We start from the raw sequence: 57,671 nt of genomic DNA, 5'->3' as shown, positions 1-57,671 counted from the left end.
GCCCGATCCTCGCGGTGCTGTTGTTCCTGATGCCGATGTACGCCATTCGCCGTGTACCGTCCATGCGTAAATACAGCGGTGCGGCGTCCAACGTGTTCGTCGTTGTGGTCGGGCTGGTTGCGCTGACCTCGGTGGTGTACGGCCTTCTAAGCTGATTCACCCGTTTCATTCAAGAATGCCCGGGTCGCTTGTCGCCACCCGGGCATTTTTTTGCCTGATCAAGGTTTCAGCAGCGTTGCATTCCATCGTCCTTGGTGCATGCAAGCAGCCACCCTCCGCACAGGCTGGCCACCACGAACAGCACGCCCAAGCCTGCCGGTAGCTCGCTTTCCAAACCTGCGACCACACTGCTCGTCAAACCGGCACCGGCGAACAGCAATGTCGTATTGAGCGACGCTGCCGCACCTGCCTGACGCGGATAGCGCGCCAAAGCCTGGGTCGTTGCGGCGGGGCGTACCAGGGTTGTCCCGGTGGTACAGGCAATCATCGGCAGTAGAACCCCCAGCACAGATAGACCTGCCACCCATTCCCACATCAAAAGGGTGATGCCCGCAGTACTTATAAGCAGCAAGCCTGCTTTTATTTGAGCTTGCGGGGTTACGCGACTGTTCAAGTAGGTCGCAGCCATGCCGCCGACAATGTATGCCAACCCATAGCCGATAAAGACCAGAGAGAATTGATAGGCCGTCAGCTCCAGCCTGCCCATCAGCAGCAAGGGCGCTATGACGATAAAGGAAAAATGGCAGGCAAAGGCGAGGCTGGAGAGCATGGAATGCGCGAGATAGTCCGTGTCTCGCAGCATCACCCGATAACTGGACATACTTGGCGCTCGGTCATGCGACGCAGGTGTGTCATGGAGCAGCACACACGATAAAAGTGAAACGATTGCAGCGATGATCACGAATACCGTAAAGCTCGCCTTCCAGCCAAAGGACTGTTGAAGAAAGGCACCTGCCAGCGGTGACAGTGAGATGAACAACCCGCTCGCGCTTGTTAACAGGATGCGCATGGCATTGCGTTGTGTACCGCTGTAGAGGTCCTGCACAAGCGCCTGGCCTAGCACGAGGCTGCCGCAACCCAGGGCCTGCACCAAGCGAAAGGCCATGAACGTTTCATAATGGGTTGAAAATACGCAACCGAGCGCCCCCACAATGGATACGCTCAACCCAGCGAGCAACAAACGCTTGCGCCCGATGCCATCCGACAGTGGGCCGATCACGATTTGCGCCATGGCCACACCGACAGCAAAAAAGCTCACTGAGTACGCAATCTGTTTTGTGTCGACCCGAAACTCATCTGAGAGCGCCGGGAATGATGGGAGGATCACGTCCAGAGGAAACACACCCAGCAGACTTAACAAAATCAGCAACGTCGAGCACAGGTGGCGCCGAAGCGAACCAGTGGGGCGGTTCATGCTATCAACCCCGCCGATTGGAATTGCAAGAAATAGCCTTCATCATCCAGCAAATCAGTGTGCTGAATTGCTCGAAGTGTCGGCCCGCAAATCTCGATCATTCGGATCGTCCAGTTTGCCTCCATATAAGCAGAAATTTCGTCTCCTAGGTCTGGTCGGTTTCTGAGTAGCATTCGCAAGCATGATAGGTCGGGCTGGCAGAAAGCTATGAGCACCTCAGGTAAAATTTGAGCCACATAGTCCTTCTCCATCTTGGAAATATTTCGCCACAAGCTGACGAAACACTCGGAAAAGAAGACTGCATGGCGGCCTTCATCATGCAAATGATCCCTTAGCATGTTCGTCACTGGGCCAACGAGCGCCTCGCTAGATAACTTAAGGAGTTCGTGAGTGATCAAGGTTTCTGACACAAATCCGATGCAGAAGCGGGTTAAACATTCGAACGCTGGAGGGCTTTTATCTATAACACGATCTAGCCTATCTAGGCGAGCGGGCCTGATGCGTACTAAGTTGAAATGCTGTGCTACGTGATCTGCAATATCTTTTGAAAATAATGCGTGATACGCTTCATCCGCGTATATTTTTAAAGCGATGCGGCGCTCATTGTTCTCAAAGTATTTCTTCAGGCTTCCAGTTACAATGCAACGTACAGCCTCATTGACATGCGTCATCTCTAGTGCTGTGGTATAGTCCATAAAATATACTAGATGAGATGCATGTGCGATCAGCAATTCTTTTTTGGGAAGGGATTTTATTGCATCATGAGCCAGTGCTGGACTGAGTGCGATGGGGAACCATAAGCCGGGGTCTGTCTGAGCGAAATCCGCTTTTGTGAATTGATAGGCGTAGGGTCGCGAACGGACAGCGCTGGAGGAGTGCCAAATCCGAAACAAAGTTATACTGCGGTTGGCTAACTTGTTCATATGTCAGCTCGCCTCGGTTTTTTTCAAGATGGACTTTAGGCAGTCGGGAATGGCGGACCCATCACTGTAGCCGCAGCCGACAAAGAAAAGGACCTGCTCATTCGCGTTTATAGGGTTCAGCAGTGGTTCAATCAAGCACTCATTCAATGCGCCAGTTAGCCAGGTATTCATTCCGCAGGCGGTAGCAGCCAGCTGAAAGGTCTGTGCCACATGGCCTATCTCGATCAGTGCCATCCGATAAGCACGCGAATGTTCGTACTTCCACCACAATTTATCGAATCTGGAGGTAAGGAATAATCCCACTGGTATATCGTTGGCGAAATGTTGTCCAGAGAGCAAGTCACCCAATCTTGGAGGCAGCGGATTACGCCAGTATAACTGATGCATGTGAGGGTCATACCGGTAAATTCCTGGCGCTATACCTTCGACATTCGCTATGTATACATAGCCTTCGGTGGCATTCAATCCTCCTGCTGATGGGCTGCAACGCCGCTTGTTGAATTGCTCAATCCCTCCTTCTTCATGATCCAGGGCTCGAGTGTCAATAAAGCCTAGCGTGTGGTGTAAAATTTGCCCTAGTTCAGCTATTGGAATTAATGAGCGATGAAAGTTTCTCACGGTTGCCCGCCGCCCGAGAATTTTATCGAACTCACTGGCGTTGCTTGTGGTTGGCAGTTGGATGCCTGCTGTTGGCTCATCGGCGGCGGCAGGAGATATTTCACTCAATACTTCATTGCAATGTTCCAGGTATTGGTTGGCCCATTGATGCGTACTGGTTGGTTGATCGTCTAGCGGTATGTTTTTGGTTCCAATATGAAAGATTCTAGAGAGAATGTCCCATCCCCAAGCGTTTTCATTCGTTGTGCGGTCAGTGATTATCTCGCAGCGCTTCAGATCTTTGAGTGTGGGATCAGTTGGGTCATTGCAGGGGTGGCCGTAAATGATCGATATCAGTTTTTCTGCGTGCTCGGCTGAAAGTTCATACTGCTTGTGATTGTTGAAGTCCCAGCAGATCAGAGCGTTATCCTTGGCGATAAAAAAACAGTCTCTGCTTACCATTTTTCCTCCTTTGGCTAAAGCGCAGGCCGGCACTGCGCTTCAGCATTCATCGGTTAAGGCTTACTGGCTCTTTTTGACCAGAAGGGCCAGGTTGGCCAGTTTTGTAGACTCCATCTTGATGGTTTTCATATTTGAATCTCCATTTGTGCGTCGCGGTATTGCGACTTGTCTGATGTTAGCGTCACTTTGAAGATGTACAAGGCAAACTTTGTAGCGAAACTTCCGATGAAGTTGTAGGATTTGTTACCCTTATAGTCACGAGGTGCCAATCCAACTGCGTCGTAAAGCCTCTGGCACAAACCTCACAGCGATTTTGGGAGCAGCGTTGTACCGCCCATATCAATTAGCTCACTGTGCTCCGCACTCGGAGTGGGAGGTGTGGATGGGCGGTCGTGAACTGTGAAGCAACTGGCCATAACCGCGGCTATCGGCATTTTTTGTCCACAAAAATCGTCCGGCAATGGAACAATTTCACCTGCCCCCATAGGCACCCGGCTGCCTTCATGCTTAACTCAGTGTCCTTTTCAAACCCCGCATAAGGATTTCGTCATGGCTCAAGTGACTCTCAAAGGCAACCCGGTCCAGGTCAACGGCAACCTGCCACAGGCCGGCGCCCAGGCTCCGGCTTTCTCCCTGGTAGGTGAAGGCCTGGCTGACAAGTCGCTGAAAGACTACGCCGGCAAGCGCAAGGTGCTGAATATCTTCCCAAGCGTCGATACCCCGACCTGCGCCACTTCGGTGCGCAAGTTCAACGCCCAGGCCAGCGACGTTGCCAACACCGTGGTGCTGTGCATCTCGGCTGACCTGCCGTTCGCCCAGGCACGTTTCTGCGGCGCCGAAGGGCTGGACAACGTGAAGAACCTGTCGACCCTGCGTGGCCGCGAGTTCCTCGAGAACTACGGCGTAGCCATCGCCGACGGCCCGCTGGCCGGCCTGGCCGCCCGCGCCGTGGTGGTGCTGGACGAGAACGACAAGGTGCTGCACAGCGAACTGGTTGGCGAAATTGCTGACGAGCCGAACTACGACGCGGCGCTGGCTGTACTGAAGTAAGGATTGCGTGGGGCAGGGCGGGCGTCTGTCGCCTGTGGTGGCCTCTTCGTGGGTAAACCCGCTCCTACAACGTGCGGCACAGGTTTCAAAGGCTGTGACATCCCCGTAGGAGCGGGTTCACCCGCGAAAGGGCCAGACCAGGCAATCGAACCTTCAGGCCCGCCACCGCTCCAAGCAACACCCTGTAACGGCCCGGAACACGTTCCGGGCCGTTTTCATTTAAAATTCCGCCTCTTGGCAACGTCAGGCAAAGGTAAACCTCTGGTAAAGGCCCTTTGCTAAAACGATGGCAGTGCTTATCGTTCATCCTCCCCAAGTCGTCATTCCGAACAAGGTTCGTTCAACCCATGCAAGCGTCCAATTCCCGTTCCCTTCGTCGCTGGCTCGTCGGCCTGCTGATCCTGCTGCTGGTGGCTGCACTGGCCTGGTGGCTGTGGCCCGCAGCGACGCCTGCGCATAAAGAAGCCAGTGGCGGGCGCGGTGGCAAGGGCATGGGCATGATCGGCGGCCGCCCAGGTTTTGGCGGCTCCAGCGACCCAGTGCCGGTACGCGTCGTGCCGGTGCGGACAGGCGACTTCCCCCTCTACTACAAAGCCTTGGGCACGGTTACCGCGACCAACACGGTCAATGTGCGCAGCCGCGTGGCTGGCGAACTGGTGAAAATCCACTTCAAGGAAGGCCAGCGCGTCAAGGCTGGCGACCTGCTGGCCGAAATCGACCCGCGCCCTTATCGCATCGCCCTGCAGCAGGCCGAAGGCACCTTGGCGCAGAACCAGGCACAGTTGAAGAACGCTCAGGTCGACCTGGCCCGTTACAAAGGCCTGTATGCCGAAGACAGCATCGCCAAGCAAACCCTGGACACCGCCGAAGCCCAGGTTGCGCAGTTCCAGGGGCTGGTCAAGACCAATCAGGCACAGGTCAACGACGCCCGCCTGAACCTCGATTTCACCCAGATCCGTGCGCCCATCAGTGGCCGTGTGGGCCTGCGCCAGCTCGATCTGGGCAACCTGGTAGCCGCCAACGACACCACCGCGCTGGTGGTGATCACCCAGACCGAGCCGATCAACGTCGCCTTCACCCTGCCTGAAACTGAACTGAGCACCGTACTGGAGCGCTACCGCAGTGGCGCCAGCCTGCCGGTCGAGGCCTGGGACCGCAGTGACAGCAAACTGCAGTCCACCGGTGTGCTGGGCAGCATCGACAACCAGATTGACACCACCACCGGCACCCTGAAGTTCAAGGGCCGCTTCGAGAACAAGGATCTGGCCCTGTTCCCCAACCAGTTCGTCAATGTGCGCTTGCTGGCCGACACCCTCAAGCAGGTGGTCATGGCCCCGGCCGCGGCCATCCAGTTCGGCAACGATGGCACCTTTGCCTATGTGGTCAACGAGCAGAGCACCGTCAATGTTCGCAAACTGAAGGTGGGCGCCAGCGATGGCGAGAACAGCGTCATTCTCGACGGCTTGAAGGCTGGCGACCGCCTGGTGCTGGAAGGCACCGACCGCCTGCGCGAAGGCACCAAGGTGGAAGTGGTCGAAGACAGCTCGCAAGTGCCGACCAGCCCGGGCCAGCACCTGCAAGGGCAGGAAGCCAAGGGCGCGGCGCAAACAGGTGAAGCACAACCTGGCAACGCAGCAGGCAAGGCGGGCGCATGAACCTCTCGCGCCTGTTCATCCTGCGCCCGGTCGCCACCACGCTGAGCATGCTGGCCATCGTGCTGGCTGGCCTGATCGCCTACAAGTTGCTGCCGGTTTCCGCCTTGCCGCAGGTGGACTACCCGACCATTCGCGTCATGACCCTGTACCCCGGCGCCAGCCCGCAGGTGATGACCAGCGCTGTCACCGCGCCACTGGAGCGCCAGTTCGGCCAGATGCCGGGCCTGGAACAGATGGCCTCGACCAGTTCTGGCGGCGCGTCGGTGCTGACCTTGCGCTTCAACCTCGACATGAACATGGACGTTGCCGAGCAATAGGTGCAGGCCGCGATCAACGCCGCCAGCAACTTGTTGCCCAGTGACCTGCCGGCACCGCCGGTGTACAACAAGGTCAACCCGGCCGACACCCCGGTGCTGACCCTGGCCATCTCCAGCAAGACCATGCCGCTGCCCAAGCTCAACGACCTGGTCGATACCCGCGTGGCGCAAAAGCTGGCGCAAATCAGCGGCGTGGGCATGGTCAGTATTGCCGGTGGCCAGCGCCAGGCGGTACGCATCAAGGTCAACGTCGACGCCCTGGCGGCCAATGGCTTGAATCTGGATGACGTGCGCACGCTGATAGGTGCCTCCAACGTCAACCAGCCCAAAGGCAACTTCGACGGCCCGACCCGGGTGTCGATGCTCGATGCCAACGACCAGCTGCGTTCTCCCGAGGAATACGCCAACCTGATCCTGGCCTACAACAACGGTGCGCCGCTGCGCCTGAAAGATGTGGCCGAAATCGTCGACGGCGCCGAGAACGAGCGGCTGGCCGCCTGGGCGAACGAGAACCATGCTGTGCTGCTGAACATCCAGCGTCAGCCGGGCGCCAACGTGATCGAAGTGGTCGACCGCATCAAGGGCCTGCTGCCTTCTATTACCGACAACCTGCCGGCTGGCCTCGATGTATCGGTGCTGACCGACCGCACCCAGACCATTCGCGCCGCAGTCAAGGACGTGCAGCACGAACTGCTGATCGCCATCGTTCTGGTGGTGATGGTCACCTTCGTTTTCTTGCGCCGCTTCAGCGCCACCCTCATTCCGTCGATTGCCGTGCCACTGTCGCTGATCGGGACGTTCGGGGTCATGTACCTGGCCGGGTTCTCGGTCAACAACCTGACACTCATGGCCCTGACCATCGCCACCGGCTTTGTGGTCGATGATGCCATCGTCATGCTGGAGAACATCTCCCGGCATATCGAAGAGGGCGAGACGCCCATGCAGGCGGCGCTCAAGGGCGCCCGACAGATTGGCTTCACCCTGATTTCGCTGACCTTCTCGCTGATTGCGGTCCTGATCCCGTTGCTGTTCATGGCGGACGTGGTCGGTCGCCTGTTCCGCGAGTTCGCCATCACGCTGGCAGTGGCCATTCTGATTTCCCTGGTGGTGTCCCTGACCCTGACGCCGATGATGTGCGCGCGTCTGCTCAAGCGCGAGCCCAAGGAAGAAGAACAAGGCCGCTTCTACCGCGCCAGTGGCGCCTGGATCGACTGGCTGATCAAGCACTACGGCAGTGCCCTGCAGTGGGTGCTCAAGCATCAGCCGCTGACCTTGCTGGTGGCGGTGGCCAGCCTGGTGCTCACGGTGTTCCTGTACATGGTCGTGCCCAAGGGCTTTTTCCCGGTGCAGGACACCGGGGTGATCCAGGGTATTTCCGAAGCGCCGCAGTCCACCTCGTTCGCCGCCATGAGCGAACGTCAGCAGGCCCTGAGCAAGGTCATCCTGCAAGACCCGGCCGTGCAAAGCCTGTCGTCCTACATTGGCGTAGACGGCGACAACGCCACGCTCAACAGTGGTCGCCTGCTGATCAACCTCAAGCCCCACGGCGAGCGCGATGTCAGCGCCAGCGAAGTGATCAGCCGCCTGCAGCCGCAGGTCGACCGGCTGGTGGGCATCCGCCTGTTCTTGCAGCCTGTGCAAGACCTCAGCATCGAGGACCGGGTCAGCCGGACCCAGTACCAGTTCAGCCTGTCGTCGCCGGACGCCGACCTGCTGGCGCAGTGGAGCGGCAAGCTGGTGCAGGCGCTGCAACAGCGTCCGGAACTGGCCGATGTGGCCAGCGACCTGCAGGACAAGGGCTTGCAGGTGTACCTGGTAATCGACCGTGACATGGCCAGCCGCCTGGGGATCAGCGTCTCGCAGATCACCAATGCCCTGTACGACGCCTTCGGCCAGCGGCAGATCTCGACCATCTACACCCAGGCCAGCCAGTACCGCGTGGTGTTGCAGTCCAGGGACGCCGCCACGATCGGCCCGCAGGCGCTGGAGTCGATCCACGTCAAGGCCACCGATGGCGGCCAGGTGCGCCTTTCGGCGCTGGCGCGGATCGAGCAGCGTCAAGCGCAGCTGGCTATTTCCCACATCGGCCAGTTCCCGGCAGTGACCTTGTCGTTCAACCTGGCCCACGGCGCGTCGCTGGGCGAAGCCGTGCAGGTGATCGAGCAGGTGCAGAAGGACATCGGCATGCCGCTGGGCGTGCAAACCCGCTTCCAGGGTGCGGCCGAGGCCTTCCAGGCGTCGCTGTCGAGCACCTTGCTGCTGATTCTGGCGGCGGTGGTGACCATGTACATCGTGCTGGGGGTGCTGTACGAGAGCTACATCCACCCGATCACCATCCTCTCGACCCTGCCGTCGGCGGCGGTCGGTGCCTTGCTGGCCTTGCTCATCAGCGGTAACGACCTGGGCATGATCGCCATCATCGGCATCATCCTGCTGATCGGTATCGTCAAGAAGAACGCGATCATGATGATCGACTTCGCCCTGGAGGCCGAGCGCAATCAGGGCATGAGCCCGCGCGATGCCATCTACCAGGCGGCGCTGCTGCGCTTCCGGCCGATCCTGATGACCACCCTGGCCGCGCTGTTTGGTGCGGTGCCGCTGATGCTTGCCACCGGTTCGGGCGCCGAGCTGCGCCAGCCACTGGGCCTGGTGATGGTCGGCGGGTTGCTGGTCAGCCAGGTGCTGACGCTGTTCACCACGCCGGTCATCTACCTGTACTTCGATCGCCTGGCCCGCCGCCTGCGCCCGGCCACTGACGTGAAGCAGGCCCAGGCATGAACCTGTCCGGGCCTTTCATTCGTCGCCCGGTGGCGACCATGCTGTTGAGCCTGGCGATCATGCTGCTGGGCGGAGTCAGCTTTGGCTTGCTGCCGGTGGCGCCTCTGCCGCAAATGGACTTCCCGGTGATCGTGGTGTCGGCGAATCTGTCCGGTGCCAGCCCCGAGGTCATGGCGTCCACCGTGGCCACACCGCTGGAACGCAAGCTGGGCAGCATTGCCGGCGTCACCACGCTCACCAGCAGCTCCAACCAGGGTTCGACACGGGTAGTCATCGGCTTCGAGTTGGGCCGTGACATCGATGGCGCAGCCCGTGAGGTGCAAGCGGCGATCAACGCTACCCGCAACCTGCTGCCCAGTGGCATGCGCAGCATGCCCACCTACAAGAAGATCAACCCGTCGCAGGCGCCGATCATGGTGCTGTCGCTGACTTCGGATGTGTTGCAGAAAGGCCAGCTGTATGACCTGGCCGACACCATCCTTTCACAGAGCCTGGCTCAGGTGTCGGGGGTAGGGGAGGTGCAGATCGGTGGCAGTTCGCTGCCGGCCGTGCGCATTGCCGTCGAGCCGCAACTGCTCAACCAGTACAACTTGTCGCTGGACGAAGTGCGCACCGCAGTATCCAACGCCAACCAGCGCCGGCCCATGGGCTTTGTCGAAGACGCCGAGCGCAACTGGCAGGTGCGGGCCAACGACCAGCTGGAAAGCGCCAAGGATTACGAGCCGGTGGTGATTCGCCAACAGAACGGCACCATTCTGCGCCTGTCTGACGTGGCGACCGTCACCGACGGCGTTGAAAACCGTTACAACAGCGGCTTCTTCAACGACCAGGCAGCGGTGCTGCTGGTGGTCAACCGCCAGACCGGCGCCAACATCATCGAAACGGTCGACCAGATCAAGGCGCAGCTACCGGCACTGCAGTCGTTGCTGCCAGCCAGCGTGCAACTGAACGTGGCCATGGACCGCTCGCCCGTTATCAAGGCCACCCTCAAGGAGGCCGAGCACACCTTGCTGATCGCCGTGGTGCTGGTGATCCTGGTGGTCTACCTGTTCCTCGGCAGCCTGCGCGCCTCGCTGATCCCCAGCCTGGCGGTGCCGGTATCGCTGGTGGGTACGTTCGCGGTCATGTACGTGTGCGGTTTCTCGCTCAACAACCTGTCGCTGATGGCGCTGATCCTTGCCACCGGGCTGGTGGTGGACGATGCCATCGTGGTGCTGGAAAACATCTCCAGGCACATCGAGAACGGCCAGCCGCCGATGAAGGCGGCCTTCCTGGGCGCCAAGGAAGTGGGCTTCACCTTGCTGTCGATGAACGTGTCGCTGGTGGCGGTGTTCGTCTCCATCCTGTTCATGGGTGGCATCGTGCGCAACCTGTTCCAGGAGTTCTCCATCACCCTGGCGGCGGCGATCATCGTCTCGCTGGTGGTGTCGCTCACCCTTACACCGATGCTCTGCGCCCGCTGGCTCACGCCGCAACAGGCCGAACAGACACGCCTGCAGCGCTGGAGCGACAAGCTGCATCAGCGCATGGTTGCTGCCTATGACCGCAGCCTGGGCTGGGCCCTGCGCCACAAGCGGCTGACCCTGCTCAGTCTGCTGGCCACCATTGGCATCAACATCGCCCTGTACGTGGTGGTGCCCAAGACGCTGATGCCCCAGCAGGATACCGGCCAGTTGATGGGCTTCATCCGGGGTGACGACGGCCTGTCGTTCACGGTGATGCAGCCGAAGATGGAAATCTACCGCCGCGCCTTGCTGGCGGACCCGGCAGTCCAGAGCGTCGCCGGTTTCATCGGTGGCAACAGTGGTACCAACAACGCCTTTGTGCTGGTGCGCCTGAAACCGATCAGCGAGCGCAAGATCGATGCGCAGAAGGTGATCGAGCGCCTGCGCAAGGAACTGCCCAAAGTGCCCGGCGGGCGCCTGTTCCTGATGGCTGACCAGGACCTGCAACTGGGTGGCGGTGGGCGTGACCAGACCTCTTCTCAGTACCTGTATACCCTGCAAAGCGGCGACCTGGCGGCGTTGCGCGAATGGTTTCCCAAGGTGGTCGCGGCCCTGCGTGCACTGCCTGAGCTGACCGCCATCGACGCCCGCGATGGTGCCGGTACCCAACAGGTGACGCTGGTGGTCGACCGTGACCAGGCCAAGCGCCTGGGCATCGACATGGACATGGTCACCGCAGTACTGAACAACGCCTACAGCCAGCGGCAGATCTCCACCATCTACGACAGCCTCAACCAGTACCAGGTGGTGCTGGAGATCAACCCGAAATACGCCTGGGACCCGAGCACACTGGAGCAAGTGCAGGTGATCACCGCCGACGGCGCCCGGGTGCCGCTGTCGACCATTGCCCACTACGAGAACAGCCTGGCCAACGACCGGGTCAGCCACGAAGGCCAGTTCGCCTCGGAGGACATCGCCTTCGACGTCGCTGAGGGCTACAGCCCCGACCAGGCCATGGCGGCACTGGAGCGCGCGGTGGCCAAGCTGGGCCTGCCCGAGGAGGTGATTGCCAAGCTCGGCGGCACTGCCGATGCCTTTGCCCAGACCCAGCAGGGCCAGCCATTCATGATCCTTGGCGCACTGCTGCTGGTGTACCTGGTGCTGGGCATTCTGTATGAAAGCTACATTCACCCGCTGACCATTCTCTCGACACTGCCTTCGGCGGGCGTCGGGGCCTTGCTGGCGCTGTACGTCACCGGTGGCGAGTTCAGCCTGATCTCGTTGCTGGGGCTGTTCCTGTTGATCGGGGTGGTGAAAAAGAATGCCATCCTGATGATCGACCTGGCCTTGCAGTTGGAACGCCATCAGGGTTTTTCGCCGGAAGAGTCGATTCGCCGGGCCTGCCTGCTGCGCCTGCGGCCGATCCTGATGACCACCCTGGCAGCGATCCTTGGCGCATTGCCGTTGCTGCTGAGCCAGGCTGAAGGCGCAGAAATGCGTCAGCCGCTGGGCCTGACCATCATCGGTGGCCTGGTGTTCAGCCAGATCCTCACCCTTTATACGACGCCGGTGGTTTACCTGTACCTGGACCGCCTGCGCCACCGTTTCAACCGTTGGCGCGGCGTGCGCACCGACGCCGCCCTGGAAACCCCGCTATGACTTTTGCCCAGACCCCACTTCACCGTGCCCTGCAGGCACTGACCCGTGGCCGTGGCTCGCGCCTGCTTGGTGCCGGGTTGTGCGTGGCCTTGCTCAGTGCCTGTACCCTGAGCCCGGACTACCACCGCCCCGAGCTGAACAGCACGGCGGCGCAGTTCAAGCACGCCGAAGGCTGGACCCAGGCCTCGCCGTCCGACGCCATCGCCCGCGGCGCCTGGTGGGAAATCTACGGCGATGCCGGGCTCAATGCGCTGGTCGAAGAGCTCAACCGCAGCAACCAGACCGTGGCGCAATCAGAAGCCCAGTACCGCCAGGCCCAGGCGCTGGTGCGCAGCAGCCGTGCGGCGCTGTTCCCCAGCCTGGACCTGAGCACCAGCAAGAACCGCTCGGCGCAGGGCACCGGCAGCTCCAGTTCCAGCCTGTCCAATAACAGCAGCGGCATTCGCAACACCTACAACGCGCAGTTGGGCGTGAGCTGGGAGATCGACCTGTGGGGCAAGCTGCGCGAAACCCTGAATGCCAACGAGGCCAGCGCCGAAGCGAGTTTCGCCGACCTTGCGTCGATCCGCTTGAGCCAACAGTCGGAGCTGGTGCAGAACTACCTGCAATTGCGGGTGATCGATGAGCAGAAGCGCTTGCTGGAAGCCACCGTGGCGGCTTATGAGCGCTCGCTGCGAATGAACGAAAACCAGTACCGCGCTGGTGTCGCCGGCCCGGATGCCGTGGCCCAGGCCCGCACCCAGCTCAAAAGCACCCAGGCTGACCTGATCGACCTGATCTGGCAGCGTGCGCAGTTCGAAAACGCCATCGCTGTGCTGCTGGGCAAGACGCCTGCCGACTTCGCCCTGGCCGACAGCAAGGCGATTCCCGCGTTGCCGCAAATACCGGTTTCGCTGCCTTCGCAGCTGCTGGAGCGGCGCCCGGACATCGCTGCAGCCGAACGCAACGTGATGGCGGCCAACGCCAACATCGGGGTGTCGCGGGCAGCCTACTTCCCGGACCTCAGCCTGAGCATGAGTGGCGGTTATTCCAGCAGCAGCTTCAGCAACTGGATCGAGCTGCCCAACCGCTACTGGTCGGTAGGCCCGCAGCTGGCGCTGACCCTGTTCGACGCCGGCAAACGCAGCGCCGAGGTCGACCGCACGGTGGCCGTGTATGACCAGACGGTGGCGCAGTACCGCCAGACCGTGCTGGACGGCTTCAAGGAGGTGGAAAACCTGCTGGTTCAACTAAAAGTGTATGGCGATGAAGCCGTGGTGCGCCAAGAGGCGCTTGATGCCGCCCGCGAGTCGTTGCGCCTGACCGAGAACCAGTACCGCGCCGGGCTGATCGGCTATCTGGATGTGGTCAACGTGCAAACCACGGCGTTGAGCAACGAGCGCAGCGTGCTGAACCTGCTGCAAGGGCGCCTGGTGGCCAGTGTGCAACTGGTGGCTGCGTTGGGCGGCGGCTGGGATGCAGAGCAGGCGTTTGCCGAGCAGAATTGACCAAACCCAGAGGGGGTAGGCTGCGGTTATTGGATCCATTCCCATTCGCAAAAACCCCGTGCGTTTCGCTTAAGCTTGAGTACAATCGTCAGCTTTTGTCGGGCCCCTGTCCCGGCGCTGGAACTCTCAATGCTGACCGGTAGCTACTCCTCTTCGCTGGTGTTGATTTCGCTGTGCGTGGCGATCCTGGCATCCTATACCGCCCTTGACCTGACCGGCCGCATCGCCACGGCCAAGGGCCGCGCTGCCTGCCTGTGGATGGGCGGCGGTGCGTTGGCCATGGGCATCGGCGTGTGGTCGATGCATTTCATTGGCATGCTTGCCTTCCGCTTGCCCATCGACTTGGGGTACGACCTGGCCCTGACCGCGTTCTCGCTGCTGATCGCTGTGCTGTCCTCGGGCTTTGCCTTGTGGCTGGTCAGCCAGCCGAGCCTGCCAGCGCTGCAGTTGGGGTTCGGCGCGCTGATCATGGGCGCCGGTATCGCTTGCATGCACTACACCGGCATGGCTGCCCTGCGCATGCTGCCGGGCATCGATTACGACCCGACGTTGTTCGGTGCTTCGCTGCTGATTGCCGTAGGTGCCTCGGCGACGGCATTGTGGATCGCCTTCCGCCTGCGCACACACACACCCTATGTACGGCAGATCCGCGGCCTGGCGGCGGTGGTCATGGGCGTTGCCATCGTTGGCATGCATTACACCGGCATGGCCGCGGCGAACTTCCCCGAGGGCAGCTTTTGCGGCGCGCTGGGGGGCGGATTGCAGGGTGACAGCCTGGTTTACCTGGTGCTGATCACCACGCTGGCAGTACTGGCAGTGGCTTTGCTGACTTCGGTGCTGGACGCGCGTCTCGAGGCACGTACTGCCGAGTTGGCCCGTTCGCTGACCTTGGCCAACCAGGAACTGACCCAACTGGCCCTGCACGACACCCTCACCGATCTGCCCAACCGTACCCTGCTGGCGGACCGCATCGAACAGGCCATCGCCAAAGTGGCGGAGCAGGGTGGTTGTTTTGCCCTGATGTTCATTGATCTGGACGGCTTCAAACCAGTCAACGATGCCTTTGGCCATCATATTGGTGACCTTCTGCTCAAGGCAGTGGCGGCCCGCCTGCGCGGCCACCTGCACAGCCAGGACACGCTGGCACGGATTGGCGGCGACGAATTCGTGCTGCTGGTGGAACTGCAGGAGCCAAACGATGCCATGGACGTGGCGGTCAAGCAGGTCAACCTGGTGTCCCGGCCTTTCCGCGTCGCCGAGCACGACCTGCAACTGTCGGCCAGCCTGGGCATCGTCCTGTATCCGGGCAACGGCCAGGACCAGCATGAGCTGCTGCGTAATGCCGACGCTGCCATGTACCATGCCAAGAGCGCCGGAAAGAACGGTTACAGCTTCTTCGATGTGTCGATGAACAGCAACGCGCGCCAGCAGTTGCAGCTGTTGCAGGACTTGCGCGTGGCGCTGGAGCAGCGCCAGTTCCGCTTGCATTATCAGCCCAAGTTCGACGCCCAGGCCTGCCAGCCGATCGGTGCCGAAGCGTTGCTGCGCTGGGAGCACCCGCAGCAGGGCCTGCTGCTGCCTGACCGCTTCATCGGCCTGGCGGAAAAGACCGGCCTGATCATCCCCATTGGTGAGTGGGTACTTACTGAGGCTTGCCGTCAGATGCGTCAGTGGCTGGACCAGGGGCATCATGGCTGGCGCATGGCGGTGAACCTGTCGGCCATCCAGTTCTGCCATGCCGGTCTGGTCGACAGCGTGGCCCGCGCCCTGCAGCAGAACGGCTTGCCAGCCAACTGCCTGACACTGGAAATTACCGAAACCACCGCCATGCACGATGCCGACGCCAGCCTGACCGTGCTGCAGCGCCTGTCCGACATGGGCGTGGACTTGTCCATCGATGACTTTGGTACGGGCTATTCCAGCCTGATGTACCTCAAGCGCCTGCCAGCCAACGAGCTGAAAATCGACCGCGGCTTCGTACGTGATCTGGAGCAGGACAGTGACGATGCAGCGATTGTTTCGGCAATTGTCGCACTGGGCCAGGCGTTAGGCCTGCGTATCGTTGCCGAGGGGGTTGAAACCGACAAGCAGCAGGACTTCCTGACCCGTCTGGGGTGTGATTCGTTGCAGGGCTACCTGCTGGGCCAGCCCGTGCCGGCCGAGCAGTTCATGGACAAGTTGCAGGCCATGGCCCCGGAATTCACCGCTGCGGGCTAGACTGCATCGCGCAGGGTAAAGGTGGGTATGAAGGCATCCATTTCCGCCTCGACGGCTTCGATGATGCGCTCTACATCGGCGGCGGCCATGATTGCCGCACAGGGGATGCCGGCAATCGCCAGCAGGGTTTCACCGCTGGCGCGGTCGAACAGCCGCGCGACCATGCTGCGTGGCGCATCCATGCTGGCCTCAAAGCCCAGCGGATGGAAATGCCAGCGCATCACCTGGCAGGCGTTGGGGAACGTCATCTTGTTCATGCCAGCCTCCTTGTCCGTACCTGGACGTGGTGAACGGGGGGCCACTTCGATGCGGCCGCCGGGAAAGTAAAGATAGCACCTGCCACGCGCGATTCTCGGCTGCGAATACGACAAATGTGCCAATGCATGACAGCGGTCACATCCTTGTCATGGGCGCAGTGTGTCAGTTGGCCGCAGGGCAAACGTTTTCCCGGTCGGATAGTGTCAGCTACCCGTTGAGTTCCATGGGTCTCGCTGACGTTCGACACGCAGGTATTTCAGACGAGCGGTTCGCTTAACCCAGCAATCCTGCGGCGATGTTGATAGTGAATCCCAGAATCGCTGTATTGAATAAGAAGCCCACCAGCGAATGCCCCAGTACCACCCGTCGCAACCCACGCCCGGCGACGCCCACGTCCGAGGTTTGCACCGCCACGCTGATGGTGAACGAGAAGTAGTGGAAGTCCCAGTAATCCGGGTTGCGCTCGCCATCAGCGAAGCGCAGCGGCGGTTCGTGGGTTTGCCCGGTGTAGAACAGGCGGGCGTAATGCAGGCTGAATATGCAGCCGATCAGCAGCCAGGAACCGACCACGGTCAGGCCGGTGTACAGGTAGTGCAGGGCGAGGGCCGTGCCTTGCAGGCCGCGGCTGGAGACCAGTTGCAGGGCGACCGCGGCAAGGCTGGCGATGGCGGCGATGCACACGGTCAGCAGGACCAGGCCTGCGTTCTCGTCTTCGACGCCGGCGACCTTGCGGACCTTTTCCGGGCTGGCTGTCCAGCTCAGGTAGAGCACCAACAGCAGGTACAGCCACACCCCCAGGTTCCAGCCAGCGAGGATATGCTGCACGGTATCACCGGCGGGGATCAGCCAGGCGCCAGCGAGGCCGACTACAGCGGCGATGCTCAGGCGGGGGTGTGTGCGGGTCAGGCGATGGAAAGCCATGGGGCCTCATTCACAATGGGTATGGCTTGTACTCTAGACCGTCATAGGGTTGGGCGGGATGCGCAATACCCTGCAGGGGCTGGGGTTTCTTTGAGTCCCCCATCGCACGGCATTGCAACTCTCAGTACACTGCACGTTCCAACACCAACATCCGTTGAACTCGAGGTTTTTGCATGACGCTCAGTCCTTTGGCAGGCAAGCCGGCTCCGGCCAGCGTGCTGGTCGATATTCCCCGGCTGCTTACCGCCTATTACACGGGCCGCCCAGACGCTGCCGTGGCGGCCCAGCGCGTGGCCTTCGGCACCTCGGGGCACCGGGGCAGTTCGCTTGAGTTGAGTTTCAACGAGTATCACGTCCTGGCCATTAGCCAGGCGATCTGCCTGTACCGCCAGGAAAAAGGCATCGATGGCCCGCTGTTCATCGGCGCCGATACCCACGCCCTTTCAGCGCCGGCGACCGCCAGCGCTCTGGAGGTGCTGGCCGCCAATGGCGTGCAGGTGATGCTGTCCAAGGATGACGAATACACGCCTACGCCGGCGGTTTCCCACGCCATCCTCTGCCACAACCGTGGCCGCACGCAGGGCCTGGCTGACGGTATCGTCATCACCCCGTCGCACAACCCGCCGCAAAGCGGTGGCTTCAAGTACAACCCGCCCAACGGCGGCCCGGCCGACAGCGACGTGACCAAGTGGATCGAGGGCAAGGCCAACGAGCTGCTGGCGGCTAACCTGGCGGGCGTCAAGCGCATGGACCATGCCCAGGCGCTGCAGGCGCCGACCACCCACCGCCACGACTACGTCAGCAACTATGTGGCCGACCTGAAAAACGTCATCGATTTCGATGTCATCCGTGGCGCTGGGTTGCGCCTGGGCGTCGACCCGCTGGGCGGGGCAGGGGTACGCTACTGGTCGGCCATTGCCAAGCACTACCAGCTGGACCTGGAAGTGGTGAACACCGAGGTCGACCCGACCTTCCGCTTCATGACCGTCGACTGGGACGGCCAGATCCGCATGGACCCTTCCTCACCGTATGCGATGCAGGGCCTGATAGGCCTGCGCGAGCGCTTTGACGTGGCCTTCGCCTGCGACCCGGACCACGACCGCCACGGCATCGTCACCCCTGACGGCCTGCTGCAACCCAACAACTACCTTGCCGTGGCCATCGACTACCTGTTCCGCCACCGCCCGCAATGGCGCACTGACGCCGCCGTGGGCAAGACCGTGGTCTCCAGCGGCCTGATCGACCGCGTTACCCAACGACTGGGCCGCGATCTGTATGAGGTGCCGGTAGGCTTCAAGTTCTTCGCCCAGGGCCTGTTCGACGGTTCGCTCGGTTTTGGTGGCGAAGAAAGTGCAGGGGCTTCGTTCCTGCGTCGCGATGGCTCGGTGTGGGCCACCGACAAGGACGGCTTGATACCGGCCTTGCTGGCCGCCGAAATGACCGCCCGTACCGGGCGTAACCCGAGCCAGGCTTATGCCGACCTGACCGACGCGTTGGGCAAGCCGTTCGCCACCCGTGTCGAGGCCAAGGCCGATGCGCGGCAGAAGGCGTTGCTGAGCAAGTTGGCGCCGGAGCAGGTGAAGTCGACCGAACTGGCCGGTGAGCCGATCGTGCAGATCCTCAGCCACGCTCCAGGCAATGGCCAGGCGATTGGCGGGCTTAAGGTGATGACTGCCAATGGCTGGTTCGCCGCGCGCCCGTCGGGTACTGAAGACATCTACAAGATCTACGCCGAAAGCTTCATCGACGAGGCGCATTTGCAGCGTCTGGTGCAGGAAGCACAAGTGCTGGTCGATGAAGCCATTGCCTGACCGGTAACAAACCGCTTGGTTCTGTGGCGTGATGTAAATTAGAATTAATCTTATTTACTCCGCCGCAGGACCCTCCTCATGATCGACGCCGCGCCGCCACCGGAGCCTGGCCTGCCTGCCCTGTACCGGGAGCATCGCGGCTGGCTTGAAACCTGGCTGCGCCGGCGTATGGGCAATGCCTGGGATGCCGCCGACCTCAGTCAGGATACCTTTCTGCGCATTCTGGCCAGCGCCCAGCCGCTGGCAGACATACGCGAACCGCGTGCCTACCTGCTGACCGTGGGCAAGCGTTTGCTCAGCAACTTCCACCAGCGACGTAGCTTGGAGCAGGCCTACCTTGATGCCTTGGCGCAGTTGCCCGAGCAACACGTGCCGTCGCCAGAACAGCGCTGGGTACTGCTCGAAACCCTGCAAGCACTGGATGAGTTGCTCGACGGCCTCAAGCCGCCGATCCGCAAGGCCTTTCTCTGGAGCCAGCTGGAAGGCTTGGGCTACGCCGAGATTGGCCAGCGCCTGGGCGTCTGCCAGCGCTCGGTGAAACGCTACATGGCGCAGGCTTACGAACATTGCCTGTTGGCCGAGTTGCAATGAGCCCCCACCCCCCAGAAACCCGCGAGGCGCTGCGTGCTGCAGCCCGTTGGCTGGCATTACTGGATTCTGGCGACGCAAGCGAATCTGACCTGCAGCGTCTGGCGCAATGGCGCGCCAGCAGTCACCTGCACGAAGACGCCTGGCAAAAGGCATCGCTGTTGCGAGCGCGGTTTGCCGGGTTGCCCGGCGCATTGGCGATGGCCGCCCTGGATCGCCCGGATGCCGGTCGTCGGGCACTGCTCAAACAAGCCCTGGGTGTGTCGGCGTTGTTGCCGGTGGCCTGGCTGGTGAGCCGTGAGCTGCCGCTGGATGCCTGGACCGCCGACATGCGCACCGCAGTAGGGGAGCGCAGGCAGGCACTGCTGAGCGACGGCACCTTGTTGCAGTTGAACACCGACAGTGCGGTCGATATCGAGCTGGGTGCAGGCCGCGTGGCACTGCTGCGCGGTGAAGTGGCCGTCAGCGTGCCCGCTAACCTGAGCCTCACCTTGCAGGTGCCTTACGGCCGGGTGGTGCTCAGTGAGGGCGAGGCGTGCCTGCGCCTGCTTGATGAGGGCTGCCGGGTGTCGGCGATCGAGGGTTCAGTCAGCCTGCAGCCGTTGCGTGGTCCAGCCGTGATGCTGCAGGCCGGCCAACAGGCCAGTTTGCAGGCGGCCGGCGTTGGCCCTGTCAAAGCGTTCGACGCATGGCAACTGGGCTGGCGCGAAGGCACGCTAAGGCTGGACGACCGTCCGTTGGGCGAGTTGCTGCGCGAACTGCGCAGGTATCGCCCTGGCGTACTGCGCTGGGCACCAGAACTGGAGCGCTTGCGTGTGACCGGCACGTTCCGCCTTGACGACACCGACCGGGTGTTGGCCCTGCTCGCCGCCAGCCTGCCGTTGCAAGTGCAGACCCGCACGCGTTATTGGGTGAGCCTGACCGCGCGAGAAAATCGAGCATGAGGCTGTCCCCTTTTTTTCACTCGCCGGTCATTACCGGTAGGAGAAAATAAAAGGGGAGCCTTGTTCAATGCCTGCAGTAAAATCCTGCCGCCTGCGCCCACTGGCGCGCGCAGCACATCCATTGTTCGCGATGAGCCTGCTGTTGTGTGTACCCGCCTGGGCCGATGAGCCGGCCCGGCGTACGTTCCAGGTGGCGCCAGCCAGCCTGGGTGCCGCCTTGACCCATTTCGCCGACCAGGCCGGTGTCAGCCTTTCGCTGGACCCGGCATTGGTAGAGGGCCGGCAAAGTAACGGCTTGTCCGGTCGTTACAGTGTCGATGAAGGCTTCAATCAGTTGCTGCGCAGTAGCGGCCTGCAGGCGCTGCCGGTGGGTGAGGGGGCCTTCACCCTGATGCCAGCCCCCCAGGCCAGTGGCGCTCTGGAAATTGCCCCCACCAGCATCGTCGGCGGCCTGGCCGCAGGCAACCAAACGCAGCCGTATGCCGGTGGCCAAGTGGCACGCCAAGGGGCACAAGGCTTGCTCGGTTCGCGCGACTTCATGGAAACCCCGTTCAGCATCACAAGCTACACCAGCGACCTGGTCAAGAACCAACAGGCGCGCACCTTGGGCGAGCTGATTGCCAGTGACCCTTCGGTGCGTGCTACCAACCCGGCGGGCGGGCGTTTCGAGCAGTTCACCATTCGCGGCTTCAGCCTGTTCAACAGTGATGTGGCCTACAATGGCCTCTATGGCATCTTGCCGACGTATTCGATCGACATGGAAATGGCCGACCGGGTCGACATCATCAAAGGCCCCAGCCAGTTGATCAACGGCATATCGCCGCGTGGCAGCGTGGGCGGCGGTATCAATGTGCAGCCAAAGCGAGCCGCTGACAAGCCGATCACCGAATTCACCGGCAGCTACGCCTCGGCCGGCCAGGCTGGCGGCGCAGTGGACATCGGCCGTCGCTTTGGTGAAGGCCAGCAGTTCGGCGTGCGCTTCAATGGCGTGAAGCAGGCCGGCGATACCGAATGGGACCACCAGCGCGTCGACCGCGAAATGGCGGTGCTGGGCCTGGATTTTCGAGGCGAGCGCCTGCGTCTCTCGGCGGACCTGGGCCACACCGAACGCGACACCGACGCCCCGCAGGAGCGTGTGCTGGTCGGTGCCAATGCCAAGGTGCCCAATGCCAATGACGTACGCCACAACTACGCCCAGGCCTGGAGCAAGGCGCGTACCAACGACACCTTCGGTGCGCTGAACGCCGAGTACGATATCAGCGAATCGCTGCTGGCCTATGGTGCGGTCGGTGCGCGCAAGAGCAACCATGACTTCCTGCGTCATAACGTGTCGATCACCAACGATGCCGGCGACTTCACCGTGCAGCCGCGTGACTTTACCCGGGACGAATCGGTGCGCACCGCCATGGCCGGTTTACGTCACTGGTTCCATACCGGCCCGGTGAGCCACGAGCTGAACCTGGCCGCCAGCTATTACTACATGGACTTCACCAACGGCGGTGCGCGCTATGCCGCGTCGCCGAGCAACCTCTACAACCCGGTAGCCGCACCGGCACCCGGTACGCCAACCCGCCTCGACCCCGAGGTCTACACGGAAAACCGCTTCTCTGGCGTGGCCCTGGCCGACACCCTTGGCTTTTTCGACGACCGCCTGCTGTTGACCCTTGGGGCGCGCTGGCAGCGGGTGCAGGTGGATGACTGGAGCGACGGCGTCAAAGGCGATACGGGCTATGACGAAGAAAAGGTCTCGCCTTCTGGGGGCGTATTGCTCAAGGTCACCGACCAGCTCTCGTTGTACGCCAACTACATGGAGGGCCTGAGCCAAGGCAAGATAGCCCCATCGACCTCGATCAACGAAGACCAGATCTTCCCGCCGTTCACCAGCCGCCAGATCGAGGTGGGGGCCAAGTACGACCTCGGCCAGGTGGCCTTTACTGCCAGCGCCTTCCGCATTCGCCAGCCGGCCTACGAGACCAACCCCGCCTCGCGGGTGTTCGGCCCCAATGGCAAGCGTGACAACCGCGGCATCGAGCTGAGTGTGTTCGGTGAGCCGGTGCAGGGCGTGCGGGTGTTGGGTGGGGTGATGTTTATCGACAGCGAACTGACCGACACTGTCGGCGGTGCATACGATGGCAACCGTGCGCCGGCCACGCCCGAATACAACGTCAATCTGGGGGCTGAATGGGACGTGCCAGGGGTGAACGGCCTGACCTTCACAGCGCGCGGCATTCACTCAAGTTCGCAGTACCTGGACCAGAACAACAGCAAGCGCATCGACGGCTGGGAGCGTTATGACCTGGGCGCACGTTACGCCTTCAAGGTGGACGCCACCGAGGTTACCGTACGGGCCAGTGTCGAGAATGTGCTCGATGATCGCTACTGGAGCTCGGCGGGGGCGTCGGATGACAGTGAGCCGGGGTTGACCCTGTCTACGCCGCGGACCTATCTGCTCTCGGCCACAGTCGGCTTTTAAACCGAACCCTTGTATACCTACCCAGCGGGAGCGGGTGCGACCGGGAATCAGGCGACTCGGTGGGGCGGTTGCGTAGATGATCAGCCCGGCGCAAGCGCCCGCCCCAGCTTCTGCGCCTGGCCCTGCAACACCCGCATCAACTGCAGCGCCGCATGCGAGGGCGGCTCGAAGTGCGAATAGACGAAGCTGATATCGAAGTGAATGTCATCGGCCAACGGCACCACCGCCAGCCCGCTGTCCTGTGCAACGAACTCGTCGATCACGCTGATGCCCATGCCTTGCTTGACCAACGCCACAGCCTCGTTGGCATTGGTGAACGACAACGGTGAGTTCAGCTGCAGCCCGCGGCGCCCGATGTGTTCGGCCAACAGCTTGCCAAACGGCATGTCGGGCCGGAACAGCAGCAACGCATGGCCCTCCAGCTGCTGCAAGGTCAGCGCGGGCTGACCGGCCAAAAGGTGACCCGGCGGCATCACCACCACCATGCGTCCACGCATGAACGCTTGCGAATGCAGGTGGTCGTGCACCACCGGCAGGGCGGCGATCGACAGGTCGACCTTTTTCGACAAGATCTGATTGGGCATTTCGCCCATCAACGAGGTTTGCCACTCGATATTCAGTGACGGTGATTCACGCTTGAGCTGGGCCAGGGCCATCGGGATCACCACCGTGGACAACGATGCACTGCACGAGATGCGCAGCTTACGCTGGCCGCCAGCGCCCAGCGCCAAAGCGCATTCGTTGACCTGCAACGCTGCCTGGTACACCCGCTCGACCTCCCGAAACAGCACCTGCGCTTCGGCCGTCGGCACCAGGCGGTTGTTGACGCGCTCGAACAGCGGGTAGGCCAGGCGCGCTTCGATGTGCTGGATCAGCTTGCTCACCGCCGGCTGCGACACATACAGCAATTTGGCCGCCGCGCTGATCGAGCCCGTCAGCATCACCGCCCTGAACACTTCCATGTGCCGCAGCTTGAACACCATGGGGCTTGCGTCCGCGCCTTCGTTGCCAAGCAGCATGTGTATTACCTTCGGTTATGGTTTTCGCCATCTGGGTATGAGCGTCAAAGCCGGCCACACAGTATCGTGAACCCCGGCCTGACCGCCCTTGCGGCGCACAATAACAACATCTGCAGGCAAGCGCAGTGGCGCTTGACGGGAGTGCTGTGTGAACATATTTGATGAAGCGAAGATCGATTGCCATAACCATTTGTTTGACCCCGCCCGTTTCCCCTATCACCCCGATGCACCCTATGCGCCCTCCGGCCAGGAGGTCGCCACCCAGGCGCAGTTCACCCGGGTGATGGACGCTTACGGCGTGCAACATGCCTTGCTGGTGGGCCCCAACAGCGGCTACCACACCGACAACCGCTGCCTGCTGCATGCCTTGGCCAGCGGGCAGGGGCGGTTCAAGGGGGTGGCGGTGGTCAAGGCGGACATCAACCTCGATGCGCTGGCGGCGTTGCAGGCGCGAGGCGTGGTGGGTATCGCCTTCAACCCCGCGCTTTACGGGGTAGCCAGCCTCAAGGGCGTTGACGGGCTGTTCGGCAAGCTTGCCGAGCTTGGCATGTTCGCCCAGCTGCAGGTGTGTGACGACCAGTTGCTGGACCTGCACGGCCTGCTGCAAGGCTCGCAGGCTCGTCTGTTGATTGACCATTGCGGCCGCCCGGATGTCGCTGCCGGTGTGCAGCAAGCCGGCTTTCAGGCGTTGCTGCGGGTGGCCGACAGTGGCCGCGCCTGCGTGAAGCTGTCAGGCATGCAGAAGTTTGCCGCAGCGGATGCCTTGTTCGATCAGAGCAGTGCATACGTGCAGGCCCTGCTCGAAGCCTTTGGCGCCCAAGCCTGTGTGTGGGGTTCGGACTGGCCGTTCATTCGCCAGCCCGCGCGGGTGGACTACGGCCCGCTGCTGAAGCTGGCCGAGCGCCTGATGCCGGATGCCCGGCTGCGCCGCACAGTGATGTGGGACACCCCTCGCCGATTGTTCGGGTTTGCCTAACCGGTGGCCTGTGTGGCATCGGCCTGGCGATCGCCTTTACCACAGGTTTTGTGTTCGGCCTCGGCGGCGGGAGGGCGATCTATTGCATGGGCAGGACTTGGCATACCTGACAGCGTTGAAGCTGGCGCCAGGTAGCCAGCCGCGCGCGAATTGCGGGCGACGTGTCAGCGTGGAAGTGTCGCCCGTTGGCGTGCCCGCACCTCAGCGCTTGCAAGCTGCGGCACGGGCAACCCAGGCGTGGCTGGACGGCAGGTGACAGTCACCACCCGCCATTCAGGCCTACGGTCATTGCTGATCGGGTACCACGGCGATGACGTCGATCTCCATCAGCCACTCGGCCTGGGCCAACCCGGCCACCACCAACCCGGTGGAAATCGGGAACACGCCCTTGAGCCACTTGCCCACCTCTTTGTACACCGGCTCGCGGAAGCGCGGGTCGGTGATGTAGGTGGTGGTCTTGACGATGTGCGACAGGTCCGAGCCCGCTTCTTCAAGCAGTTGCTTGACGTTCTTCATCGCCTGTTCGGTTTGTGCGCGCGGGTCACCCAGGCCCACCAGCTTGCCTTCGAAGTCGGTACCGACCTGGCCGCGCACGTAGATGGTATTGCCCGCCCGCACGGCCTGGCACAAGTCGTTGTCCAGGGTCTGGTTGGGGTAGGTTTCCTTGGTGTTGAACATGCGGATGCGAGTATGGGTAGGCATCAGTGGGCTCCGAGGGTGCTGACATTGCTGATCTTGGCGGTTTGCTGCTCATCCGCTGCGCGTTGCTCGCGGTCGCGGTAGGCGGTGTAGGTACGTTGCGTGGCGATGTGGCCGGCGACGTGCTTGGCGTCGTGCCACACCCCCCAGATGAACGATGAACCACGGCGCGACAACCACGGCAGGCCGAGGAAGTACACGCCCGGTTCACGGGCCACACCACGCTGGTGCTGGGGCTTGCCGTTGGCATCGAAGGTGTCTACCTGCAGCCAGCTGAAGTCCACGCCGTAACCGGTGGCCCAGATGATGCTGCTGACGCCGGCCTTGGCCAGGTCCAGCTGCTGCAGCGGGTTACGCATGCACTCCGGGTCGGCCAGGCGCTGGCGGGCTTCGGGCTCTTCCGGCAGGTCCAGGCCGTTGCGTTCGATGTAGGCATCGGCCGCATCCAGCAGGGCCAGGTAGTTGTCGTCTCCGCGGTTGATGTTCTCGACCAGGTTGTCCTGGAAGCGCGCTACGCCGTTTTCGAACGACTGGGTCAGGCCGACCAGGGTCATGCCCTGGTGGGCGAGGGCGCGGAAGTCCACGGTGTGGCCACCACGGGCGCCGCTGACTGCGATGGTCACATGCTCGCGACCGGGCTTGGCAATTTCCGCGTCCCACTCGCCCAGCACGCCCAGCCACCAGCAGAAGTCGCGGTTGCGGTAGGCACGCGGCGGGCGGTCGTGGGCGCCGACCGACAGGTACACCTGGCGCCCGGCGCGCATCAATTCCTCGGCAATCTGCACACCGGAAGAACCGGCACCGACCACCAGCACCGCGCCTTCAGGCAACTGCTCTGGGTTGAAATAAGCGGCGGAATGAATCTGGTGCAGGTTGCTGTCTTTCGGCGCGATGGCCGGGATCACCGGTTTCTGGAACGGGCCGGTGGCAGCCACGACGCGATTGGCGCGAATCACGCCTTCACTGGTGTCGATGGTGAAGCCAGGGCGGTCGCTGTTACGCACCACGCGCTTGACTTCAATGCCGGTGCGCACGGGCAGGTTGTACTTGCGTACGTACTGCTCGAAGTAGTCGGCCACCTGGTCCTTGCCGGCGAATGCATCGGCGTCGAGGTTGAATTCCAGCCCCGGGAAGCGGTCGTGCCAGGCCGGGCCGTTGGCGACCAGCGAGTCCCAGCGGCCGGTACGCCAGGCCTGCGCGATGCGGTTGCGTTCCAGCACCAGATGCGGCACGCCAAGCTTGCTCAGGTGTTCGCTCATGGCCACGCCGGCCTGGCCGGCGCCGACGACGAGGGTGTCGATTTCGAGGTTGTTCAGTGTCATGTCCGAGCCCTTGTTCAGGCGGTTTTTGTCAGGTCGGTTTGGAGGACCGCCGTTGCCTGGAGCCAGACTAGGGATGCCGTCGAAATGGCGAAAATAGTATTTAGCTGGTGCTTGCCGATAAAACGGCGAAGGCCTTGAGTTCTCTGGCCTGTGGGCCGGGTTGGCCGGGTGGGTGACGTAGTTTTTCGAGCGGGTGCGGAGGGCGGGCCCTAGAGCATAGTTTTTTCCTGCCTACCCCCTCGGAAAAAGGTCGTTTCGCCCGCCCGAAGGTTCCACTCAGAATGCCGTGTATCGCACAGCACAACAGGAACCATGACATGACGTTCTCCATCATCGGTCGTTGCCAGGAAACCGGCCAGGTAGGTATCGCCATCAGCTCGTCGAGCATCGCCGTGGGTGCCCGTTGCCCCTGGGTGCGTGCCGGTGTGGGCGCGGTCTCGACCCAGAACATCACCCTTCCGGCGCTGGGCCCGCAGATTCTCGATGCCCTGGAGCATGGCCAGTTGCCGCCCGCCGCTGCGCTGGACAGGGTGCTGAGTGCCAATGGCTGGAGTGAGTACCGCCAGGTCACGGTGATCGACAGCCACGGCCAGGTAGCACTGTTCACCGGGCGGGAAGCACTGGGAACTCACCATGCAGTGGCCGGCGAACAATGCGCGGCGGCCGGCAACCTTTTGTCCTCGACCCAGGTGATCGAAGCCATGGTGCTGGCCTTTGAGCAGGCCGGCGGCCACCTGGCCGACCGCCTGCTGGCAGCCATGCACGCGGCAATGGCCGCAGGTGGCGAAGCCGGGCCCGTGCACTCGGCGGCGCTGAAGATTGCTGGCGAGCTGACCTGGCCGCTGGTGGACCTGCGCGTCGATTGGGCCGACAGTGATCCGATCGGCGTGCTCGATGGCCTGTGGCAAGCCTATCGCCCGCAGATGCAGGATTACGTCACCCGCGCCCTCAACCCGACCGCCGCGCCAAGCTATGGGGTGCCGGGCGATGAGTGAATTTGCCAGTCGCGCGCTGCTGGCCCGGCTGATCGGCTTTGCCACGGTGAGCCGCGACTCCAACCTGGCGCTGATCGGTTTTATCCGTGATTACCTGGCCGAGCTGGGGGTGGAGTGCGAGCTGTTCCATAACCCGGAGGGCACCAAGGCCAACCTGTTCGCCACTGTCGGTCCCAGGGATGTTGGCGGTGTGGTGCTGTCCGGGCATACCGATGTGGTGCCGGTGGATGGCCAGGCCTGGACGGTCGATCCGTTTGCCCTGAGTGAGCGTGACGGCCGCCTGTATGGCCGCGGCACGGCCGACATGAAAGGCTTTATCGCCTCGGTGCTGGCTGCTGTGCCCGCGTTTCTCGCGCAGCCGTTGCGCATGCCGGTACACCTGGCGTTTTCCTACGACGAAGAAGTCGGTTGCCTGGGTGTGCGCTCGATGCTGGCTGCCCTCGAAAAGCGCCCGTGTAAACCACGGCTGTGCCTGATCGGTGAACCCACCGAACTCAAACCGGTGCTGGGGCACAAGGGTAAGCTGGCAATGCGTTGCCAGGTACAGGGCGCAGCGTGCCATTCGGCGTACGCGCCGTATGGGGTGAACGCCATCGAGTATGCGGCGAAACTGATTGGCAAGTTGGGTGACATCGGCGATGCCCTGGCACAGCCGGCCCATCACGACAAGCGCTTCGATCCGCCGTTCTCCACGGTGCAGACCGGCGTGATCAAAGGGGGCAGGGCGCTGAACATCGTGCCGGCGGAGTGCGAGTTCGATTTCGAAGTGCGCGCGCTCCCAGGGTTCGAGGCGCAGGCGGTGGCCGACCAGTTACAAACGTATGCGCAGGCGGAGTTGTTGCCGCGCATGCGCAAGGTCAATTCCGCCAGCGCCATTCGCCTGGAGCCGCTGAGTGCCTATCCGGGGCTGGCGACACCGGAAGACAGCGAGGCTGCGCGGTTGGTGGCGCTACTCAGCGGCTCGGATACGTTCGGCACGGTAGCGTTTGGTACCGAGGGTGGCTTGTTCGACCAGGCGGGCATCCCCACCGTGGTGTGCGGGCCTGGCAGCATGGACCAGGGCCACAAGCCGGATGAGTTTGTCAGTGTCGAGCAGTTGCGCGGCTGTGATGCCATGCTGCTGAGGCTGGTGGACTACCTCAAACAGGCTTGAGGGTTGCGCCGGCGGATGGGGCCGCAGTGCGGCCCCGGCGGTTCAGAAGGTCGCCTTGACCTGCAGGCCGACCACGAGTGCGTTGTCGATGTCTTTGCCCGAAAACGCCCCTGGCTCGATGATGTATTGCACATCCGGGCGCAGGTTCAGCCATGGCGTGGCCTGGTAGCCGTAGCTCAGTTCGATCAACTGTTCGGCGCTGTCGATATCCGGGAACTGCTGGCCGGCGTTGAACGCGGCATCCTCCAGCACATCGCGGCTACGCGGGTTGGGTACGGCGCGGCCGTAACCCAGTGCCACGGTATCCTTCGGGCGGCCTTCGAACGGCTTGTACAGCACCACGCCGGCGCCATACCACTTGGTGAACGGCGAAGCCGCCTTGCTCGACGCCGAGTACTGGCCGAAGGCGTGCAGGCTTCGGCCTGGGGAGGCCGGGTCGTTCCACACCGCCTGGTCGACCAGCAGGTAATGGCCACCCCGGCCGGACACTTCATCATCACTGCCGATGCGTTTCACATCAGAGCTGTCGTAGTAGTAGCCAAGCTTGTACTCGCCTGGCAGTTCACCCTGCAGCTTGTATACCAGTTCTACCGGTACCACGGTGCCGGTGGTGTGCTTGGGCCCCAGGTGCCAGGCGCGGCTGGAGTTGCCGTTGCTTTCGGGATCGACGTTGAACGCGGCCACGCGCAACTGCCAGGCAGGTGACAGGTCGTACTTCACGCGCACGCCGAGGTGGGCGTTGGGGTAGTTGGTCCAGCCACTGCCGCCGGACATGTTCAGCGGGTGGCCGCAGAAGCCGGCGTTCATGAAGTTGCACAGGATGCCGCTGTCCAGGCCGCCGAGGTCGTTGCCCATGGCCATGTAGCCGAGCTTGACGTTGAGCGCCGGGGTGAACAGCGTGCGCTCGTAGCTCAGCTCGGTCAGGCGGGTGTACAGGCCGCCGAAGTTTTCCTGGATTGGCAGGCGGTTGCCTACCAGGTCTTCCGAGGCGCTGTTACCGCGGCGGTCGTTGATGGTCAGCTGGACCTTGCCGCCGTTGTCCAGGCCGTACAGTTTCGACAGGTCGAACTGCACGCCCAGCTTGACGTTCTGCGAATAGCGCGCCGAACGGTGCAGGCCGCCATGGGCGTTGTAGGCGGTTTCACCGCTGTAGTCACCGGTGATCTTGACGCCGTCTTCTTCGAGTTGATGGCGCAGGCCGCCCCAGTCACCGGTCAGGGTGCTGCGGGTCATGAGGTCGTCGCTGGCAAGGGCAGTGGTGCTGGCCAGGGCCAGCAGCAGGGTGGGGGTGATGCGAATTGCGGATGGCATTACAGAATCTCGGATTGTCTTTGAGGGGCATTCGCGGGCAAGCCCGCTCCTACAGGGGCCTTGTAGGAGAGGGCTTGCCCGCGAAGCAGGCGACGCGGACTTACGGCAGAGCGTAAGAAATCACATAGTCGCCACGGTCAGTCGACTGGCGTGCACCGCCAGCGGTGATCACCACGTACTGCTTGCCGGTCTTCGGCGAGACGTAGGTCATCGGGCCGCCCTGGCTGCCTACTGGCAGGCGAGCCTTCCAGATTTCGTTACCGTTGCTGCTGTCGTAGGCACGCAGGTAGAAGTCCTGGGTACCGGCGATGAACACCAGGCCGCCTTGGGTAGACAGGGTGCCGCCCAGCGTTGGCAGGCCGATCTTGATCGGCAGGTGCATGCGGATGCCGAGCGGGCCGGTGTCTTCAACGGTGCCTACCGGCACTTGCCAGGCCACCTGGCGGGTTTTCATGTCGATGGCGGTCAGGGTGCCGAACGGCGGTGCCTGGCACGGAATGCCTGCGACCGACAGGAAGCGGTTCTTGTTCACGGCATACGGGGTGCCCTTGAGCGGTACCGCGCCCATGCCAGTGTTCAGTGCTTCGCCACCGGAAGCCGCGCCACCTTTGTTCTGCGACGGGATCATCTGGATCCACAGGCCCAGACGCATGTCGTTGACGAAGATGAAGCCATGTAACGGGTCGGTAGAAATGCTGCCCCAGTTCATGCCACCCAGCGAACCCGGGAAGCTCAGCGACAGGTCGGTACCCGGCGCGGTGTACAGGCCGTCGTAGCGCATCTTCTTGAAGTCGATGCGGCATAGCAGCTGGTCATACGGGGTGGCGCCCCACATGTCCGATTCGGTCAGGGTCTGCGCACCGATCTGCGGCATGCCCACCGACTTGGGCTGGGTAGGGGAGTACGGCTCGTTCGGGATGTTGCTTGGCTTGACCGGTACTTCGTCGACCTGGGTCAGCGGCTTGCCGGTGGCGCGGTCGAGCACGTAGATCTGCCCGGCCTTGGTGCCGATCACCACCGCAGGTACCGACTGGCCGTCGTCCTTGGTGAAGTCGATCAGGCTTGGCTGCATGGGCAGGTCGAAGTCCCAGAGGTCGTTGTGCACGGTCTGGAACACCCATTTCTGGTTGCCGGTGGTGGCGTCCAGGGCCAGCACCGAAGCGCCGTAAGTGTGGTCCAGTTTGCTGCGCTCTACGCCGTAAATGTCGGTGGACGACGAACCCATGGGCAGGAACACGGTGTTCATCGCCGGGTCGTAAGACATCGGCGCCCAGCTGTTCGGGGTGCTGCGCACGTAGGTGCTGTCGGCCTGTGGTGCCTGGCGATCTTCCGGGTTGCCCGGGTCGAAGGCCCAGCGCATTTCACCGGTGATCACGTCAAAACCACGGATCACGCCGCCTGGCATGTCGGTCTGGACGTTGTCGGCAACACGACCGCCAACCACTACGGTAGTGCCGGCCATCAGCGGTGCCGAGGACAGCTGGTAGTAGGAGTCCGGTACATCACCCAGGCCGGCCTTGAGGTCGACCTGGCCATTGTTGCCGAAGCCCTGGCAGAACTCGCCGTTGTCAGCGTCGACGGCAATCAGGCGGCCGTCGATGGTGTTGGTCAGCAGGCGACGCTGGCAGTTGGCACCGGCCGCTACGCTAACGCCGGTGATCGGCGAGCTGTTCGGCTGGGTTGGCTGGGCGATGGCGGCAGTGGCGTCAAAGTAGGCCATGCCACGGCAACGCTGCCAGACCTTGGACTGGGCGTTGATTTCGTTCTTCCACAGCTCTTTGCCGGTGTCGGCATCGAGTGCGATCAGGTTGTTGTGCGGGGTACAGATGAACACCTTGCTGCCGATCTGCAGTGGGGTGAGCTGGTCTTCGGCACCGTTGCCGTCACTGATCGCGACGTCGCCGGTGTGGTAGGTCCAGGCCACTTTCAGCTTGTTGACGTTGTCACGGTTGATCTGGTCCAGTGCGGCGAAGCGGCTGCCACCTTCGGTGTTGCCGTAGTGGGCCCAGTCTTTCTGTTCCTTGCCGGTTTCGACCGGGGTCATGCCCGGGCCTTTGCCGGTGGGCGCGACGCTTGGGTGGGCAACGAACATGTTGCCGACCGCGATCACCAGTACCACGGCCATTACCCCGGCTACGCCGTACGCACCGCGCCCGGCGCTGGCGCCGTTGGCACGCGCCAGCAGCGGGTAGACCAGCGCCACGACCATGCCGATTGCGCCAAACATGAACAGGCGCGAGAACAGCGGCCAGAACACCAGGCCCGCATCGATCAGTGCCCAGATGGCAGTACCGACCAGGAACACGGCATACAGCCAGGCACCCGCCTTCTTGCGGCGAGCAATGAGGACACCGGCGATGGCCATGGCCAAGCCGCCGATCAGGAAGTACCAGGAACCGCCCAGACCGGCGAGCTTGACGCCGCCAGCAGCGAGGAGGAGGCCGAGCAGGGCGATGATCACGCCCAGGCCGACCAGGATGAAGTTTGTGGCGCCAGAGGCGCGCGGTGTTTCTTTCATGCCAGGGATCTCAGCAGGTGGAATGCGCGCAGTTTAAGCCCTTAGCTTGCTAATTAACAAGTTGGTACATAATTGAGCGAGGCTGATTGTCGCAGGGCTGAACTTACGAAGATGTGGCCAAAAGTATAGATAATGTGCTGAAAAACGCATTGAACGGGGCGTTTATGACGCCTCTTCGATTTGTATTCATGCTTTGGTCGTAAGCCCAACCTTGCACGGCGACGGCACAACTGCGCCTTGTGCACGGGCCGGCATGGCCCCTTCAGGCCGGCCATGGGGTGCTGCTGCTATAGAACACCGCGAGCCAGATGGTGGCGGTGCCGGGCGCGGTCCATTCCACGCGGTGGCGGTCGTGCGGGGGGATGTCCAGGCAATCGCCCGGCGCCAGCAGGCGGGTGTGGCGCTCGTGCTCGAAACGCAGGGCGGCAGCCCCGCTGAGCAACATGATCCACTCGCCTTCGGCCTGGTCGTACCAGAAGCCGGGTGGGCTGGCCTGCCCGCTGGAGACGATACGCTCCACGCGGATGCCCGGGCGGCTGAGCAATTCGTCGACACGTTCGGCGCTGGCGGGATCGCAGGGCGGCAGGGCGGTCAGCAGGTTGTTCAGGGTCATGGTAAGCCTCCTTGGAAATGGGTGGATTCCACTATGGACGCAATCGCCTTGGCGCGCGCGGCTTGACCCGCCCGGCTGTTTGTAAGAACTTTCCGAGTTTTGGAAGACGGGCTGAACATGGACAAGCTGCTGGCGATGAAAATGTTCGTGGCCACTGTCGATGCCCAAGGCTTTTCTGCTGCCGCGCGCAGGCTAGGGCTGGCGACATCGTCGGTGACACGTCTGGTCGATGCCCTGGAAGCGTCGCTGGGCGCCACCTTGCTCAACCGCTCGACGCGCCAGGTCAGCCTGACCGAGGCCGGCGCCCGTTACTACCAACGGGCACGGGGCATTTTTGAAGCACTGGACGAGGCTGATGCCAGCATCGCCGATCGCGGCGAGGAGCCTGTCGGTGTACTGCGCCTGAGCCTGCCAGTGGAGTTCGGCCGGCGGGTCATCGCCCCGCACCTGGGGCCATTCCTGGCGCAGCACCCGGCGCTGGAACTGGACATCGACCTCAGCGACCGCCTGGACGACTTGCTTGACGGGCGTTATGACCTGTCGATTCGCCTGGGTGACCCCTCGCCCAATGACGAGCTGGTGTGCCGCCGGCTCGGCGGTTTTCAGCGTTGGCTGGTGGCCAGCCCGGCCTACCTGGCCGGGCGTGAGCCACTGCAGCATCCCAGGGAGTTGCTTGACCATGCCTGCCTGCGCTTTCGCTATGGGCACAAAGCACGCCCCTGGCGCCTGACCTGTGGCCAGGACAGCCTGGAACTGGACGTAAGCGGGCCATTGCGCAGCGCCAATGCCGACATGTTGCGTGAAACGGCACTGGCAGGCAGTGGTATCGCACTGCTGGCCGACTGGCTGGTACGCGAGGATGTGCTGGCAGGGCGCCTGCAGCGGGTATTCCCCGACTGGCAGGCCAGTCCTGGCGCAGCCAATAGCAGCATCAACGCCCTGTATATGCCCAACCACCGTGGCTCACGGCGGGTAAACGCCTTCATCGACTTTTGCGAAAATTTGCTCATACACGGTAACTAGTGTTGCGCAGTGCGCAAAGCCGCATTGCGCCACCGTCGGATTCTCGGCGCTGACGTCCATGGGTAAGGTGGCCGACATACATCCAACCCTTGTCGAGGAACTTCGCATGAACCCCTCCCTTGCGACAGCGCAACCGGCAGCCGCCAGCCTGAGCCGGGCTCTGGTAGTGCTGCTGGCGTTCTGCTGCGGCGCGATTGTCGCCAACATCTACTACGCCCAGCCCATCGTCGGGCTGATCGCCCCGGACCTGGGGCTGTCCACCGAGCATGCCAGCCTGATCGTTTCCCTCACTCAGCTGGGCTATGCCCTGGGCCTGTTATTGCTGGTACCGCTGGCCGACCTGCTGGAAAACCGCCGCCTGATGGTGGCCACCGCGGTCCTGGCCTGTGTCAGCCTGCTGCTGGCAGGCACCAGCAGCAGTGGCCAGGGTCAGCTGTTCCTGGGTTACGCATTGTTGATCGGCTTCAGTTCGGTCTCGGTGCAGATGCTCATCCCGCTGGCGGCGCATCTGGCGCCGGAGCAGCAGCGTGGACGTGTGGTCGGTAACATCATGGGCGGCTTGCTGCTGGGCATCCTGCTGGCGCGACCGCTGTCGAGCCTGGTGGCCGACCACTTCGGCTGGCGTGCGGTGTTCATTGGCGCCGCCGGGGTAATGCTGGCGATCATCCTGTTGCTGTCATTGACCTTGCCGCAGCGGCGGCCCGAGCACAAGGCCAGCTATGCCGGGCTGATGCTGTCGCTGCTCACACTGCTGCGTCGTTATCCGCTGTTGCGCCAGCGTTCGTTGTACCAGGCATTGATGTTTGCAGCGTTCAGCCTTTACTGGACGGCAGTGCCGATGGCGCTTGCCGGGGAGCATGGCCTGTCACAAAGCCAGATCGCCGTGTTCGCCCTTGTCGGCGCGGTGGGCGCCGTTGCTGCGCCCTTGGCCGGCCGCCTGGCCGATGCCGGGCATGCCCGCGCCGGTTCGCTGCTGGCGCTTTTGCTGGCGCCGGCGGCCTTGTTACTGGGGCTGACAGTGCCGGGTTACAGCGTGATTGGCCTGGGCCTTACCGGTGTGTTGCTGGACTTTGCGGTGCAGATGAACATGGTCATCGGCCAGCGTGAAGTGTACGCACTGGACCCGGCCAGCCGCGGGCGGCTGAATGCGGTGTACATGACCAGCATCTTCCTCGGCGGGGCGCTGGGGTCGGCAGTGGCCAGTGCGCTGTTCAGCCAGTTTGGCTGGCATGGCGTGGCACTGGTGGGGGCGGGGTTGCCGGGTGTGGCGCTGGTTGTGTTTCTACTCAAAGCACGCCGGGGTTGAACCGTTACGCGGTGCAGGGCACGGGCTTCGCCCGTGTTCGCGGGCCCGCTATCGGCCAAGCGGCAGCGCCAGGCCAATCAAGGCGAACAGGCTCCCGCAGCAGCGATTGAAACCTTTGCCACCCTTGGCCAGCCATGGCCGAATACGAAACGCCAGGCGCGCCAGCAGGTATTCGACCAGAAACTCGACGCTGGCAAAGGTTGCGGCCATCACCGCAAATTGCAGCACCAGCCCTCGCTGTGGGTCGATGAACTGCGGCAGGAAGGCACCATAGAACAGCAGCACCTTGGGGTTCGCCATGGCCGAAAGCAGGCCCTGGCGAAACAGCCCGGCATTGCCCAGCCGCGCGCTGTGGGCGGTCAGTTCCAGCTGCAGACCCGGACTGCGCCACAGTTGAATGCCCAGCCAGATCAAATAAGCCCCACCCACCCATTTCAGGACGCCCAGCACCGCCGCCGAGGTCTGTAGCAGTGCGCTGAGGCCGAACATGGTCAAGGCGATGAGGGCGCTGAAACCCAATACCCCGCCCACGATGGTGAACAGCGTTCGCCGTGCGCCATAGAGCGCGCCATGGGTCAATGCCAACAGGCTGTTAGGCCCCGGGGTCAGCGACAGGCCGATGCTGGCCAGCAGGTAGATGAGCCAGGTGTCCAGTGCCATGTTGAAAATTGCCTTGTTCGAGAGAGGGCGACAGTCTATGGCGCAACGCTCAAGCTGAAAGAGTAATATCTGGTCATACAAGGGTCTTTTCTGGACGTGGTTTCATGCCGCCCGACATCCGCTTGCTGATCATGCCGTTACCGGATTTTGCCTTGCTGCCGTTTGGCGCCTTTCTCGACAAATTGCGCTTCAGCGCCGACGACGAGGACTACAGCCAACAACGCTATTGCAGCTGGACGGTGGCGGGGCTCAGCTTCGAGCCGGTACCGTCGAGCAGTGGTGCGGTGCTGCAGGTCGAGGCCATTGCCGATCAGCTTGACCTCGCCCTTTTCGACTACCTGGTGGTGTTCGGCGGTCGCAGTGCCATGGCCACCGCGGCGCTGGCGCCACGTTACCAGGCTCTGCTCAGGCAGGCCGCCAAGGCGGGTGTCAAGCTGGTGGGGGTCGACAATGGCGCCTTCCTGCTGGCTGCCTGCGGCCTGCTGCAGGGGCACAAGGTGGTGGTGCACTGGCGTCACGAAGCCGAGTTTCGTGCTGCTTTTCCGCAGTTGCAGCTGCTGCGCGAGCAGTTGTACTGCATCGATGGCAACCGCATCACGTGCGCCGGTGGCACTGCCGCCATAGACCTGGCCGTTGCACTACTGTCACGCGCTTGCGGGCGAACCCGTGCGCTCAAAGGGCTGGCTGACATGCTGGTGGACGAGACCCGTGACAGCCGTCACGCCTTGCGCTCGCTGGAGCTGGGTGCTGGTCAGGGGCGGCAGGTGCAGCGGGCGCAAGCGCTGATGCGCCATCACCTGGGCACGCCGTTGGCCGTGGAGCAGCTGGCCGCAGAACTGGGCATCAGCCGGCGTCAACTGGACCGGCAGTTCCAGGCCAGCCACGGTATGAGCACCAAGGCCTGGTGGCTGGAGATGCGCTTGCAGCAGGCGCGCTGGCGTTTGCTCAACTCCAGCCACAGCCTGGCGCAGATTGCCGATGAGGTGGGCCTGGGTGATGCCAGCTACCTTGGCAAGTGCGTGCGGCGTCGGTTTGGTTGTACGGCCCTGCAGTTGCGTGCAGGTCATTACCCGCTCACGTGATCTACTGCGGCGTCCCGAACAACCCTGTCCAGTAGATCCCTGCATCGCTCTTGGGGTCTATCGCATAGGCAGCGCCCAGTTCACGGAAGTCCGGATTCATCAGCGTGGCGCAGTGCCCTGGGCTGTCCAGCCAGCCGTTGACGACCTTTTGCGCGGTGTCACGCCCGGCGGTGATATTCTCGCCGATCTGTTGGTACAGGTACCCGGCCAGTTCCGCCCGGTCACCGGGTGTGCGGCCATCTTTATCGATGTGGTCGAAGAAGTTCTGGTTGGCCATGGCCCGAGTGTGGTTGGCGGCGACCCCGGCCAGCACTGTGCTCCAGCTCAGTGGCGGGGCGGCGGCAAACGGCTGGCCGCCGCATTGCCGTGGCACCTTGCGCGCGGCGTTGACCTCCTGCAGAACCTTCTGCCCCTCGGCCTGCCAGTCGCCCAGGCGGCCGCTGAGCAGCGGCCGTGCCAGCACGATACGCCAGTCGCGGCCCTCCTGGCTGACGCCGATATCGACGAATTGCGGATCGAGCACCACTTGGCAGAAGCTTTCCTCGATGGCATGCATGGCGGCGCGTGCATCGCGTGGCCCTGACAGGCTGATGGCCTGGACGCTGACCATGGGGTAGGCGGCGCGGGTCATGGCCTGTTGCAGGTCGCGGGTGCCCTCTGGCGACAGCGCAAGGCGTGTGTCGCTGTTGAGCGGCGGCAGTTCCAACGACGCCTCGCCACCGCAGGGCTGGGCCTTGCTGCGATAGACATTGATCGAATCGATCAACTGCGCCTCTTCGCCGGTGGCTGCCAGCGCCCCGGTCGAAACGACCAGGCCCAGTGACAAGGCGACAACGGATGTCAGGACGCGCATGTGGATCTCCCTATGACTGGCAGCGTCGTGGTGTGCGCTGCTCATCCTACACAAGCCCGGGGCTTTTGGCCCGAGGTCGTGCAAAGCAATGAAAACGCCGGCAATCGTTACTGGCGGCAAAAGAGGGAGTAGACCCCTGGCCAGTGGAAAAGTGCGGTCAGTTGCCAGTCATTCGCATCGAGCCAGCGTTGTCAGCCGTTTGCGCGTCAATGGGCCAACGTCTGGTTCGGCTTGTAGAAGAGGAAGTGGGTGGTCTGCGCCGTCTTGCGATAAGCCTTGGCCCAGTCGGGGTGCACCGTGCGGTCGTGGAAGTACAACGCGCCGCCGGTGGGGTCTTTCAACTGCTGGTTCAGTGCCTTGCGTGCGATCTCTTTGGCAACGTCATAGCGTTGCGGTTCCTCGACCTGGTCCGGGCGCCCGTCACACCACCATGAGAACTGACAGGACTTGGTCTCCACACCCTGTTTGACTACCGCGCAGATAGTGTCGGGAAAGCCATCGTGGCCCAGGCGGTTGAGCACCACACTGGCCACTGCGGTCATGTCTTTGGCGTCGGCGCCCTTGGCTTCCCAGTAGATGGTACGTGCCAGGCAGGTGATGCTGTCATCCAGCGGCGCCTGGCCAGCCGGGTCCACTGCCTGCGTTTCGCCTGGGGTAAGTTTCTCTGCCTTCCTGGGGGGCGGCGCATCTTCAACGACCTTTTCTTCAAGGACTTCGGCCTTGTCCTCGGCAACGGCGGCTTTGGCCGGGTCAGCGGCGTACAGGGGGCCTGCGAGCAGGGCCGAGGTCAAGCCGATCAGCATCAAGTGAAGGCGCATGGGCACATTACCAGGCGGTGGGCAGAATTTCAGTCTAGCCAAGCGTAAGCATTAATACCAAAGGCAGGGTGGCGGCCGCAGCCACGGTCTGCAGGGCGATGAGGGTAGCCATCAGTGGCGCATTGCCGCCCATTTGCCGGGCCATGACATAAGACGACGAAGCGGTTGGCAGCGCCTGGAACAACACCGCCACCACCGCTGCCTGGCCACTCAGGCCGAACAGCCGGCAAACGCCCCAGGTGGTCAGTGGCATGACCAGAAACTTGAACGCCGATGCTGCCATCAGCGGCCGCACCTGCTGGCCGAGGCTGGCGCCCCCCAGGGCAGCGCCGACACACAGCAGGCCCAGCGGCAGCGCGGCCTGGCCCAAGGCCTTGACCGTGGCGTCGATACCGGCCGGCAAGCCCAGCCCCGTGGCCCGTAGCATCAGCCCCCCTGCGCAGCCGATGATCAACGGGTTGGCGAAGATTGCCCGAAGCACTGTGGCTGGCGAACTGTGACGGGCGCTGAAGCGGGCAAACACCAGCACGCAGAGCAGGTTGACCAAGGGCACGATGGCAGCGTTGGCCACCGCCGCCAGGGCAATTCCGGCGCTGCCGTAGATGCCCGCAGCCAGGGTGGCACCGATGTAGTTGTTGAAGCGGATTCCGCCCTGAAACACCGAAGTGAAGTCGGCGCCATCATGGTTCGCCGCGCCCTGATACAGCACCAGCAACACGGCACCGGCCAGGGTCGAGAGCATCAGTGCGCCGGCCATGCCCAGCACCGGTATGCCATCGAGGTTGGCGGTGGCCAGGCCATGAAGGAACAGCGACGGCAGCAAGACGTAGTAGCTCAGGCGCTCGGCACCAGGCCAGAAGCTTTCGGCAAGAAAACCGCGAAGGCGCAGGAAGGTACCCAGGGCAATCAGCAGGATGATGGGGAGCAGGGTGGTCAGCAGCAAGTGCAGCATGGTCAGCATTCCGTGGTCGGGTACGTGCACAGACTACGGGGGCGGATCAATCTGTAAAAACGTTGTTTTCTTCAGTGACCGTTGAGGAAAAATGCATGTTGGTGGGTGCAGATCGCGCTTTGGAGCAGCCTGGCTTCAGGCTTCCAGGGCGGTCTTCAACACCGCACTCAAATGCCGCCGCTGGCTTTTTTCATGCTCCAGCAACACCACTCGCCGGGTCAGCTGCGGCTCGCCAAACGGCAGGCAGGTGGCGGGTGGCAAGCGTTGCAGGTCGTCATCCGCCATGGGAATGACCGCCACGCCCAGGCCCATCACCGCCATGCGCGCCAGGGCTTCCTGGCTGTCCAGTTCCATCAGTTCGCTCACCTGCACCTGCTGGCGGCGTAGCTCCTGCTCGATCTGCCGGCCGGCCCAGGCACGCTTGTCGAAGCGCAGGAATGGCTGGCTGGCCAGCAACTGCGGCACGCTATACCCGGCCAGCTCAGGGCTGGCAATGGCCCAGAAACGGTCCTCGAACAGCGGTGTAAAGTCCAGGTTCTGCGGGTAAGGGCTGACCGGTTCGGTGGTGATCGCTGCATCGAGCTCACCGTCTTCCACGCGCCGCGCCAGCTCCGCCGACATGCCCGAGGCCACGCTGATGTGTAGCTGCGGGTGATGGGCCTTGATCCACACCAGCGCCTTGGGCAAACGCCGCGCCAGCACCGTGTGGATCGCCCCCAGGCGCAAGCGGCCGCGCAGGCTGGGGCCGCTGGCCAGGGCATCGGCCAGTTCGTCATAGGCAGCCAGAAGGCTTTCGGCGCGAGCCACTGCCAACTGGCCAGCTTCGGTCAGCACCACCTGCCTGCGGCTACGGTCGAACAAGGCCACCTTCAGTTCGTCTTCGAGGGTTTTGATGTGCAGGCTGACCGCTGAGGGGGTGAGGCTGAGCAGGTCGGCGGCGCGGGCAAAGGTGCCGTGGCGGGCGATGGTCACCAAGGTGCGCAGGGCTTTCAGGGACATGCGGTTGAGGTCCGGTTCTCAGCTGACAGAGGCATATTGTCAGGCCCGGCCCTCTCGCAGCACAAGGCTGCTACCAGGCCTTGCCGATACGGCTCAGCGACTGCTACGCCCATAGGCCTGGCTGATCCGGTCGATCACCATGGCCAGGGCGACAATTGCCAGCCCGGCCTCCATCCCTTGACCAACATTCAAGGTCTGGATCCCCGCCAACACATCCTCACCCAACCCACGGGCGCCGATCATCGAGGCCACGACTACCATCGACAAGGCCATCATGACCGACTGGTTGAGCCCGGCCATGATACTCGGCAGCGCCAGGGGCAGGGCGATTCGCCGCAACCGCTGCCAGCGGCTGGCGCCAAGGCCGTGTGCGGCCTGCAACAACGAGGGGTCGATCTGGCTCAGGCCCAGTTCGGTCAACCGCACCAGTGGCGGCAGGGCGTAGATCAGCGTGGCGAACACGGCAGGCACCTTGCCCAGGCCAAACAGCATCAGTACCGGAATCAGGTAAACGAACGCAGGTAGCGTCTGCATCACATCGAGGACCGGCAACAGCAACCGCCTGGCCAGTGGCCGGGCGGCCAGCAGGATGCCCAGCGGTACACCCACCAGTACGCACAAACCGGTACTGACCAGCACCAGGGCCAGGGTCTGCAGCAGCTTGTCCCAGAGCCCAAGCATACCGATCAAGGCCAGCAGCGCGACCAGCACGGCGCTGCGCAGCAGGCTGCGGCTGGCGTGCCAGGCCAGCAGACCCACCAGCAACAACAACAGCCACCAAGGCAACAGGCGCAACAGGTTCTCCAGACCGACCAGCAGTTGCAGCAACTGGTCAGAAAAACTGCGCAGGTGGTCGCCGTAGTTCAACACCAACCAGTCGACCAGGCGGTTGATGCTGTCGGCAAAGGAAAACTGCAGGGGCTGCGGGAAACCGCTGCTCACAGGGTGGCCTCGACCTTGGCGGCGATGTCCGCCGGCAGCCAGGCTTTCCACACCTCGCGGTTATCGCGCAGGAAGGTGAGGGCGGCTTCGCGCGGGGGCGTGCGTTTTTCGCTCATGACGGCCAGGGCCTTGTTCAGGCGATCGATGGGCAGGTCGACCTGCTCGAACACGCTGACCAGGTCTGGGTAGTTTTCACGAAAGGCTTTGGACACGCCAATCGACAACTTTGCCGGCAGCGATCGGCTGCCTTTCGGGTTGGGGTTGGCAGGGTCGGTGAGGGTGGCCCAGGCCTGGGCATCGAACGGTGGTTCTTCCAGCCGGATGAGCTTGTAGCGCCCCATCAGCGGGGTCGGGTTCCAGTAGTAGAACAGCACGGGTTTGCCGCGCCGGATTGCCGAACCGATCTCGGCGTCCATCGCGGCGCCGGAGCCACTGCGGAAGTTGTTGTAGAGGGCATCCAGGCCATAGGCCTTGAGCTTTTGGCTGTTGACGGTTTCAGACGTCCAGCCACTTGGGCTGTTGAGAAAACGGCCTTTACCGGGCGATTCGGGGTCAGAAAATACCTGCGGGTAACGCTTGAGGTCCTCGACACTGTGCAGCTCAGGCGCCACCGGCTTCAGGTTGCGTGCGGCATCGCCCTCGATCACATAGGCCGGTACCCACCAACCTTCCTCTGCATTTTTGACCGTATCGCCCAGTGCGAACACCTGACCGGCCTGTTCGGCCTTGACCCAGGCAGGGCTGCGCCCGGCCCATTCCTCGGCGATTACTTGCAGGTCATTGCGCGCCAGGGCCACCTCCATACTGACCGTGCTGCCAGGCAGAGTGTCGGTGGTGTAGCCGTAGCCGCGCTCCACGATCAGCCGCAGGATCTCGGTGGTGAGGGCGCCGCTTTCCCAGCCGATGGCACCAAAATGGATAGGCGCAGGTTGCTCTGCCGATGCGGCGCTGTCGCTGCTGGCCAAGCCCACCGTCAACAGTAGCCCGGCCAGCAGCGTTGAAATGCTCTTCATGTAAACCTCGTCGTTCGCCACACCTTGGCAGTGGGGCAAGTGTAGACGACGAGGTTTTGCAAGTTTCAGGGCCACTGGCGTGGCCCCGTTCGCTTCAGACGCGGAACTGGTCCATCAGCGCTTGCTGCTGGTTGGCCAGGCTGTTCAGCGACTGGCTGACCCGCGCCGACTCGTTGGCCTGGCCAGACAGGGATTCAGTGACATCACGAATGGTCGCCACGTTGCTGTTGATTTCCTCGGCTACCGCGCTTTGCTCCTCGGCGGCAGAGGCGATCTGCAGGTTCATGTCGGTGATCACCGTCACCGCCTGGCCAATGCGCTGCAATGCCGTGACGGCTTGGCCGACCTGCTCCACGCCACCTTGGGCCTGGCGATGGCTGTGGTCCATGGCGCCGACCACTTCGCGGGTGCCGTTCTGCAGGGCTTCGATGACCTGACGGGTTTCTTCCACCGACTCCTGGGTGCGCTGGGCCAGGTTGCGCACCTCATCGGCGACCACGGCAAAGCCACGGCCGGCCTCTCCGGCGCGGGCAGCTTCGATGGCAGCGTTGAGCGCCAGCAGGTTGGTCTGTTCGGCGATCGAGCGGATCACTTCCAGTACCGAGCCGATCTTCTCGCTGTTCTGCGCCAGGCCTTCTATTTCGGCCATGGTGTCGCTCATGTTGGCGGCCAGGGCTCCGATGCTGCTGGTGGTGCGGTCGATTACCGCCAAGCCCTCTCGGGTGGCCTGGTCGGCATCGCGCGCCGCCTGCGCAGCCTGGGCGGCGCTGCGGGCAACGTCCTGGGCGGTGGCGCTCATTTCATGCGAGGCGGTGGCCACCTGGTCGACCTGGCGGTACTGCTGCTCCATGCCGGCGCTGGTTTCAGTGGCAATCGCCGAGGACTGGTCAGCCGTGCCTCGGGCGGCCTGCACCGAGCGTTTGACCTCGGCGATGGTTGGCTGCAACTTGTCGAGGAAGCGGTTGAACCAGCCGGCCAGTTCGCCCAGTTCGTCCTGCTTCTGGTAGGTCAGGCGACGGGTCAGGTCACCTTCGCCGCTGGCAATGTCCTTGAGCATGGCGGCCACGCCGAGGATTGGCCGGGTAACGCCGCGGGCCATCAGCCATACCAGCAGCAGGCCGGCAATGGCGGCGGCCAGGCCCAGGCTCAGCTCCAACAAGGTGCCGCTGGTATTTAGCGCGTCAAGTTCCTGCTTCAGGGTTTCGGCCGGCCCGGTCAGGGCGTTTTCCGGCACATCCAGCAACACGCCCCAGGGCTGGGCGTCCGGGATTGGCCGGAATGCCGCCAGCACCTTCAAGCGCTGCCGATCGTGGAGGATGGTCAGCTTGCCATCGGCCAGCTTGCGCACCAGCTCGGCGCCTTTGCTCGGGTCAACCTGGTCGAAGCGCTGTGCCAGCTTGCTGGCATCGGCGCTGTAGCCGGCCAACAGACCGACCGGGGTAAGAATGCCGACCGTGGTGCGGCCTTCGTAGAGGCTGCGGCTGGCCTCCTGGCTCAGCGCCTGCAGGCTATTGAGGTTGATGTCGATGGACAGGGTGGCAATGATCTTGCCGTTGACCGCCAGCGGGAACACGATGCTGGTCATCAGCACCTGCTGGCCATCGATGTCGTAGAAGTACGGCTCCACCACACACACCTTGCCGGATGTGCGTGGGCATACCCACCAGGTGTTGGCCGGCTGGCCGCTGGGGCCGATCTCGGTGTTGGCCATGTCATGTTCGGGCAGGGCCATCGAGGTCAACTGGCCAGCGCGTGGCTGAGACCAGTACAGGGCAAAGCGCCCGGTTTCATTGCTGCCCAATTCTGGCTTGCCGGCAAACAGGCTGTCCTTGTTGTCCAAGGCGTTGGGCTCGAACACCAGTGACAGGCCGAGCAGGTCGGGGTTGGCTTGCAGTGCAGCGCGCACCTGGCGGGTCATGTCCTCGCGCAGGTCGAAGGCATCGAGAAAGCGCTTTTCGGCCTGCTCGCGCAGGAACAGCACTTGGCGGGCGAAGCCGGCGCCGTACTGGTAGGCATCCATGAACTGGCGGCGAATGTTCAGCGCTTGCACTTCACCTTGTGACTCGATACGCGACTGCGCCGACTCAGTCAGCATCTGCATGCTGCTGGCCTTGACCAGGTCCGAACTGTGATCCATGCGGTACAGCGACAGGCCGACGAGCAAGGTGACGATAGCGGCCAGACAGAGACCGGCGAGCAGGGTGATTTTCCACTGGATGGAAAGTTGTCGCAAAGGCATGAGGGCGGATCCCTTTTTTGGCAGTAAGGGTTATGGCTTTATCTGCGGTGGGGGCGGGAGATGCCAAAGCGCTCCGGCCAGGCACCTCGCTGCCTCCCACAATATCGGCCCCAGCCGTTTTTTCTTTATTCAAACATTCAATTTAAATTTGACCGCCACTAACGCGCCGCATCAAGGCGCTTTTGACATCTGCCGCCCACTGCTTCAGAGTTCGCGCTTTTTTCTGTCGTAATGAGGTAAGCCAACCATGAATGCAGTGATCGCCGCGGTCGGCATCATGCTGATACTCAGCCTGTCCCGCGTGCACGTGGTCATCGCCCTGATCATCGGCGCCCTGGCCGGCGGGCTGGTGGGCGGCCTGGGCATCGAAGGCACGCTCAAGGCCTTCAACGGTGGCCTCGGTGGTGGTGCCACGGTGGCTTTGTCCTATGCACTGCTGGGTGCTTTTGCCGTGGCAATCGCCAAGTCTGGCCTGGCCCATGCGCTGGCCGACCGCGCCCTGGGCATGATCGACCGGCGGGGCGACGCCAAGGGCGGCAAGCTCAAATGGCTGATGATCGGCCTGATGCTGGCGGTGGCCGTGTCGTCCCAGAACATCCTGCCCATCCACATTGCCTTCATCCCGCTGCTGGTACCCCCTCTTTTGTACGTGCTGACGCGCCTGCGTATCGACCGCCGGCTGATCGCCTGTGTGATCACCTTTGGCCTGATCACCCCGTACATGTTCCTGCCGGTGGGCTTCGGCAACATCTTCCTCAACGAGATCCTGCTGGCCAATGTTGCCCGCGCGGGTGTCGATGTGAGCGGCGTCAACGTCACCCATGCCATGGCCATCCCGGCTGCCGGCATGCTCGTCGGCCTGCTGGTGGCGGTGTTCATCAGCTACCGCAAGAAACGTGACTATGACCTGGCGCGCATCCAGCAGGTGGAGCAGGTGAGCGTGCAGTACAACCCGTTGACCTTGCTGGTGGCCGGGCTGGCCATCGCTGCAGCCTTCATCGTCCAGCTGTTGCTGGACTCGATGATCATCGGTGCCATGGTCGGTTTCCTGATCTTCTCGCTGTCGGGCATCGTCAAATGGAAAGAGACCGACGACCTGTTCACCGAAGGCATGAAGATGATGGCCATGATCGGCTTCATCATGATTACCGCGTCCGGTTTTGCCGAGGTGATGAAGGCCACCGGTGAGGTGAAGAGCCTGGTGGAAACCTCGGCGCAGTGGATCGACCACAGCAAGGGCGTCGGTGCCCTGCTGATGCTGCTGGTAGGCCTTTTGGTGACCATGGGGATCGGCTCGTCGTTCTCCACCGTGCCGATCCTGGCCGCGATCTTCGTGCCGCTGTGCGTGCAACTGGGCTTCGACCCGTTGGCCACGGTGTGCATCATCGGTACTGCCGGTGCGTTGGGCGATGCAGGTTCGCCGGCCTCGGACTCGACCCTGGGCCCGACCTCGGGCCTGAACGTGGATGGCCAGCACCACCACATCTGGGACACTGTGGTGCCGACCTTCATCCATTACAACCTGCCGCTGCTGGCGTTCGGTTGGTTGGCGGCGATGACCTTGTAAGGCGGGGGCGGGCGTCAGCCCTTGTCGGGCGGCGGCGAGATGCGATTGAGCACGGTGCTGCCGTCCTTGCTGCGGGTTAGGTAGACCGGCAGGACTTTGGGCAGGTTGTTGACCAGGCGCCCCACTTCACGGGTGTTGTAGATGCCGCTGATGCGAATGCGGCCGGTGCTGGCATCGGCCAGTAGCAGCGGGGCGTCGAGATAGCGGTTTATCACTGGCAGCGCCTGTTCCAGGCTCAGGTTGTCGAGCACCAGCTTGCCGCTGCGCCATGCCAGGGTGTTGCCATAGTCGTCGCTTTGCTCCAGCTGCGGCTCGAAGTCGCCCTTGTGGTAGCTGGCCTGCATGCCAGGGCCAAGGCGATAGCCACCGGCACTGCCGTCGCTGGACACCAGCACTGAACCTTCCAACAGGGTGACCTTCACCTGGTCCTGGTACTTCCACACGTTGAACTGGGTGCCGGTGACCCGGGTCTGGCCACTGCCGGCACGCACGATGAACGGGTGGCTGCTATCGTGTCGCACCTTGAAGAACGCCTCGCCGCGCTTGAGCGTGACCTGGCGCTGGTCCTTGTAGTTGAGGAAGGTGAGTTCGGTGTGCAGGTTGAGCTGTACCGTGCTGCCGTCGCTGAGCTCCACGGTCTGCATGCGGTCACCGGCTTCGACGTGCTGGTAGTGGTTGGGCAACCAGCCCTGTTCCCACCCCATCCAGCCGGCCAGCGGCAGCACTGCCAGGGCGATGGCCGCAGCAGACGCCAGCGGCCGCCAGTTGCGAGGGCGGGCGGCGTGTCTGGCGGGTGGGTTGAAGTCCATTACGGTGGCGTTGCGCGGCAGCAGGTCGGCTGTTTGCCAGATTTCCAGCATCGCCTGATATTCTTCGGCATGCCGCGGGTCGGCCGCCAACCAGCCAGCGAATGCTTTACGCTCGGCCTGCGTGCAATCGTCGGCGTGCAGGCGCATGCACCAATGCGCTGCGGCGTCGGTGATGGCATCGTCTGGGTTGGGATTGAGGCGGTCGTGGTTCATTGCGGCTCCGGGTTTTGCGCATTCTACCCTTGCGGGAGGGCTCCCGAGAACCAATGTAATGGCGAATGACTATCAGTTGTGCCGGTTTTTCGTCGGATTAGCCACGGTTTTTCAGTGTTTGAGAACCCTTCGCGGGCAAAAGACGATGCCTGCAATCGCTTCCGGGGCAGCCTGGTGCTGCGAAGAGGTCAGTGTTTGCAGGTACCGGCCTCTTCGCAGCACACGGCTGCCCTTGCAACAAGCGCGTCGGCGACACACCGGTCAGAACTGTGCGGCCTCTAGCCCATAAAGGCTGCCACTACCGGCCCGAATGCTCGCCTCCAGCCCCAACCCCCGCGGCAAGACCCGCTGGAAATAGAACGCCGCACAGGCAAGCTTCGCACCATGAAACGCCTCGTCCTCATCACGTTTGGCCAACGCCACTGCCGCCATCCGCGCCCACATGTACGCATAGGCCGTCAGCCCGAACAACTGCAGGTACTCAACGGCTACCGCGCTGACCAGGTTGGCATCCTCGCCAGCCTGCGACCGCAGCCAGCTGCTGGTGGCCTCGAGCCGCGCCAAGCTCGCCTGCAGGGCCTCGCGGTGCAAGGGCGCATCCACACTAAAGGCTCGCACTTCGCTGGCAAAGCTGGCCAACGCCTGACCACCGTCGGCCAGCACCTTGCGTCCCAGCAGATCAAGGGCCTGGATGCCGTTGGTGCCTTCATAGATTTGCGCAATGCGCACGTCGCGCACCCGTTGCTCCTGGCCCCATTCGCGGATGTAGCCATGACCGCCATACACCTGCTGGCCAAGCACGCAGCTTTCCAGACCGTTGTCGGTGAAGAATGCCTTGGCCACCGGTGTCAGCAGTGCCACCAGGCGCTGGGCATGCTCGCGCTCGCCAGCGTCCTCGGCATAGCGTGCCACGTCCAGTTGCTGGCCAACGTAGACGGCGAACGCCCGACCTGCTTCGGTGAGGGTGCGCATGGTCAGCAGCATGCGCCGGACATCACCATGGTGGATGATCGGGTCGGCCACCTTGTCGTGTGCCTGCGGGCCAGTCGCCGCGCGGCTCTGCAGGCGCTCGTTGGCATAGCGGGCGGCGCTCTGGTAGGAGGCTTCGGCACAACCGATGCCCTGTATGCCGATGGACAGGCGCTCGTAGTTCATCATGGTGAACATCGCTGCCAGGCCCTTGTTCGGCTCACCCACCAGGTAACCGATGGCACCGTCAAAGTTCATGACGCAGGTCGCCGAGGCCTTGATGCCCATCTTGTGTTCGATCGAGCCACAATGGACAGCATTGCGTGCGCCCAGGCGGCCATCGGCCTCGAGCAGGAATTTGGGGACCAGAAACAGCGATATGCCTTTGGCACCGGCGGGCGCATCCGGCAGCTTGGCCAGCACCAGGTGGACGATGTTCTCGGTCAGGTCCTGCTCGCCGCCGGTAATGAAAATCTTGCTGCCACTGATGCGCACGCTGCCATCGGCCTGAGGCTCGGCGCGGGTGCGGATCAGCCCCAGGTCAGTACCGGCATGGGGTTCGGTCAGGCACATGGTGCCGGCCCAGCGGCCTTCGTACAGCGGTGGCAGGTAAGTGGCCTTGAGCGCTTCGCTGGCGTGGGCATCGATCGCCAGGCAGCTGCCTGCGCTCAATGCCGAATACAGGCTGAAGCTGCAGTCAGCCGCGTAGAGCATCTCTTCGAACAGCACGCCGAGCATTTTTGGCATGCCCATGCCGCCGTATTCCGGGTTGCCGCCCAAGCCGACCCAACCACCTTCGCGGTAGGTGTTCCAGGCCTCGCGAAAGCCTTCGGGGGTGGTGACTTGGCCTGCGTCGAAGCACACACCTTGCTCGTCACCGTTGCGGCTGAGCGGGGCGATCAACTGGCCGGTGACTTTGGATGCTTCCTCGAGAATGGCGTCGGCAGTGTCGGCATCGATGCGTTCGGCCAGGGCGGGCAGTCGGGCCCACAGGCCCGAAGCGTTGAATACGTCATGCAGGACGAAGCGCATGTCGCGCAGCGGGGCGGAATAAATGGTCATCGGCAGCTCTTGCAATAGTGGGGGAGGGTTGGGCGTGCGCTGAACCTTCAGGCGCAGCCGTGTGCTGCGCCTGAAAGGGAGCGGCTACGGCATCAGAGGGCCTTGGCGCGGTCGCGCAGCACGTACTTCTGGATCTTGCCGGTCGAGGTCTTGGGCAGCTCGCCGAACACCACGGTCTTCGGCACCTTGAACCCGGCCAGGTGCTCGCGGCACCAACTGGTGATGTCGGCTTCACGGGTGTCCTCCCGGCCTGGCTTTAAGGCAACGAAGGCGCACGGGGTTTCGCCCCATTTTTCATCCGGGCGTGCCACCACGGCGGCTTCCAGCACTGCCGGGTGCTTGTACAGGGCGTCTTCGACCTCAATGGTGGAGATGTTTTCGCCACCGGAAATGATGATGTCCTTGAGCCGGTCCTTGATCTCGATATAGCCGTCGGCATGCCACACGGCCAGGTCGCCGGTGTGGAACCAGCCGCCACGGAAGGCTTCGGCGGTGGCTTCAGGGTTTTTCAGGTAGCCCTTCATCACCGTGTTGCCGCGCATGAAGATCTCGCCCAGGGTATCGCCGTCGCGAGGCACCGGCTGAAGGGTTTGCGGGTCGGCGACCATCAGGCCGTCGAGGGTCGGGTAGCGCACGCCTTGGCGAGACTTGATGCGTGCACGCGCTTCCAGCGAAAGCGCATCCCATTCGTCATGCCAGGCACACACGGTCACCGGGCCGTAGACCTCGGTCAGGCCATAGGTGTGGGTGACCTTGATGCCCATTTGCTCCACGGCGCCGATAACCTTGGCCGGTGGTGCGGCGCCGGCGACCATGGCCTGCACCGGGTGCTCGATGGCTGCCTTGGCCGCCTCGGGCATGTTGACCAGCGCGTTGAGCACGATCGGCGCACCGCACAGGTGGCTGACTTTGTGCTCGCGGATCAGGGTCAGGATCTTCTGCGGGTCGACCCGGCGCAGGAACACATGGGTGCCGGCCAGGGCGGTGATGGTCCAGGGGTAGCACCAGCCGTTGCAGTGGAACATCGGCAACGTCCACAGGTACACCGGGCGGTGGCCCATGGCCCAGGTCATCTGGTTACCCAGTGCGTTCAGGTAGGCGCCGCGGTGGTGGTAAACCACGCCCTTGGGGTTGCCGGTGGTGCCGGAGGTGTAGTTCAGCGAAATGGCCTGCCACTCGTCATCGGGCCATTCCCAGGCAAATTCCGGGTCGCCTTCGTTGAGCAGGGCCTCATAGTCCAGCTCGCTGACCGCGCGGCCCTCGCCGTACTCCGGGTCATCCACATCAACCACCAGCGGCGGGTGTTCAAGCAGTGCCAGAGCGCCTTCGATGACTGCATGGAACTCGCGGTCGGTGATCAGCACCTTGGCCTCGCCATGCTGCAGCATGAAGGCGATGGCCTCGGCATCCAGGCGCACGTTCAGGGTATTGAGCACGGCACCGGTCATGGGTACGCCGAAGTGTGCCTCGAGCATGGTCGGGGTGTTGGGCAGCATCACTGCCACGGTGTCGCCACGGCCAATGCCACGACCGGCCAGGGCGCTGGCCAGGCGCCGACAGCGTTGGTAGGTTTCTTGCCAGTTGCGGCGGATGGCGCCGTGGATGACGGCCGGGTAGTTGCCGTACACGGCAGCAGTGCGTTCGATGAAGCTCAGCGGGGTGAGGGCGACATGGTTGACGGCAGCGGGCATCAGGCCCTGGGCATAGATCGACATGCGGTAATCCTGTAAGGGAGGCAGGCGCAGCCTGTGCACCTGGCCCCCGATGGCTGATTGTTAGCTCTGTTCAGGGTGCAGGGGGCGGACGGTGGGCCGCCCCCTCTGTCGCAGTTTTACGCGAGTCGCTATGGTCTTAGGAATATCGACTATAGCAATATAGTAAAACTACTATAAAAACAGGCCGCCTACCGTGGATGACACTGCTTACCCCTTGCTTGCCAAAGACCCGCAACCCAGTCTGTTGCTGGCCAGTGATGCAAGCCCGCTGGCACTCAACCCGGCATTGCAGGCCTGGGTCGCCGAAGGGCCCGAGCTGGCTCGCTGGCTGCCGGCCAATTGCGCTGCCCTGGTGCGTGCCTGTCTGCGTCAGCATCGGGCGATCAGCGATGTCGAAGTGCAGGTCGGCGAACGCATCGTGTTGTGGACGTTCATGCCGGACAACCAGGGCCAGCAGGTCCTGGGCCGCTGCCGCGATGCCAGTGAAGAGCGCCATGGCGCACGCGAAGCCAGCCGCGCCCGGCGCCTGTATCGGCTGATCATCGAAAACACCACCGACCTGATTTCCCGGCACAGCCCCGATGGCCGCTTTCTCGATGCCTCACCGGCAGCCTACCGCCTGCTCGGCCTGTGGCCCGAGCAGCTGCGTGGCATGCCTGTACATACCCTGCTGCATCCGCGCGAGCGGCGTCAGGTACTGCGCCAGGCCGCTGCCGCGCTGGACCAGGACGGCTACCACACGATGACTTGCCGGGTACGCCAGGCGACAGGTGACTACCGCTGGTTCGAAATCGCGAGCCGGGCGATCCGCGAGACCTACACCGGCGCGGTGGTGGAGGTGGTCAGCGTGTCCCGCGACATCACCTTGCGCATCGAAGCGCAGGAAAGCCTGGCGCACAGTGCCCGCCTCGCTACCCTGGGCGAGCTGGCCTCGGGCATCGCCCACGAGATCAATCAGCCACTGGCTGCGGTGGTCAACTATGCCAACGCCAGTCAGCGTTACCTGCAGGGCCTGGAACGTGATCCCCAGGCGCGCGAGCGGGTTGGCCAGGGCCTGCAGCGTATCAGCGAACAGGCCACCCATGCCGCCGAAGTGATCCGCCGTCTGCGAGCCTTCCTGCGCAAGGGGCCGCGCCGCCTGCAGGCACTGGACGTGGCCGAGCTGGCCTGCGAAGCCATGCGCCTGTGCGCCTGGGAAGCCGCGCGGGACCAGGTGCAGGTGGAACTTCGCATGAGCGCTCAACTGCCCTTGGTGTATGCCGACCGGGTGCTGCTGGAGCAGGTGCTGCTCAACCTGCTGCGCAATGCCATCGATGCCAATCGCGAGCAGCAGGGTGAGCGGCCGTCACGTATCCTGCTCTGCGCGGCGCGCGATGGCGATGGGGTGCTGGTCGAGGTAGCTGACCAAGGCCCGGGCGTGGCACCCGAGCGGCTGGATGAAATCTTCACGCCCTTTACCACCAGCAAGGCCGACGGCCTGGGCTTGGGCTTGAGCATGAGCCGCAGCCTGATCGAAGGCTTCGGTGGGAGCCTGTGGGCGCGGGCGGGTGACAACGGCGGTCTGGTACTGTGCTGCCGGCTGGCGGTCAGCAGGGAATAAGGGGAGGCAGTGTTGCAAGCAAAAGTGTATGTGGTCGATGACGACCAGGGTATGCGCGACTCTACGGTCTGGCTGCTGCAGTCGGTGGGCCTGCAAGCCTTGCCGTTCGCCAGCGGGCAGGCGTTTCTCGACGCCTGCGTCGATGATGGGCCCGCGTGTGTGCTGTTGGACGTGCGCATGCCGGGACTGGGCGGGTTGGCTGTGCAGCAGGCGATGCGCGAGCGTGGCCTGATGGTGCCGGTGATCTTCGTCAGCGGTCATGCCGATGTGCCGATCGTGGTGCGGGCGTTCAAGGCCGGCGCCTGCGACTTCATCGAAAAACCCTACAACGACCAGTTGCTGCTCGACAGCGTTCAGGCTGCGCTGGAGCACGCCGGGCTGGCGCGACAGGGCGATCAGGCACTGGCCTTGGTGCAGGCGCGCATCGACGGCCTGACGCCGCGTGAGCGAGACGTCTTCGTACCGTTGGCCCAAGGGTTGAACAACCGCGAGATTGCCGAGCAGTTGGGCATCAGCGTCAAGACCGTGGACCTGTACCGAGGCCGGGTGATGAAGCGGTTGCAGGCGGGCAGCCTCGCAGAGCTGGTGGGAATGGCGATTGCTTGCGGGGCGGTGGAGGCGTTGGGCCTGCGAGCACGTTAGCCGCCCTTACGCAGGCCCTGGCAGGGGCGGCCTTGTGTGTCGCGATGGGCCGCAGGGCGCGCCTGCGGGGGCGGTGTGACCGGCAGAAAACACGAATATTTCATAGCTGCCTAATGAAGGCTTTGACATTAACTGCCTAAGCAGTAATATTTCTACACACTTAACTGAGCAGTCAACGATGGCCCATTTCTCCCCCGAAAACTTTCAGACCTGCGCCATCGGCATGTTGCTGGGCCGCGCAGCGATCCTCAAAGACCGCATTCTTGACTGGCACCTGGAGTCAGAGGGCGTCACCGCCGCGCAGTTCAAAGTGCTGATCATCGTCACCCAGTACCAGGTGGATACCCCGGCCGAACTGTGCCGTTACCTGGGCCTGGACAGCGGTTCGATGACCCGCATGCTCGACCGCCTCGAGCAGAAGGAGCTGATCGTGCGCAACCGCTGCGCCGACGACCGTCGCCAGGTGCGCCTGGCACTCACCGCCGACGGTCAGCGCCTGGCCAACCGCCTGCCGGAAATCGGCGCCGCCGCCATGAACGAGTTGTGCGGCGTGCTGGCACCAGAGGAGCTCAAAACCCTGGAAGGCCTGCTGGCCAAGGTGCTGCTCGGTGCTGGCGACCCGTTGACGATCCGCCGCTTCGGCGACCGTTGAACCCTGTAACGAATTATCCAAGGTATTGTCATGGCCACTCCCACAGACACCCCGACTACCTCCGTCGCGCCTGAGCCGTCGCGCAAGCGCAAGGCTTGGCTGCTTGGCCTGCTGTTGCTGCTGATCCTTGCCGGGGTCGGTACCTGGGCCTGGTACAGCATTGTCGGGCGTTGGCACGAAAGCACCGACGATGCCTACGTCAACGGCAACGTGGTGGAGATCACCCCGCTGGTCGCTGGCACCGTTACCAGCATCGGGGCCGATGACGGCGACCTGGTCCATGCCGGCCAGGTATTGCTGCAATTCGACCCGGCCGACAGCGAAGTGGCCTTGCAGTCCGCCGAAGCCAAGCTGGCACGCAGCGTGCGGCAGGTGCGGGGGCTGTACAGCAACGTCGACTCGCTGAAGGCTCAACTGGAAACGCGCCAAGCCGAACTGCGCAAGGCGCAGCAGGACTTCAACCGGCGCAAGGTGCTGGCTGACAGCGGTGCGATTGCCGCAGAAGAACTGTCCCATGCCCGCGACGACCTGAGCGTTGCCCAGGCCGCCGTCAACAGCGCGCGCCAACAGCTCAGCACCAGCAGCGCGCTGGTCGACGACACCGTGGTGTCCTCGCACCCCGATGTCATGGCTGCAGCTGCCGACCTGCGCCAGGCTTACCTCGACCACGCCCGCACCACATTGGTCGCGCCGGTCACCGGCTACGTCGCCAAGCGTACCGTCCAGTTGGGCCAGCGCCTGCAGCCGGGCACCGCGACCATGGCGGTCATCCCGCTGGATCAGGTGTGGATCGATGCCAACTTCAAGGAAACCCAGCTGCGAGAGATGCGCATCGGCCAGCCGGTGGAAATCACCGCTGATGTGTATGGCAGCGAGGTCAAATACAGCGGGACGGTCGACAGCCTTGGCGCGGGCACCGGCAGCGCCTTTGCCTTGCTGCCAGCGCAGAACGCAACCGGTAACTGGATCAAGATTGTCCAGCGAGTACCCGTGCGCATCCACCTCAGCCCCGACCAGCTCAAGGACCACCCGCTACGTATCGGCCTGTCCACCGTGGTTGAAGTCGACCTGCATGACCAGAGCGGCCCGGCCCTGGCCCAGCAGCCACCGCAGAAGGCCAGCTACACCACCCAGGTGTATGACCACCAGTTGATCGAAGCCGACAACCTGATCGCCCGGCTGATTCACGAGAACAGCGCAACCGGCAAGACGGCGCAACGATGAGCAACAACGCCGCTGCCCAGTTCACGCCGCCGAGTTTGCTGCTGACCACCATCGGGCTGTCGCTCGCGACGTTCATGCAGGTGCTCGACACCACCATCGCCAACGTGGCCCTGCCGACCATTTCCGGCAACCTGGGGGTGAGCTACGAGCAAGGCACCTGGGTCATCACCTCGTTCGCGGTGAGCAACGCTATCGCCTTGCCGCTGACCGGCTGGCTGAGCCGGCGCTTTGGTGAAGTGAAACTGTTCATCTGGGCCACGCTGCTGTTCGTGCTGGCTTCGTTCCTGTGCGGTATCGCCCAGTCGATGCCCGAGCTGGTCGGCTTTCGTGTCTTGCAGGGCGTGGTCGCCGGGCCGCTTTACCCGATGACCCAGACCCTGCTGATTGCTGTCTACCCCCCGGCAAAACGGGGGATGGCACTGGCGCTGCTGGCGATGGTCACGGTGGTGGCACCGATTGCCGGGCCGATTCTTGGGGGCTGGATTACCGATAGCTACAGCTGGCCATGGATCTTCTTCATCAACGTGCCCATCGGCCTGTTCGCTGCTGCCGTGGTGCGCCAGCAGATGCGCACGCGCCCGGTGGTCACCAGCCGCCAGCCGATGGATTACATTGGCCTGCTGACCCTGATTATCGGCGTCGGTGCCTTGCAGGTAGTGCTGGACAAGGGTAACGACCTGGACTGGTTCGAGTCGTCGTTCATCATTGTCGGCAGCTTGATTTCGGTAGTGTTCCTGGCGGTGTTCGTGATCTGGGAGCTGACCGACCGGCACCCGGTGGTCAACTTGCGCCTGTTCGTGCACCGCAACTTCCGCATTGGCACCATTGTGCTGGTCGGGGGGTATGCCGGGTTCTTCGGTATCAACCTGATCCTTCCGCAGTGGTTGCAGACGCAGATGGGCTATACCGCGACTTGGGCAGGTCTGGCGGTGGCGCCGATCGGTTTGCTGCCGGTGATCATGTCGCCGTTCGTGGGCAAATATGCGCACCGGTTCGACTTGCGGGTGCTGGCTGGGTTGGCGTTTCTGGCGATCGGCACCAGTTGCTACATGCGTGCCGGTTTCACCAGCGAGGTGGACTTCCAGCACGTGGCCTTGGTGCAGTTGTTCATGGGGATTGGCGTGGCGTTGTTCTTCATGCCGACCTTGAGCATTCTGCTGTCTGACTTGCCGCCGCACCAGATTGCCGACGGTTCGGGGCTGGCTACATTCCTGCGAACCTTGGGCGGGAGTTTTGCGGCTTCGTTGACCACCTGGATCTGGATTCGTCGGGCGGACCAGCACCATGCCTATCTGAGCGAGCACATCAGCCAGTTCGACCCGACGACGCGGCATACCCTTGAGCAGTTGGGCGGGGCCAGCCCGCAGAGTTATGCGCAGCTGGAGCAGATACTCAATGGGCAGGCTTACATGATGTCCACGGTGGATTACTTCACCTTGATGAGCTGGGTGTTTGCCGGGTTGATTCTGCTGGTGTGGTTCGCCAAGCCGCCCTTTACCGCCAAGGCGGGGCCTGCATCGGCAGGGCATTGAGCTAAACACAAGGCAAGATCCCGATGCTCTCGCTCTCGCTCTCGCTCTCGCTCTCGCTCTCGCTCTCGCTTCGGCTTTTGATTTTGCTTCTAAGCGCGCGATAGCCCAGGCGCCGCTGATTGCGACTTCAGGAGGCCGAGCGTAGGGCTTGCGAAGGGAGGTGACGGGCATGGATGCCCGTCAAGCGCTGAGGC

General features: G+C 63.0%; 44 protein-coding genes and 1 pseudogene (1 of these 45 running past the window's edge). 23 read left to right on the top strand and 22 right to left on the bottom strand.

Translation table 11 applies throughout. The features are described 5' to 3' along the window. A protein-coding gene (locus tag QYE47_RS16645; protein ID WP_014590691.1) for a serine/threonine transporter crosses the window boundary here: on the top strand, positions 1-155 show its final stretch. 1,126 nt of this gene lie to the left of the window's left edge; only the last 155 of its 1,281 coding nucleotides appear in the window; the start codon falls outside the window, past its left edge; it ends in the stop codon at positions 153-155. 71 nt (positions 156-226) lie between these two features. On the opposite strand, the gene QYE47_RS16640 is transcribed toward QYE47_RS16645, so the two are convergent. Genes QYE47_RS16640 through QYE47_RS16630 form a run of 3 tightly spaced genes read right to left on the bottom strand, consistent with a single transcriptional unit; the run spans position 227 to position 3,396 of the window. After that, the gene (locus tag QYE47_RS16640) at positions 227-1,414 is read right to left on the bottom strand and encodes a Bcr/CflA family efflux MFS transporter (RefSeq protein ID WP_070383986.1); all 1,188 of its coding nucleotides are present in this window, start codon (positions 1,412-1,414) and stop codon (positions 227-229) included. Then, positions 1,411-2,337, bottom strand: a complete 927-nt coding sequence (locus QYE47_RS16635) for a diiron oxygenase (RefSeq protein ID WP_081343612.1) — start codon at positions 2,335-2,337, stop codon at positions 1,411-1,413. The genes QYE47_RS16640 and QYE47_RS16635 overlap by 4 nt, the downstream gene beginning before the upstream one ends. A gap of 3 nt (positions 2,338-2,340) precedes the next feature. Next, on the bottom strand, positions 2,341-3,396 hold the full coding sequence (locus QYE47_RS16630; RefSeq protein ID WP_041166954.1) for a SagB family peptide dehydrogenase: 1,056 nt from the start codon (positions 3,394-3,396) through the stop codon (positions 2,341-2,343). 549 nt (positions 3,397-3,945) lie between these two features. On the opposite strand from QYE47_RS16630, the gene tpx reads away from it, so the two are divergent. The 6 genes and pseudogenes from tpx (at position 3,946) to QYE47_RS16600 (ending at position 16,004) form a co-directional block, all read left to right on the top strand. Continuing rightward, positions 3,946-4,446, top strand: a complete 501-nt coding sequence (gene tpx / locus QYE47_RS16625) for a thiol peroxidase (RefSeq protein WP_070383985.1) — start codon at positions 3,946-3,948, stop codon at positions 4,444-4,446. A 347-nt stretch (positions 4,447-4,793) separates the two neighbouring features. After that, positions 4,794-6,101 (top strand): MdtA/MuxA family multidrug efflux RND transporter periplasmic adaptor subunit, encoded by a 1,308-nt coding sequence (locus QYE47_RS16620; protein ID WP_014590694.1) that lies wholly within the window; start codon positions 4,794-4,796, stop codon positions 6,099-6,101. Next, positions 6,098-9,196 (top strand): annotated as a pseudogene (locus QYE47_RS16615) (MdtB/MuxB family multidrug efflux RND transporter permease subunit). The gene QYE47_RS16620 and the pseudogene QYE47_RS16615 overlap by 4 nt, the downstream one beginning before the upstream one ends. After that, positions 9,193-12,300 (top strand): efflux RND transporter permease subunit, encoded by a 3,108-nt coding sequence (locus tag QYE47_RS16610; protein WP_014590696.1) that lies wholly within the window; start codon positions 9,193-9,195, stop codon positions 12,298-12,300. Before QYE47_RS16615 ends, QYE47_RS16610 begins: the two are co-directional and overlap by 4 nt. Further along, a complete protein-coding gene (locus tag QYE47_RS16605) occupies positions 12,297-13,787 on the top strand; it encodes an efflux transporter outer membrane subunit (RefSeq protein WP_014590697.1) in 1,491 nt (496 codons plus the stop codon). The genes QYE47_RS16610 and QYE47_RS16605 overlap by 4 nt, the downstream gene beginning before the upstream one ends. A 129-nt stretch (positions 13,788-13,916) precedes the next feature. After that, complete coding sequence (locus QYE47_RS16600; protein ID WP_014590698.1) at positions 13,917-16,004, top strand: bifunctional diguanylate cyclase/phosphodiesterase; 2,088 nt, start codon at positions 13,917-13,919, stop codon at positions 16,002-16,004. Here QYE47_RS16600 and QYE47_RS16595 read toward each other — a convergent pair. Both QYE47_RS16595 and QYE47_RS16590 read right to left on the bottom strand, forming a co-directional pair. Beyond that, on the bottom strand, positions 16,001-16,261 hold the full coding sequence (locus QYE47_RS16595; protein ID WP_014590699.1) for a DUF1652 domain-containing protein: 261 nt from the start codon (positions 16,259-16,261) through the stop codon (positions 16,001-16,003). The genes QYE47_RS16600 and QYE47_RS16595 overlap by 4 nt on opposite strands. Before the next feature lie 274 nt (positions 16,262-16,535). Then, a complete protein-coding gene (locus QYE47_RS16590; protein WP_014590700.1) occupies positions 16,536-17,183 on the bottom strand; it encodes a DUF1345 domain-containing protein in 648 nt (215 codons plus the stop codon). Positions 17,184-17,356: 173 nt separating this feature from the next. On the opposite strand from QYE47_RS16590, the gene pgm reads away from it, so the two are divergent. From pgm to QYE47_RS16570, 4 genes are all read left to right on the top strand, one after another. After that, on the top strand, positions 17,357-18,994 hold the full coding sequence (gene pgm / locus QYE47_RS16585) for a phosphoglucomutase (alpha-D-glucose-1,6-bisphosphate-dependent) (protein WP_014590701.1): 1,638 nt from the start codon (positions 17,357-17,359) through the stop codon (positions 18,992-18,994). Between the two features lie 78 nt (positions 18,995-19,072). Next, entirely contained in the window at positions 19,073-19,585 is a 513-nt protein-coding gene (locus QYE47_RS16580) for a sigma-70 family RNA polymerase sigma factor (RefSeq protein ID WP_012052087.1), read from the top strand. Continuing rightward, positions 19,582-20,526: a FecR domain-containing protein gene (locus tag QYE47_RS16575; protein ID WP_014590702.1), complete on the top strand. Its 945-nt coding sequence runs from the start codon at positions 19,582-19,584 to the stop codon at positions 20,524-20,526. Before QYE47_RS16580 ends, QYE47_RS16575 begins: the two co-directional genes overlap by 4 nt. Before the next feature lie 67 nt (positions 20,527-20,593). Further along, on the top strand, positions 20,594-22,999 hold the full coding sequence (locus QYE47_RS16570) for a TonB-dependent receptor (protein ID WP_014590703.1): 2,406 nt from the start codon (positions 20,594-20,596) through the stop codon (positions 22,997-22,999). A gap of 80 nt (positions 23,000-23,079) precedes the next feature. Here the strand turns inward: QYE47_RS16570 and QYE47_RS16565 are convergent, their stop codons facing one another. Then, positions 23,080-24,018 (bottom strand): LysR substrate-binding domain-containing protein, encoded by a 939-nt coding sequence (locus QYE47_RS16565; protein ID WP_014590704.1) that lies wholly within the window; start codon positions 24,016-24,018, stop codon positions 23,080-23,082. A gap of 148 nt (positions 24,019-24,166) precedes the next feature. On the opposite strand from QYE47_RS16565, the gene QYE47_RS16560 reads away from it, so the two are divergent. Further along, on the top strand, positions 24,167-24,994 hold the full coding sequence (locus QYE47_RS16560; RefSeq protein WP_070383984.1) for an amidohydrolase: 828 nt from the start codon (positions 24,167-24,169) through the stop codon (positions 24,992-24,994). A gap of 285 nt (positions 24,995-25,279) precedes the next feature. Here the strand turns inward: QYE47_RS16560 and QYE47_RS16555 are convergent, their stop codons facing one another. Next, a complete protein-coding gene (locus QYE47_RS16555) occupies positions 25,280-25,696 on the bottom strand; it encodes a RidA family protein (RefSeq protein WP_014590706.1) in 417 nt (138 codons plus the stop codon). Then, complete coding sequence (locus QYE47_RS16550; protein ID WP_010954426.1) at positions 25,696-27,015, bottom strand: NAD(P)/FAD-dependent oxidoreductase; 1,320 nt, start codon at positions 27,013-27,015, stop codon at positions 25,696-25,698. Before QYE47_RS16550 ends, QYE47_RS16555 begins: the two co-directional genes overlap by 1 nt. Before the next feature lie 317 nt (positions 27,016-27,332). Here QYE47_RS16550 and QYE47_RS16545 point away from each other — a divergent pair, with 317 nt between their 5' ends. Both QYE47_RS16545 and argE read left to right on the top strand, forming a co-directional pair. Next, positions 27,333-28,010, top strand: coding sequence for a DUF1028 domain-containing protein (locus QYE47_RS16545; protein WP_014590707.1), 678 nt, complete (start codon positions 27,333-27,335; stop codon positions 28,008-28,010). Further along, the gene (argE, locus tag QYE47_RS16540; protein WP_014590708.1) at positions 28,003-29,163 is read left to right on the top strand and encodes an acetylornithine deacetylase; all 1,161 of its coding nucleotides are present in this window, start codon (positions 28,003-28,005) and stop codon (positions 29,161-29,163) included. Before QYE47_RS16545 ends, argE begins: the two co-directional genes overlap by 8 nt. A 42-nt stretch (positions 29,164-29,205) precedes the next feature. Here the strand turns inward: argE and QYE47_RS16535 are convergent, their stop codons facing one another. From QYE47_RS16535 to QYE47_RS16525, 3 genes are all read right to left on the bottom strand, one after another. Continuing rightward, entirely contained in the window at positions 29,206-30,474 is a 1,269-nt protein-coding gene (locus QYE47_RS16535) for a carbohydrate porin (RefSeq protein WP_014590709.1), read from the bottom strand. A 100-nt stretch (positions 30,475-30,574) separates the two neighbouring features. Continuing rightward, entirely contained in the window at positions 30,575-32,992 is a 2,418-nt protein-coding gene (locus QYE47_RS16530) for a glucose/quinate/shikimate family membrane-bound PQQ-dependent dehydrogenase (protein ID WP_070383983.1), read from the bottom strand. Between the two features lie 262 nt (positions 32,993-33,254). After that, positions 33,255-33,605, bottom strand: coding sequence for a cupin domain-containing protein (locus QYE47_RS16525; RefSeq protein WP_054889304.1), 351 nt, complete (start codon positions 33,603-33,605; stop codon positions 33,255-33,257). A 117-nt stretch (positions 33,606-33,722) separates the two neighbouring features. On the opposite strand from QYE47_RS16525, the gene QYE47_RS16520 reads away from it, so the two are divergent. Continuing rightward, on the top strand, positions 33,723-34,628 hold the full coding sequence (locus tag QYE47_RS16520) for a LysR family transcriptional regulator (RefSeq protein ID WP_019437081.1): 906 nt from the start codon (positions 33,723-33,725) through the stop codon (positions 34,626-34,628). A gap of 106 nt (positions 34,629-34,734) precedes the next feature. Beyond that, a complete protein-coding gene (locus tag QYE47_RS16515; protein ID WP_110159841.1) occupies positions 34,735-35,934 on the top strand; it encodes an MFS transporter in 1,200 nt (399 codons plus the stop codon). A gap of 48 nt (positions 35,935-35,982) precedes the next feature. On the opposite strand, the gene QYE47_RS16510 is transcribed toward QYE47_RS16515, so the two are convergent. Then, the gene (locus QYE47_RS16510; RefSeq protein WP_014590714.1) at positions 35,983-36,594 is read right to left on the bottom strand and encodes a LysE family translocator; all 612 of its coding nucleotides are present in this window, start codon (positions 36,592-36,594) and stop codon (positions 35,983-35,985) included. 104 nt (positions 36,595-36,698) lie between these two features. On the opposite strand from QYE47_RS16510, the gene QYE47_RS16505 reads away from it, so the two are divergent. After that, positions 36,699-37,676, top strand: coding sequence for a GlxA family transcriptional regulator (locus tag QYE47_RS16505; RefSeq protein ID WP_070383981.1), 978 nt, complete (start codon positions 36,699-36,701; stop codon positions 37,674-37,676). A 1-nt stretch (position 37,677) separates the two neighbouring features. On the opposite strand, the gene QYE47_RS16500 is transcribed toward QYE47_RS16505, so the two are convergent. The 7 genes from QYE47_RS16500 to QYE47_RS16470 all read right to left on the bottom strand — a co-directional run bounded on the left by QYE47_RS16500 (position 37,678) and on the right by QYE47_RS16470 (position 45,492). Further along, positions 37,678-38,529, bottom strand: a complete 852-nt coding sequence (locus tag QYE47_RS16500) for a CAP domain-containing protein (RefSeq protein ID WP_010954417.1) — start codon at positions 38,527-38,529, stop codon at positions 37,678-37,680. 206 nt (positions 38,530-38,735) lie between these two features. Beyond that, positions 38,736-39,347 carry a cell wall hydrolase gene (locus QYE47_RS16495; protein WP_070383980.1) on the bottom strand — a complete coding sequence of 204 codons (612 nt, stop codon included), beginning with the start codon at positions 39,345-39,347 and terminating at the stop codon, positions 38,736-38,738. 34 nt (positions 39,348-39,381) lie between these two features. Further along, positions 39,382-40,299: an AEC family transporter gene (locus QYE47_RS16490; RefSeq protein ID WP_019437078.1), complete on the bottom strand. Its 918-nt coding sequence runs from the start codon at positions 40,297-40,299 to the stop codon at positions 39,382-39,384. A 135-nt stretch (positions 40,300-40,434) separates the two neighbouring features. Next, the gene (locus tag QYE47_RS16485) at positions 40,435-41,298 is read right to left on the bottom strand and encodes a LysR family transcriptional regulator (RefSeq protein ID WP_004575302.1); all 864 of its coding nucleotides are present in this window, start codon (positions 41,296-41,298) and stop codon (positions 40,435-40,437) included. Positions 41,299-41,391: 93 nt separating this feature from the next. Further along, the gene (locus QYE47_RS16480) at positions 41,392-42,240 is read right to left on the bottom strand and encodes a proline/glycine betaine ABC transporter permease (RefSeq protein ID WP_014590718.1); all 849 of its coding nucleotides are present in this window, start codon (positions 42,238-42,240) and stop codon (positions 41,392-41,394) included. Further along, positions 42,237-43,253: an ABC transporter substrate-binding protein gene (locus QYE47_RS16475; protein ID WP_070383979.1), complete on the bottom strand. Its 1,017-nt coding sequence runs from the start codon at positions 43,251-43,253 to the stop codon at positions 42,237-42,239. Before QYE47_RS16475 ends, QYE47_RS16480 begins: the two co-directional genes overlap by 4 nt. A 94-nt stretch (positions 43,254-43,347) precedes the next feature. Further along, the gene (locus QYE47_RS16470) at positions 43,348-45,492 is read right to left on the bottom strand and encodes a methyl-accepting chemotaxis protein (protein WP_019437076.1); all 2,145 of its coding nucleotides are present in this window, start codon (positions 45,490-45,492) and stop codon (positions 43,348-43,350) included. 247 nt (positions 45,493-45,739) lie between these two features. Here QYE47_RS16470 and QYE47_RS16465 point away from each other — a divergent pair, with 247 nt between their 5' ends. Beyond that, positions 45,740-47,059 carry a Na+/H+ antiporter family protein gene (locus tag QYE47_RS16465; protein WP_070383978.1) on the top strand — a complete coding sequence of 440 codons (1,320 nt, stop codon included), beginning with the start codon at positions 45,740-45,742 and terminating at the stop codon, positions 47,057-47,059. Positions 47,060-47,073: 14 nt separating this feature from the next. Here the strand turns inward: QYE47_RS16465 and QYE47_RS16460 are convergent, their stop codons facing one another. The 3 genes from QYE47_RS16460 to QYE47_RS16450 form a co-directional block, all read right to left on the bottom strand. Further along, positions 47,074-48,081, bottom strand: a complete 1,008-nt coding sequence (locus tag QYE47_RS16460; protein ID WP_070383977.1) for a FecR family protein — start codon at positions 48,079-48,081, stop codon at positions 47,074-47,076. 261 nt (positions 48,082-48,342) lie between these two features. Further along, positions 48,343-50,112: an acyl-CoA dehydrogenase C-terminal domain-containing protein gene (locus tag QYE47_RS16455; RefSeq protein ID WP_014590723.1), complete on the bottom strand. Its 1,770-nt coding sequence runs from the start codon at positions 50,110-50,112 to the stop codon at positions 48,343-48,345. A gap of 92 nt (positions 50,113-50,204) precedes the next feature. Then, positions 50,205-51,827, bottom strand: coding sequence for an acyl-CoA synthetase (locus QYE47_RS16450; protein ID WP_070383976.1), 1,623 nt, complete (start codon positions 51,825-51,827; stop codon positions 50,205-50,207). Positions 51,828-52,020: 193 nt separating this feature from the next. Here QYE47_RS16450 and QYE47_RS16445 point away from each other — a divergent pair, with 193 nt between their 5' ends. The 5 genes from QYE47_RS16445 (at position 52,021) to QYE47_RS16425 (ending at position 57,477) form a co-directional block, all read left to right on the top strand. Then, a complete protein-coding gene (locus QYE47_RS16445; protein WP_014590725.1) occupies positions 52,021-53,427 on the top strand; it encodes a sensor histidine kinase in 1,407 nt (468 codons plus the stop codon). Between the two features lie 9 nt (positions 53,428-53,436). Continuing rightward, the gene (locus QYE47_RS16440; protein WP_010954406.1) at positions 53,437-54,069 is read left to right on the top strand and encodes a response regulator transcription factor; all 633 of its coding nucleotides are present in this window, start codon (positions 53,437-53,439) and stop codon (positions 54,067-54,069) included. Between the two features lie 178 nt (positions 54,070-54,247). Then, positions 54,248-54,721 carry a MarR family winged helix-turn-helix transcriptional regulator gene (locus QYE47_RS16435; RefSeq protein WP_003247811.1) on the top strand — a complete coding sequence of 158 codons (474 nt, stop codon included), beginning with the start codon at positions 54,248-54,250 and terminating at the stop codon, positions 54,719-54,721. Positions 54,722-54,751: 30 nt separating this feature from the next. Continuing rightward, positions 54,752-55,945: an HlyD family efflux transporter periplasmic adaptor subunit gene (locus QYE47_RS16430; protein ID WP_070383975.1), complete on the top strand. Its 1,194-nt coding sequence runs from the start codon at positions 54,752-54,754 to the stop codon at positions 55,943-55,945. Continuing rightward, on the top strand, positions 55,942-57,477 hold the full coding sequence (locus QYE47_RS16425; protein ID WP_004575310.1) for a DHA2 family efflux MFS transporter permease subunit: 1,536 nt from the start codon (positions 55,942-55,944) through the stop codon (positions 57,475-57,477). Before QYE47_RS16430 ends, QYE47_RS16425 begins: the two co-directional genes overlap by 4 nt. Positions 57,478-57,671: the final 194 nt, after the last annotated feature.

The organism is Pseudomonas sp. 2,4-D (genome assembly GCF_030418155.1).
Classification (GTDB): Bacteria; Pseudomonadota; Gammaproteobacteria; order Pseudomonadales; family Pseudomonadaceae; genus Aquipseudomonas; species Aquipseudomonas alloputida.
The sequence above is the reverse complement of the archived record's forward strand: the minus strand, read 5'-3'. Positions and strand labels throughout refer to the sequence as shown.

Coding starts and splice junctions, on each gene's coding strand:
- QYE47_RS16640 (WP_070383986.1), bottom strand. CDS start 1,414: ATGAACCGCCCCACTGGTTCGCTTCGGCGCCACCTGTGCTCGACGTTG.
- QYE47_RS16635 (WP_081343612.1), bottom strand. CDS start 2,337: ATGAACAAGTTAGCCAACCGCAGTATAACTTTGTTTCGGATTTGGCAC.
- QYE47_RS16630 (WP_041166954.1), bottom strand. CDS start 3,396: ATGGTAAGCAGAGACTGTTTTTTTATCGCCAAGGATAACGCTCTGATC.
- tpx (WP_070383985.1), top strand. CDS start 3,946: ATGGCTCAAGTGACTCTCAAAGGCAACCCGGTCCAGGTCAACGGCAAC.
- QYE47_RS16620 (WP_014590694.1), top strand. CDS start 4,794: ATGCAAGCGTCCAATTCCCGTTCCCTTCGTCGCTGGCTCGTCGGCCTG.
- QYE47_RS16610 (WP_014590696.1), top strand. CDS start 9,193: ATGAACCTGTCCGGGCCTTTCATTCGTCGCCCGGTGGCGACCATGCTG.
- QYE47_RS16605 (WP_014590697.1), top strand. CDS start 12,297: ATGACTTTTGCCCAGACCCCACTTCACCGTGCCCTGCAGGCACTGACC.
- QYE47_RS16600 (WP_014590698.1), top strand. CDS start 13,917: ATGCTGACCGGTAGCTACTCCTCTTCGCTGGTGTTGATTTCGCTGTGC.
- QYE47_RS16595 (WP_014590699.1), bottom strand. CDS start 16,261: ATGAACAAGATGACGTTCCCCAACGCCTGCCAGGTGATGCGCTGGCAT.
- QYE47_RS16590 (WP_014590700.1), bottom strand. CDS start 17,183: ATGGCTTTCCATCGCCTGACCCGCACACACCCCCGCCTGAGCATCGCC.
- pgm (WP_014590701.1), top strand. CDS start 17,357: ATGACGCTCAGTCCTTTGGCAGGCAAGCCGGCTCCGGCCAGCGTGCTG.
- QYE47_RS16580 (WP_012052087.1), top strand. CDS start 19,073: ATGATCGACGCCGCGCCGCCACCGGAGCCTGGCCTGCCTGCCCTGTAC.
- QYE47_RS16575 (WP_014590702.1), top strand. CDS start 19,582: ATGAGCCCCCACCCCCCAGAAACCCGCGAGGCGCTGCGTGCTGCAGCC.
- QYE47_RS16570 (WP_014590703.1), top strand. CDS start 20,594: ATGCCTGCAGTAAAATCCTGCCGCCTGCGCCCACTGGCGCGCGCAGCA.
- QYE47_RS16565 (WP_014590704.1), bottom strand. CDS start 24,018: ATGCTGCTTGGCAACGAAGGCGCGGACGCAAGCCCCATGGTGTTCAAG.
- QYE47_RS16555 (WP_014590706.1), bottom strand. CDS start 25,696: ATGCCTACCCATACTCGCATCCGCATGTTCAACACCAAGGAAACCTAC.
- QYE47_RS16550 (WP_010954426.1), bottom strand. CDS start 27,015: ATGACACTGAACAACCTCGAAATCGACACCCTCGTCGTCGGCGCCGGC.
- QYE47_RS16545 (WP_014590707.1), top strand. CDS start 27,333: ATGACGTTCTCCATCATCGGTCGTTGCCAGGAAACCGGCCAGGTAGGT.
- argE (WP_014590708.1), top strand. CDS start 28,003: ATGAGTGAATTTGCCAGTCGCGCGCTGCTGGCCCGGCTGATCGGCTTT.
- QYE47_RS16535 (WP_014590709.1), bottom strand. CDS start 30,474: ATGCCATCCGCAATTCGCATCACCCCCACCCTGCTGCTGGCCCTGGCC.
- QYE47_RS16530 (WP_070383983.1), bottom strand. CDS start 32,992: ATGAAAGAAACACCGCGCGCCTCTGGCGCCACAAACTTCATCCTGGTC.
- QYE47_RS16525 (WP_054889304.1), bottom strand. CDS start 33,605: ATGACCCTGAACAACCTGCTGACCGCCCTGCCGCCCTGCGATCCCGCC.
- QYE47_RS16520 (WP_019437081.1), top strand. CDS start 33,723: ATGGACAAGCTGCTGGCGATGAAAATGTTCGTGGCCACTGTCGATGCC.
- QYE47_RS16515 (WP_110159841.1), top strand. CDS start 34,735: ATGAACCCCTCCCTTGCGACAGCGCAACCGGCAGCCGCCAGCCTGAGC.
- QYE47_RS16510 (WP_014590714.1), bottom strand. CDS start 36,594: ATGGCACTGGACACCTGGCTCATCTACCTGCTGGCCAGCATCGGCCTG.
- QYE47_RS16505 (WP_070383981.1), top strand. CDS start 36,699: ATGCCGCCCGACATCCGCTTGCTGATCATGCCGTTACCGGATTTTGCC.
- QYE47_RS16500 (WP_010954417.1), bottom strand. CDS start 38,529: ATGCGCGTCCTGACATCCGTTGTCGCCTTGTCACTGGGCCTGGTCGTT.
- QYE47_RS16495 (WP_070383980.1), bottom strand. CDS start 39,347: ATGCGCCTTCACTTGATGCTGATCGGCTTGACCTCGGCCCTGCTCGCA.
- QYE47_RS16490 (WP_019437078.1), bottom strand. CDS start 40,299: ATGCTGCACTTGCTGCTGACCACCCTGCTCCCCATCATCCTGCTGATT.
- QYE47_RS16485 (WP_004575302.1), bottom strand. CDS start 41,298: ATGTCCCTGAAAGCCCTGCGCACCTTGGTGACCATCGCCCGCCACGGC.
- QYE47_RS16475 (WP_070383979.1), bottom strand. CDS start 43,253: ATGAAGAGCATTTCAACGCTGCTGGCCGGGCTACTGTTGACGGTGGGC.
- QYE47_RS16470 (WP_019437076.1), bottom strand. CDS start 45,492: ATGCCTTTGCGACAACTTTCCATCCAGTGGAAAATCACCCTGCTCGCC.
- QYE47_RS16465 (WP_070383978.1), top strand. CDS start 45,740: ATGAATGCAGTGATCGCCGCGGTCGGCATCATGCTGATACTCAGCCTG.
- QYE47_RS16460 (WP_070383977.1), bottom strand. CDS start 48,081: ATGAACCACGACCGCCTCAATCCCAACCCAGACGATGCCATCACCGAC.
- QYE47_RS16455 (WP_014590723.1), bottom strand. CDS start 50,112: ATGACCATTTATTCCGCCCCGCTGCGCGACATGCGCTTCGTCCTGCAT.
- QYE47_RS16450 (WP_070383976.1), bottom strand. CDS start 51,827: ATGTCGATCTATGCCCAGGGCCTGATGCCCGCTGCCGTCAACCATGTC.
- QYE47_RS16435 (WP_003247811.1), top strand. CDS start 54,248: ATGGCCCATTTCTCCCCCGAAAACTTTCAGACCTGCGCCATCGGCATG.
- QYE47_RS16430 (WP_070383975.1), top strand. CDS start 54,752: ATGGCCACTCCCACAGACACCCCGACTACCTCCGTCGCGCCTGAGCCG.
- QYE47_RS16425 (WP_004575310.1), top strand. CDS start 55,942: ATGAGCAACAACGCCGCTGCCCAGTTCACGCCGCCGAGTTTGCTGCTG.